Annotated in this window: 53 protein-coding genes and 1 tRNA gene (2 of these 54 only partly in view); 26 read left to right on the forward strand and 28 right to left on the reverse strand. The window is 66.4% G+C overall.

Going from position 1 to position 56,536, the window contains the following annotated elements; translation table 11 throughout:
* The 7 genes from rho to D9V29_RS00305 all read right to left on the reverse strand — a co-directional run.
* A protein-coding gene (gene rho / locus D9V29_RS00275; protein ID WP_121671325.1) for a transcription termination factor Rho crosses the window boundary here: on the reverse strand, positions 1–1,458 show its 5' portion. Its footprint begins 771 nt before the window's first position; 1,458 of the gene's 2,229 nt are visible here — the first part of the coding sequence; it begins with the start codon at positions 1,456–1,458; its stop codon lies beyond the left edge, outside the window.
* A 502-nt stretch (positions 1,459–1,960) separates the two neighbouring features.
* A complete protein-coding gene (gene thrB / locus D9V29_RS00280) occupies positions 1,961–2,896 on the reverse strand; it encodes a homoserine kinase (protein ID WP_121671326.1) in 936 nt (311 codons plus the stop codon).
* Complete coding sequence (gene thrC / locus D9V29_RS00285) at positions 2,893–3,975, reverse strand: threonine synthase (RefSeq protein ID WP_121671327.1); 1,083 nt, start codon at positions 3,973–3,975, stop codon at positions 2,893–2,895. The genes thrB and thrC overlap by 4 nt, the downstream gene beginning before the upstream one ends.
* A gap of 2 nt (positions 3,976–3,977) precedes the next feature.
* Entirely contained in the window at positions 3,978–5,285 is a 1,308-nt protein-coding gene (locus D9V29_RS00290) for a homoserine dehydrogenase (protein ID WP_121671328.1), read from the reverse strand.
* Positions 5,282–6,685, reverse strand: coding sequence for a diaminopimelate decarboxylase (gene lysA / locus D9V29_RS00295; protein ID WP_121671329.1), 1,404 nt, complete (start codon positions 6,683–6,685; stop codon positions 5,282–5,284). The genes D9V29_RS00290 and lysA overlap by 4 nt, the downstream gene beginning before the upstream one ends.
* Before the next feature lie 140 nt (positions 6,686–6,825).
* Positions 6,826–7,638 carry an LmeA family phospholipid-binding protein gene (locus D9V29_RS00300; protein ID WP_183084859.1) on the reverse strand — a complete coding sequence of 271 codons (813 nt, stop codon included), beginning with the start codon at positions 7,636–7,638 and terminating at the stop codon, positions 6,826–6,828.
* Position 7,639: 1 nt separating this feature from the next.
* Complete coding sequence (locus tag D9V29_RS00305; RefSeq protein ID WP_121671331.1) at positions 7,640–9,307, reverse strand: arginine--tRNA ligase; 1,668 nt, start codon at positions 9,305–9,307, stop codon at positions 7,640–7,642.
* Positions 9,308–9,412: 105 nt separating this feature from the next.
* On the opposite strand from D9V29_RS00305, the gene D9V29_RS00310 reads away from it, so the two are divergent.
* Positions 9,413–10,027: a DUF3558 domain-containing protein gene (locus tag D9V29_RS00310; RefSeq protein WP_121671332.1), complete on the forward strand. Its 615-nt coding sequence runs from the start codon at positions 9,413–9,415 to the stop codon at positions 10,025–10,027.
* 1 nt (position 10,028) lies between these two features.
* Here the strand turns inward: D9V29_RS00310 and D9V29_RS00315 are convergent, their stop codons facing one another.
* A complete protein-coding gene (locus D9V29_RS00315) occupies positions 10,029–10,823 on the reverse strand; it encodes a transglutaminase-like domain-containing protein (protein WP_121671333.1) in 795 nt (264 codons plus the stop codon).
* A gap of 100 nt (positions 10,824–10,923) precedes the next feature.
* On the opposite strand from D9V29_RS00315, the gene D9V29_RS00320 reads away from it, so the two are divergent.
* The 3 genes from D9V29_RS00320 to D9V29_RS00330 all read left to right on the forward strand — a co-directional run bounded on the left by D9V29_RS00320 (position 10,924) and on the right by D9V29_RS00330 (position 12,643).
* Positions 10,924–10,996 (forward strand) — tRNA-Arg (locus D9V29_RS00320).
* A gap of 44 nt (positions 10,997–11,040) precedes the next feature.
* The gene (locus D9V29_RS00325) at positions 11,041–11,466 is read left to right on the forward strand and encodes an LLM class flavin-dependent oxidoreductase (RefSeq protein ID WP_121671334.1); all 426 of its coding nucleotides are present in this window, start codon (positions 11,041–11,043) and stop codon (positions 11,464–11,466) included.
* 118 nt (positions 11,467–11,584) lie between these two features.
* Positions 11,585–12,643: a DUF4037 domain-containing protein gene (locus tag D9V29_RS00330; protein WP_121671335.1), complete on the forward strand. Its 1,059-nt coding sequence runs from the start codon at positions 11,585–11,587 to the stop codon at positions 12,641–12,643.
* On the opposite strand, the gene D9V29_RS00335 is transcribed toward D9V29_RS00330, so the two are convergent.
* On the reverse strand, positions 12,630–13,466 hold the full coding sequence (locus D9V29_RS00335; RefSeq protein ID WP_220699902.1) for a DUF3097 domain-containing protein: 837 nt from the start codon (positions 13,464–13,466) through the stop codon (positions 12,630–12,632). The two genes, D9V29_RS00330 and D9V29_RS00335, sit on opposite strands and share 14 nt — an antisense overlap.
* Before the next feature lie 248 nt (positions 13,467–13,714).
* Between D9V29_RS00335 and D9V29_RS00340 the strand changes: the two genes are divergently transcribed.
* Both D9V29_RS00340 and D9V29_RS00345 read left to right on the forward strand, forming a co-directional pair.
* Positions 13,715–15,760, forward strand: a complete 2,046-nt coding sequence (locus D9V29_RS00340; RefSeq protein ID WP_121671337.1) for a TPM domain-containing protein — start codon at positions 13,715–13,717, stop codon at positions 15,758–15,760.
* A gap of 40 nt (positions 15,761–15,800) precedes the next feature.
* Positions 15,801–16,589, forward strand: a complete 789-nt coding sequence (locus tag D9V29_RS00345; RefSeq protein ID WP_121671338.1) for a PspA/IM30 family protein — start codon at positions 15,801–15,803, stop codon at positions 16,587–16,589.
* 75 nt (positions 16,590–16,664) lie between these two features.
* Here D9V29_RS00345 and D9V29_RS00350 read toward each other — a convergent pair whose 3' ends face one another.
* The gene (locus D9V29_RS00350; protein ID WP_121671339.1) at positions 16,665–17,417 is read right to left on the reverse strand and encodes a gamma-glutamyl-gamma-aminobutyrate hydrolase family protein; all 753 of its coding nucleotides are present in this window, start codon (positions 17,415–17,417) and stop codon (positions 16,665–16,667) included.
* A gap of 141 nt (positions 17,418–17,558) precedes the next feature.
* On the opposite strand from D9V29_RS00350, the gene D9V29_RS00355 reads away from it, so the two are divergent.
* The 3 genes from D9V29_RS00355 to D9V29_RS00365 all read left to right on the forward strand — a co-directional run bounded on the left by D9V29_RS00355 (position 17,559) and on the right by D9V29_RS00365 (position 19,873).
* Complete coding sequence (locus D9V29_RS00355) at positions 17,559–18,374, forward strand: arginase family protein (RefSeq protein WP_121671340.1); 816 nt, start codon at positions 17,559–17,561, stop codon at positions 18,372–18,374.
* A gap of 72 nt (positions 18,375–18,446) precedes the next feature.
* Positions 18,447–18,836: a Fe-S oxidoreductase gene (locus D9V29_RS00360; protein WP_121671341.1), complete on the forward strand. Its 390-nt coding sequence runs from the start codon at positions 18,447–18,449 to the stop codon at positions 18,834–18,836.
* A complete protein-coding gene (locus D9V29_RS00365; RefSeq protein ID WP_229790406.1) occupies positions 18,833–19,873 on the forward strand; it encodes an LLM class flavin-dependent oxidoreductase in 1,041 nt (346 codons plus the stop codon). Before D9V29_RS00360 ends, D9V29_RS00365 begins: the two co-directional genes overlap by 4 nt.
* 1 nt (position 19,874) lies before the next feature.
* Here D9V29_RS00365 and D9V29_RS00370 read toward each other — a convergent pair whose 3' ends face one another.
* Complete coding sequence (locus D9V29_RS00370; RefSeq protein WP_121671343.1) at positions 19,875–20,702, reverse strand: aldo/keto reductase; 828 nt, start codon at positions 20,700–20,702, stop codon at positions 19,875–19,877.
* Positions 20,703–20,805: 103 nt separating this feature from the next.
* Here D9V29_RS00370 and D9V29_RS00375 point away from each other — a divergent pair, with 103 nt between their 5' ends.
* Positions 20,806–22,389 carry an HNH endonuclease signature motif containing protein gene (locus D9V29_RS00375; RefSeq protein WP_183084860.1) on the forward strand — a complete coding sequence of 528 codons (1,584 nt, stop codon included), beginning with the start codon at positions 20,806–20,808 and terminating at the stop codon, positions 22,387–22,389.
* Here D9V29_RS00375 and D9V29_RS00385 read toward each other — a convergent pair.
* The 3 genes from D9V29_RS00385 to D9V29_RS00395 all read right to left on the reverse strand — a co-directional run bounded on the left by D9V29_RS00385 (position 22,373) and on the right by D9V29_RS00395 (position 24,849).
* Positions 22,373–22,846, reverse strand: a complete 474-nt coding sequence (locus D9V29_RS00385; RefSeq protein WP_121671344.1) for an SIP domain-containing protein — start codon at positions 22,844–22,846, stop codon at positions 22,373–22,375. The two genes, D9V29_RS00375 and D9V29_RS00385, sit on opposite strands and share 17 nt — an antisense overlap.
* A 73-nt stretch (positions 22,847–22,919) precedes the next feature.
* Complete coding sequence (locus D9V29_RS00390; RefSeq protein WP_121671345.1) at positions 22,920–23,381, reverse strand: carboxymuconolactone decarboxylase family protein; 462 nt, start codon at positions 23,379–23,381, stop codon at positions 22,920–22,922.
* A gap of 34 nt (positions 23,382–23,415) precedes the next feature.
* Positions 23,416–24,849: an amidase gene (locus tag D9V29_RS00395; RefSeq protein ID WP_121671346.1), complete on the reverse strand. Its 1,434-nt coding sequence runs from the start codon at positions 24,847–24,849 to the stop codon at positions 23,416–23,418.
* 80 nt (positions 24,850–24,929) lie between these two features.
* Here D9V29_RS00395 and D9V29_RS00400 point away from each other — a divergent pair, with 80 nt between their 5' ends.
* The 3 genes from D9V29_RS00400 to D9V29_RS00410 all read left to right on the forward strand — a co-directional run bounded on the left by D9V29_RS00400 (position 24,930) and on the right by D9V29_RS00410 (position 27,036).
* Complete coding sequence (locus D9V29_RS00400; protein ID WP_220699903.1) at positions 24,930–25,316, forward strand: GntR family transcriptional regulator; 387 nt, start codon at positions 24,930–24,932, stop codon at positions 25,314–25,316.
* Positions 25,313–26,233, forward strand: a complete 921-nt coding sequence (locus tag D9V29_RS00405) for an ABC transporter ATP-binding protein (RefSeq protein WP_121671347.1) — start codon at positions 25,313–25,315, stop codon at positions 26,231–26,233. The genes D9V29_RS00400 and D9V29_RS00405 overlap by 4 nt, the downstream gene beginning before the upstream one ends.
* Before the next feature lie 77 nt (positions 26,234–26,310).
* Positions 26,311–27,036 carry a hypothetical protein gene (locus D9V29_RS00410; RefSeq protein ID WP_121671514.1) on the forward strand — a complete coding sequence of 242 codons (726 nt, stop codon included), beginning with the start codon at positions 26,311–26,313 and terminating at the stop codon, positions 27,034–27,036.
* Positions 27,037–27,087: 51 nt separating this feature from the next.
* Here the strand turns inward: D9V29_RS00410 and D9V29_RS00415 are convergent, their stop codons facing one another.
* From D9V29_RS00415 to D9V29_RS00430, 4 genes are read right to left on the reverse strand one after another with little or no spacing between them, the layout of a single operon-like run.
* Positions 27,088–27,459, reverse strand: a complete 372-nt coding sequence (locus D9V29_RS00415; RefSeq protein WP_121671348.1) for a hypothetical protein — start codon at positions 27,457–27,459, stop codon at positions 27,088–27,090.
* A 32-nt stretch (positions 27,460–27,491) separates the two neighbouring features.
* Positions 27,492–28,070 (reverse strand): GNAT family N-acetyltransferase, encoded by a 579-nt coding sequence (locus tag D9V29_RS00420; RefSeq protein WP_121671349.1) that lies wholly within the window; start codon positions 28,068–28,070, stop codon positions 27,492–27,494.
* 36 nt (positions 28,071–28,106) lie between these two features.
* On the reverse strand, positions 28,107–28,817 hold the full coding sequence (locus D9V29_RS00425; RefSeq protein ID WP_121671350.1) for a uracil-DNA glycosylase: 711 nt from the start codon (positions 28,815–28,817) through the stop codon (positions 28,107–28,109).
* A complete protein-coding gene (locus D9V29_RS00430) occupies positions 28,814–29,539 on the reverse strand; it encodes a Type 1 glutamine amidotransferase-like domain-containing protein (RefSeq protein WP_121671351.1) in 726 nt (241 codons plus the stop codon). Before D9V29_RS00430 ends, D9V29_RS00425 begins: the two co-directional genes overlap by 4 nt.
* 60 nt (positions 29,540–29,599) lie before the next feature.
* Here D9V29_RS00430 and D9V29_RS00435 point away from each other — a divergent pair, with 60 nt between their 5' ends.
* Positions 29,600–30,802, forward strand: coding sequence for a benzoate/H(+) symporter BenE family transporter (locus D9V29_RS00435; RefSeq protein ID WP_121671352.1), 1,203 nt, complete (start codon positions 29,600–29,602; stop codon positions 30,800–30,802).
* Positions 30,799–32,076, forward strand: a complete 1,278-nt coding sequence (locus D9V29_RS00440) for a GNAT family N-acetyltransferase (RefSeq protein WP_121671353.1) — start codon at positions 30,799–30,801, stop codon at positions 32,074–32,076. The genes D9V29_RS00435 and D9V29_RS00440 overlap by 4 nt, the downstream gene beginning before the upstream one ends.
* 24 nt (positions 32,077–32,100) lie before the next feature.
* Here the strand turns inward: D9V29_RS00440 and D9V29_RS00445 are convergent, their stop codons facing one another.
* Together D9V29_RS00445 and D9V29_RS00450 are read right to left on the reverse strand one after the other, a co-directional pair.
* Positions 32,101–32,799 (reverse strand): aminoglycoside phosphotransferase family protein, encoded by a 699-nt coding sequence (locus tag D9V29_RS00445; protein ID WP_229790405.1) that lies wholly within the window; start codon positions 32,797–32,799, stop codon positions 32,101–32,103.
* A gap of 26 nt (positions 32,800–32,825) precedes the next feature.
* Complete coding sequence (locus tag D9V29_RS00450) at positions 32,826–33,593, reverse strand: SDR family oxidoreductase (protein WP_121671355.1); 768 nt, start codon at positions 33,591–33,593, stop codon at positions 32,826–32,828.
* A 145-nt stretch (positions 33,594–33,738) separates the two neighbouring features.
* On the opposite strand from D9V29_RS00450, the gene D9V29_RS00455 reads away from it, so the two are divergent.
* The 7 genes from D9V29_RS00455 to D9V29_RS00485 all read left to right on the forward strand — a co-directional run bounded on the left by D9V29_RS00455 (position 33,739) and on the right by D9V29_RS00485 (position 40,793).
* Positions 33,739–35,064 carry a bifunctional o-acetylhomoserine/o-acetylserine sulfhydrylase gene (locus tag D9V29_RS00455; RefSeq protein ID WP_121671356.1) on the forward strand — a complete coding sequence of 442 codons (1,326 nt, stop codon included), beginning with the start codon at positions 33,739–33,741 and terminating at the stop codon, positions 35,062–35,064.
* Positions 35,065–35,135: 71 nt separating this feature from the next.
* Entirely contained in the window at positions 35,136–36,047 is a 912-nt protein-coding gene (locus D9V29_RS00460; RefSeq protein WP_121671357.1) for an oxygenase MpaB family protein, read from the forward strand.
* Between the two features lie 40 nt (positions 36,048–36,087).
* Positions 36,088–37,320 (forward strand): homoserine O-acetyltransferase MetX, encoded by a 1,233-nt coding sequence (metX, locus tag D9V29_RS00465; protein ID WP_121671358.1) that lies wholly within the window; start codon positions 36,088–36,090, stop codon positions 37,318–37,320.
* 71 nt (positions 37,321–37,391) lie between these two features.
* Positions 37,392–38,588, forward strand: coding sequence for a sensor histidine kinase (locus D9V29_RS00470; protein WP_121671359.1), 1,197 nt, complete (start codon positions 37,392–37,394; stop codon positions 38,586–38,588).
* Positions 38,585–39,769 carry a phosphatidylglycerol lysyltransferase domain-containing protein gene (locus tag D9V29_RS00475; RefSeq protein WP_121671360.1) on the forward strand — a complete coding sequence of 395 codons (1,185 nt, stop codon included), beginning with the start codon at positions 38,585–38,587 and terminating at the stop codon, positions 39,767–39,769. The genes D9V29_RS00470 and D9V29_RS00475 overlap by 4 nt, the downstream gene beginning before the upstream one ends.
* A 26-nt stretch (positions 39,770–39,795) precedes the next feature.
* On the forward strand, positions 39,796–40,443 hold the full coding sequence (locus D9V29_RS00480; RefSeq protein ID WP_121671361.1) for a response regulator transcription factor: 648 nt from the start codon (positions 39,796–39,798) through the stop codon (positions 40,441–40,443).
* Between the two features lie 44 nt (positions 40,444–40,487).
* Entirely contained in the window at positions 40,488–40,793 is a 306-nt protein-coding gene (locus D9V29_RS00485) for a thiamine-binding protein (RefSeq protein ID WP_121671362.1), read from the forward strand.
* On the opposite strand, the gene D9V29_RS00490 is transcribed toward D9V29_RS00485, so the two are convergent.
* The 5 genes from D9V29_RS00490 to D9V29_RS00510 form a co-directional block, all read right to left on the reverse strand.
* Positions 40,733–42,010 carry a glycosyltransferase 87 family protein gene (locus D9V29_RS00490; RefSeq protein WP_229790404.1) on the reverse strand — a complete coding sequence of 426 codons (1,278 nt, stop codon included), beginning with the start codon at positions 42,008–42,010 and terminating at the stop codon, positions 40,733–40,735. The genes D9V29_RS00485 and D9V29_RS00490 overlap by 61 nt on opposite strands.
* Positions 42,011–42,035: 25 nt before the next feature.
* Positions 42,036–43,523: an FAD-dependent oxidoreductase gene (locus D9V29_RS00495; protein WP_229790403.1), complete on the reverse strand. Its 1,488-nt coding sequence runs from the start codon at positions 43,521–43,523 to the stop codon at positions 42,036–42,038.
* Positions 43,520–44,392, reverse strand: a complete 873-nt coding sequence (locus D9V29_RS00500) for an FAD:protein FMN transferase (protein ID WP_121671365.1) — start codon at positions 44,390–44,392, stop codon at positions 43,520–43,522. The genes D9V29_RS00495 and D9V29_RS00500 overlap by 4 nt, the downstream gene beginning before the upstream one ends.
* On the reverse strand, positions 44,382–44,810 hold the full coding sequence (locus tag D9V29_RS00505) for an FMN-binding protein (protein WP_121671515.1): 429 nt from the start codon (positions 44,808–44,810) through the stop codon (positions 44,382–44,384). Before D9V29_RS00505 ends, D9V29_RS00500 begins: the two co-directional genes overlap by 11 nt.
* A gap of 110 nt (positions 44,811–44,920) precedes the next feature.
* Positions 44,921–45,772 (reverse strand): ADP-dependent NAD(P)H-hydrate dehydratase, encoded by an 852-nt coding sequence (locus tag D9V29_RS00510; RefSeq protein ID WP_229790402.1) that lies wholly within the window; start codon positions 45,770–45,772, stop codon positions 44,921–44,923.
* A gap of 40 nt (positions 45,773–45,812) precedes the next feature.
* On the opposite strand from D9V29_RS00510, the gene D9V29_RS00515 reads away from it, so the two are divergent.
* A complete protein-coding gene (locus D9V29_RS00515) occupies positions 45,813–46,901 on the forward strand; it encodes an NADH:flavin oxidoreductase/NADH oxidase (protein ID WP_121671367.1) in 1,089 nt (362 codons plus the stop codon).
* Here D9V29_RS00515 and D9V29_RS00520 read toward each other — a convergent pair whose 3' ends face one another.
* The 3 genes from D9V29_RS00520 to guaB1 form a co-directional block, all read right to left on the reverse strand.
* Positions 46,902–47,951, reverse strand: a complete 1,050-nt coding sequence (locus tag D9V29_RS00520; RefSeq protein WP_121671368.1) for a hemolysin family protein — start codon at positions 47,949–47,951, stop codon at positions 46,902–46,904.
* Positions 47,944–49,260, reverse strand: a complete 1,317-nt coding sequence (locus tag D9V29_RS00525) for a hemolysin family protein (RefSeq protein ID WP_121671369.1) — start codon at positions 49,258–49,260, stop codon at positions 47,944–47,946. Before D9V29_RS00525 ends, D9V29_RS00520 begins: the two co-directional genes overlap by 8 nt.
* A gap of 321 nt (positions 49,261–49,581) precedes the next feature.
* Positions 49,582–51,021, reverse strand: a complete 1,440-nt coding sequence (guaB1, locus tag D9V29_RS00530) for a GMP reductase (RefSeq protein WP_121671370.1) — start codon at positions 51,019–51,021, stop codon at positions 49,582–49,584.
* Positions 51,022–51,157: 136 nt separating this feature from the next.
* On the opposite strand from guaB1, the gene D9V29_RS00535 reads away from it, so the two are divergent.
* The 3 genes from D9V29_RS00535 to D9V29_RS00545 all read left to right on the forward strand — a co-directional run.
* A complete protein-coding gene (locus D9V29_RS00535; RefSeq protein WP_121671371.1) occupies positions 51,158–54,841 on the forward strand; it encodes a multifunctional oxoglutarate decarboxylase/oxoglutarate dehydrogenase thiamine pyrophosphate-binding subunit/dihydrolipoyllysine-residue succinyltransferase subunit in 3,684 nt (1,227 codons plus the stop codon).
* Between the two features lie 115 nt (positions 54,842–54,956).
* Positions 54,957–55,976, forward strand: a complete 1,020-nt coding sequence (locus tag D9V29_RS00540) for an alpha/beta hydrolase (RefSeq protein WP_121671372.1) — start codon at positions 54,957–54,959, stop codon at positions 55,974–55,976.
* A gap of 124 nt (positions 55,977–56,100) precedes the next feature.
* Positions 56,101–56,536: the 5' portion of a cation:proton antiporter gene (locus tag D9V29_RS00545; RefSeq protein ID WP_229790401.1), read on the forward strand. It continues 1,184 nt past the right edge of the window; 436 of the gene's 1,620 nt are visible here — the first part of the coding sequence; it begins with the start codon at positions 56,101–56,103; the stop codon falls past the right edge of the window.

The following is a 56,536-nucleotide window of genomic DNA, read 5'->3' on the forward strand; positions in this document are numbered from 1 at the left end:
CTTGGGCGGCGCGACGATGAGTCCGCGCTGTCCCTTGCCGATCGGCGCGATGAGGTCGATGATCCGCTGCGTCAGCTTGCCAGGCTCGGTCTCGAGACGGAGACGGTCCTGCGGGTACAGCGGGGTGAGCTTGCCGAATTCGACACGCGCGGCTGCCTCGTCGACGGTCTGGCCGTTGACCGAGTCGACCTTGACGATCGCGTTGTACTTCTGGCGAGCGTTGGTGTCGTTCTCACGCGGCTGGCGGATGGCGCCGACGACGGCGTCACCCTTGCGCAGGTTGTACTTCTTGACCTGGCCGAGCGATACATAGACGTCGTTCGAACCGGGCAGGTAGCCGGAGGTGCGGACGAAGGCGTAGTTGTCGAGAACGTCGAGGATGCCGGCGACGGGCAGGAGCACGTCATCGTCGGAGATCTCGGGCTCGAAGTCGGCGTTGTCTGTTCCGCCGCGGCGCTTGCGGTCGCGGTAACGGTTGCGGCCGTTGCGGCTGCCCTCGTCCTGCTGCTCGCGCTGTGCGTCACGGTTGCGGTCGTTGCGCTCGTTCGACTGGCGGTCGTCGCGCTCGGCCTGGCGGTCGCCGCGCTCGTTGCCCTGGCGGTCGTTGCGGTCGTTCGACTGGCGGTCGTTACCGTTCCGGTCGCCGCGGTTGCGGTCCTGCTTCTCTCCGCCGTTGTCATCGGAAGCCTGCGCCTGGTCGGCGTTGTTCCGGTTCCGGTTGCGGTTGCGTCCGCGGCCCTGACGAGGCTCCTGAGAGGAGTCGTCGGAGTCGGAAGACTCGGGAGAGTCAGCGCCGGCTGCTTCCGCCGCAGGAGTGTCGCTGCCGCTGGACTGCTCGGCTTCGGCGCGGTCGGCCTTCGAGCCACGTCCACGTCGGTTGTTCTTCTTCGGGCGCTGCGGTGCGGATTCTTCACCGGACTCGCTCGCCTGCTGGTCTGCCTGGGCAGGAGCGTCAGCCGCAGGGGCCTCGGTTGCCTGAACCTCATCCGCTGAGGTCCCGGTAGCCGGGGCTTCGGCGACGACGGGAGCGTCTGGGATCTGCGTCGCACCGTCGGCGTTGACGTGGCCGGCTGCCGAGATGGGAGCCGCCTCTTTCGCCGACTGCGTCGTGGCACGGCGGGGTGCGCGCTTGCGAACGACGGGAGCGGGCTGCTCGGCGGGAGCGTCAGACTGGGCCTGCTCGGCGACGACGGCGGGGGCCTCGACGACGGGCGCCTGGGTCTCGGCAGGAGCGTCCGCCGCGGCGTCAGTCAGGGTGTCGGAAGCAACGGGCAGCTCTGCCCCGTCGGTCGCGGCAGCCGCCTGAGCCTCGGAAATCTTCTCCACGAGTTCCCCCTTGCGAAGTTTGGATGCGCCCTGAATACCCCACTGGCTGGCAAGCAGCTGCAGGTCTGAGACCTTGAGGGAGGTCAGGTTTGCGCCTGATTCCGTATCGAAACGGATGTTGACATTGGTCACTGAGAGTGGGTTCCTTCCCCCTGATCCACGAAGAACGCGTCAGGAGAGCTCATCGCGTTGGCAGGAGGGTCCGTCAGAATGACTCGCACCCTGCACGCCGTGCACATCCCAGAACAGGGACACGCAATGCTGTCAGCGATGGCGTTGGGTTTGCAGAAATCACCCGAAGGCCAGATTTGCCTGTTCGGCAAGCCTGTCGGGATCGCCCCAACTCTATCACTTCCGCAACTTCGCCCTGCACCCCCGCGAACGGGGTTGCGTCGCGCTCTCTACCCGGATATGACGGATGCGCGATGTCGCGGGGACTGCCGCCCGTAACGTCGGCGAGGTGGTCGCGGGTCGCACGCACGTTCCCGAGGTTGCCTTAGGTTGGGCTGCCGCCGTTCGCGTCGGCGAGGTGGTCGCGGGTCGCACGCACGTTCCCGAGGTTGCCTTAGGTTGGGCTGCCGCCCGTAACCTCGGCGAGGTGGTCGCCGGTCGCACGCACGTTCCCGAGGTTGCCTTAGGTTGGGCTGCCGCCGTTCGCGTCGCTTCGCGACGCGCCTCGCACATCCACTGTGAGCAACATGCTCTCCCACGCAGTCTCAGACTGTGAGGCGAACAGCTCAGCCGCTTCGAGGCGCTGCCCCGGGCCGTCCGCGAGAACCAGGATGGAGGGCCCGGCGCCGGAGACGACGGCAGCGAAGCCGTGGGAACGCAACAGAGTGACCATCCGCCCGGTCTCGGGCATCGCCGAGGCGCGGTAGTTCTGGTGCAGGCGGTCTTCTGTCCCTGCGAACAGCAATTCAGGGCTCTGGGTGAGCGCGGCGATCAACAGCGCCGACCGGGAGACGTTGAAGACGGCATCCTCGTGGGGAACGCTGAGCGGCTGCAGGCTCCTGGCGACCTTCGTCGACAGCGTGTGCTGCGGTACGAACACGAGCGGGGAAACTCCGCGATGAACAAGGAGCTTCTTGTGCTGCGGGCCGTCTTCTTCCATCCACGCGATCGTCAGGCCGCCGAACAGGGCTGGTGCGACGTTGTCCGGGTGCCCTTCGAGGTCGGTGGCGATACGCAGGAGAGTGTCTGAATCGATGTCGACGATGCCGTCGAGCAAGCCTTGCGCTGCCACGATTCCCGCGACCACGGCTGCCCCGGAGGATCCGAGTCCACGACCGTGCGGGATGACGTTGTTCGCGATGAGGTCGACGCCGGGGACGGGCCGTCCAAGCACCTCGAAGGTGTGGGCGAGCGAACGCACGACCAGGTTGGATTCGTCGGTCGGAACGATCCCTTCACCGACACCGCGGACGTCGACGGATGCCCCCGGCTGGTCCCTGACCGTGACGGTGACTTCGTCGTAAACACTCAGTGCGAGACCGAGTGTGTCGAACCCCGGTCCGAGGTTCGCCGAGGTGGCCGGGACGCGAACCGTGACGGAGCGGCCCGTCAGGCTCACGCGGAGCCCTTGGCCAGTCCGAGGACGCTCGCGACCTCGCTGACGTCGACGGGGACGATCGTCGGGGCGATCTCGCCACCGTCTGCGTTCTTCAGTGCCCACTGGGGGTCCTTGAGCCCGTGACCCGTGACGGTCAGGACGACCGTGGACCCGGCTGGGACCTGCCCGGCTTCTGCCCGCTCGAGCAGGCCTGCGACGCTGATCGCGGAGGCCGGCTCCACGAAGATGCCGACCTCGGCGGAGAGGATGCGCTGGGCGGCGAGGATCATGTCGTCCTCGATCGCCCCGAAGTAGCCGTCGGTAGCTTCACGGGCTGCGAGCGCGAGGTCCCAGGAAGCCGGGTTGCCGATCCGGATGGCGCTGGCAACGGTTTCGGGGTTCTTGACGACGCTGCCGTTGACGAGTGGCGCGCTTCCTGCCGCCTGGAAACCGAACATCCTGGGCAGACGGGTGCTGATTCCGCGCTCCAGTTCTTCGGTGTAGCCGCGGGTGTACGCGGTGTAGTTTCCGGCGTTTCCGACCGGGATGAAGTGGAAGTCCGGTGCGTCTTCGAGAACCTCGACAACCTCGAATGCTGCGGTCTTCTGTCCTTCGATCCGGTCGTTGTTGACCGAGTTGACGAGGTGTACCGGGTAGTTCGCGGAGAGTTCGCGGGCGATGTCGAGGCAGTCGTCGAAGTTGCCCTGAACCTGGATGAGCTGGGCGTTGTGGGCGATCGCCTGGGCGAGCTTGCCCATGGCGATCTTGCCCTCGGGAACGAGAACGGCCGCGGTGATCCCCGCGTGGGTGGCGTATGCGGCGGCCGACGCCGAGGTGTTCCCGGTGGAGGCACAGATGACGGCCTTGGCACCGGCTTCGACGGCCTTCGACACGGCCATCGTCATTCCGCGGTCCTTGAAGGAACCGGTCGGGTTCATGCCTTCGTACTTGACCCACACCTTCGCGCCGGTGCGCGCCGAGAGGGCAGCCGCGTAGATGAGAGGCGTTCCGCCCTCACCGAGGCTGATGATGGGGGTCTTGTCGGACACATCGAGACGGTCTGCGTATTCGTGCAGAACTCCGCGCCACTGCTTGGCCATATCTAGACTCCTTCTACTCGTAGAACACTGACAACTGTGGTGACGACGTCGCTGGCGTCGAGCCGAGCGACGGTCGCCTGGAGAGCATGTTCGCGCGCGGCGTGGGTGCCGATCACGAGGAACGCTGTTCCGGACTGTTCGGGGTCGATTCTCTGCTCGACGGTCTCGACCGAGACGCCGCCGTCCGCGAAGATCGATGCGACGGCGGCGAGGACGCCCTGCAGGTCGCTCACCCGGAGGGTGATCTGATACTTGGTGATGACGTCGCCGATCGGCAGAAGCGGAAGGTCGGCGTGCGTCGATTCCCCGAGCCCTGGCCCGCCCGCGATGTGGCGGCGAGCCGCAGAGACGAGGTCGCCGAGGACCGCGGATGCCGTCTGGACTCCCCCGGCACCTGCGCCGTAGAACATCAGCGGACCGGCTGCTTCGGCTTCGACGAAGACGGCATTGTTGCCACCGTGGACGGCCGCAAGCGGATGCTCCCGGTCGACGAGCGCGGGGTACACACGTGCCGAGATTCCCTCGGTGCCGTCGGCAGCGGTGATCCGCTCAGCGATGGCAAGGAGTTTGATGACGTATCCGGCGGCGCGGGCTGCTTCGATCTGCGCGGCGGTGATGTTCTCGATGCCCTCACGGTAGACACCGTCGGCGGGGACGGAACTGTGGAACGCGAGGCTCGCGAGGATGGTGGCCTTCTGCGCTGCGTCGTAGCCGCCGACGTCGAGCGTCGGGTCTGCCTCGAGGAAGCCGAGATCGAACGCCGTCTTCTGGGCGTCCTCCATGCTGTCGCCGAACCGGTCCATCCGGTCGAGAATGAAGTTCGTCGAACCGTTCACGATCGCGAGGATGCGTTTGACGTTGTCGCCGGCGAGGCTGTCACGCAATGGTCGGATGATCGGGATCGCAGCTGCGACGGCCGCTTCGTAGTAGATCTCAGCGCCGACCTGTTCGGTGGCGTCGAAGAGCTCGGGGCCGTGGGCGGCGAGGAGGGCTTTGTTCCCCGTGACGACGTCAGCGCCAGCGGTGATGGCCTGGAGGATGAGGGTTCGAGCTGGTTCGATGCCGCCCATCAGCTCGATGACGATGTCCGCCCCGACGACGAGCGTCTCGGCATCCGTCGTGAGGAGGTCGCGCGGAAGGTCGACGTCGCGCTTCGCGTCGAGATCCCTCACGGCGATGCCGACGAGCTCGAGTTTCGCGCCGACGCGGGCGGCGAGTTCGTCTCCATTGGCGAGCAGGAGTCTCGCGACCTGCGATCCAACGGATCCGGCGCCAAGCAGCGCCACACGGACAGTGCGGTATTCGGTCATCGGGCATCCAATCCGGCGTCTCGCGCCAGCAGGTCGGCTTCGGTCTCACCGCGAACGATCACACGGGCGGCACCGTCTCGGACAGCGACGACCGGCGGGCGCCCCAGATAGTTGTAATTGCTCGCGAGCGACCAGCAGTAGGCGCCCGTCGCTGGAACGGCGACGAGGTCGCCAGGGGCGACATCGCCAGGCAGGTAGTCGTCGGAGACGACGATGTCGCCGGATTCACAGTGCTTGCCCGCGAGGCGGATGAGCGCGGGCCCGGCGTCGGAGGACCGGCCGGCAAGACGGACGGAGTAGTCGGCGCCGTAGAGGGCTGGCCTGGCATTGTCGCTCATGCCCCCGTCGACGCTGACGTAGCGACGAACGGCGGAGACACCGGAATCGCTCTGGAGTTCGACGTCCTTCGTGGTTCCCACTTCGTAGAGCGTGAAGGTGCTCGGGCCGACGACGGCGCGACCGGGCTCGAACGCGACGTGCGGTACCGGCACTCCGAGTCGCTCGCACTCCGTTCGGACGATGCGGGCGATTTCTCGCGCGAGTTCGTCGATCGGCGTCGGGTCGTCGGCGTCTGTGTATGCGATGCCGAAGCCGCCACCGAGGTTGAGTTCGGGAACAGGTCCGAGGGCGAGGAGGTCGCGGTGCACGGTCAGGAGCCGCGCGGCGGACTCCGCGAAACCATCCGAGCCGAAGATCTGGGAACCGATGTGGCAGTGCAGGCCGAGGAACTCGAGCGAGTCCTCCGCGCGGATCAGTGCGACAGCATCCGCTGCCGTTTCGAGGGGGAGGCCGAACTTCTGGTCCTCATGTGCCGTCGCGAGGAAATCGTGGGTGTGTGCGTGCACGCCGCTGTTGACGCGCAAACGGACAGCCTGTCGTCTGCCGTGGCGGGCAGCGGCGGCAGCGACGCGGGGAATCTCCTGCAGGCTGTCGACGACGATCGCTCCGATGCCCGCTTCGACGGCCCGGTCGAGCTCGGCGAGGGACTTGTTGTTCCCGTGCAACCCGAGACGCGATGCATCCACTCCCGCCGCGAGCGCGACGGCGAGTTCCCCGCCGGAGCAGACGTCGATGTTGAGTCCGGCGTCACGGACCCACCTCGCGACTTCGGCGCACAGGAACGCCTTCCCGGCGTAATAGACGGTGGCGGAGCTGCCGATTGCGGTGAATTCACGCTGGAACGCGGAGAGGATGGTGGCAGCGCGGTCGCGGACATCCGTCTCGTCGACGACGTAGAGCGGGGTGCCGAACTGTGCGGCGAGCTCGGGAGCGCTCACACCGGCGACCGTGATCTCTCCACGATCCGACCGGGAGACGTTTGCCGCCCAGACGCCGTCGGCCAGGGCATTGGCGTCATCGGGGACGCGCAGCCACGACGGGGCAAGTGGGTGAGAAGCCACAGCAGGAACCAATCGTGCGGAGTGGACGTACCGCGCGGGTGAGCGGTGGAGACAGGTCGATTCTATCGAGAGATCGGCCGTGCCCATGAAATTGTGGCATTGAGCGTATGCGGCTCGGAGAATCCGGCCGGGCTCCGGCGTCAGGCCGGGCACTCCCCCGTCGTCCTGAGCGCCTGACCCGAGAGGACGAAGTTCGACGCCGAAAGGTCGAGGGTCGCCAGGCCGTTCCGCACCTCGATCCCCGAAATCGTGACCCCTTCGGGCAGCTTCTCGGCGACGCAGATGCGGATCGGTTCTGAGCCGACGATCTGTTCCACGAGGCCTGAGAGGTCGAGGTCGCCGATCACGGTCGTCACCTCGGCGCTCTCCGGTGTCAGCAGGACTTCGGTTCCGTCTGGGACGAGGGATGCCGTCACCCGGTAACCGACCGGAATCCCAAAGAAGGTCGTCGAGTCTTCGTAGCCCACCGTGTCATCGTTGAGCGTCAACTCGGGGTCGTTTCCCGGCAAGGTGAGCAGCTCGTTGAGGGCGGGCTGGTCGAGGCTCGCCGTTGCGGCGATGTCGTCGATCGCGCTCTTGAGGTCGAGGGGAACCCCGGATGCCGCCACGCGCACGTTCTCGACCGGGATGTCGTCGAACCTGGCGTCAGCCGACGTCAGGGTGACGGTGTCCATCCGGCCGCTGAGCAGTTGCAGCAGCACCCAGTCGCCCGCGATGTCGACATCGACGGTTCCCTCGACGTTCGAGGGCAGACTCGCTTCGGCGGCCGCCGCGACGGAATCCTCGGCGATGCCCCGCGTGACGGTCTCGGCGAGGAAGGCTCCACCGACGACGACGATCGCCGCGACGACGAGGATGACGAGTGCCGTGAGGAACCGCCTGCCCGCCGGCTTTCTGGCAGGACGGTTGCCCGCGGCAGCTCCGCGCTGCAGTTCCTCCCAGCCGTCGGTCACGTCACATCCGTTCTGGAGCAGAAACGCCGAGCAGGTCGAGGCCGTTCCGGAGAACCTGACCGGTGGCATCGTTGAGCCACAGCCGTGAACGGTGGACGTCGCCGATGGGCTCGTCACCGAGGGGAATCACCCGGCAGTTGTCGTACCAGCGGTGGTACAGGCCTGCGACCTCTTCCAGGTAGCGCGCGACGCGGTGGGGCTCGCGCAATTGTGCTGCCTGCGCCACGATCCGCGGGAACTCCTGCAGTGCGCCGAGGAGTGCCGCTTCGGTCTCGTGGTCGAGCAGCTCCGGGGCGAACGCGCTGCGGTCGACACCCGCGACCGCGGCGTTCCGGCCGACCGAGTGGGTCCGGGCGTGGGCGTACTGCACGTAGAACACTGGGTTGTCGTTGCTGCGCTTGCGGAGCTGTTCCGGGTCGAGGGTGAGGGGCGAGTCGGCCGGGTAGCGCCCGAGCGAGTAGCGCAGCGCATCGGTGCCGATCCACGCCTGCAGATCGTCGAGCTCGATGATGTTGCCTGCCCGCTTGGACAGCTTCGCGCCGTTGATGCTGACCAGCTGGCCGATGAGGACCTCGATGTCGACGTTGGGGTCGTCACCTGCCGCACCGGCGAGCGCCTTCAGGCGGTGGACGTACCCGTGGTGGTCGGCGCCGAGCAGGTAGATCTTGTGCGCGAAGCCGCGATCCGATTTCGACAGGTAATAGGCGGCATCCGCGGCGAAGTAGGTGTAGATGCTGTTGCCGCGACGGATGACGCGGTCCTTGTCATCACCGAATTCGGTGGTGCGAACCCAGACGGCGTCGTCGGCGTCGAAGACGTGACCCTGTTCGCGCAGGCGTTCGACGGCCTCATCGATGGCGCTCTTGCCGGTCTCCGCGTTCTTCGCGTGAAGTTCCCGCTCGGAGAACCACACGTCGAAGTGCACGTTGAAACTCGAGAGCGACTTCTCGATCTCGGCGAGCTGCAGGCGGTAGGCGATCTCCCGGGCGATCGGCAGCGCCTCGTCGTCCGGCAGGTCGGCGACCCCTGGCTCGGTCTCGAGCACCTGGCGGCCGAGCTCACCGATGTATGCGCCCGGGTAGCCGCCCTCGGGCGTCGGCTCACCCTTGATGGCGGCGAGGATCGACGCTCCGAAGGTATCCATCTGGCTGCCTGCGTCGTTGATGTAGTACTCGCTGGCGATGGTCGCCCCGGATGCGCGAAGCACGCGGGCGATCGAGTCACCGAGCGCGGCCCACCGGGTGTGCCCGATGTGCAATGGGCCGGTCGGGTTGGCCGAAACGAATTCGATGTTGATCGATTGCCCTGCGAGAGAGTCGTTGTGACCGTAAGCGGGCCCGGCGTCGACGATCGTCTTCGCGAGCGCACCGGACGCTGCAGCGTCGAGGCGCACGTTGAGGAACCCGGGTCCGGCGACCTCCGCCGTCGCAACGCCGGGAACGGCGGCGAGGCCGGTGGCCAGCTCGGCCGCGATGTCGCGCGGGTTCGCACCGATCTTCTTCGCGATGCGCATCGCGACGTTCGAGGCCCAGTCGCCGTGGTCACGGTTGCGTGGCCGCTCGAGAACGACGTCTTCGCGGCGGATCTCGGCTCCTGCTCCCGGTCGTCGGTCCTCGGCGAGCGGTACGACGAGTTCGAACAGGGCGGAGGCAAGATCGTCAGGGGTCACTCAGCAATTCTATCCGCTCGGGCATATCGGCCCGACGCGACCACATGCGCTGCAGGTACTGCGGCAGTTGTTAGTGTCGGAGGCATCCCCCAGAGAGAGTTGGATATGGCTTCCACGTTCGCGCCGTCGCGCCCCCTCGCCGTTCTTGCCGCTGCTGCGCTCGGCGTTGTCCTGTTCTCCGGCTGCACTCCAGCCGACGAGCCACAGCCATCGAACGAGCCCAGTGCGTCGGCGAGCGCAACACCTGAGCCCAGCGTGACCCCCAGCGTGGAACCGAGCGAAGCTGCCGTCATGAGCCAGCCCCTCGACATCACGTGTGACGAGCTGATCACCCTCGACGACATGTACGCGTTCAACCCGAACGTCAGCGCCGTTGCCGACGCCGCCCCGAAGAAGGACAGCAAGGCCGGAGTGATCGCCGGAATGAACGGCCTCACCTGCCAGTGGATCAACAACTCCAGCAGCGAGACGATCGACATCGCGGTCGCGAAGCTCACTGACAACCAGCTCACCGCGCTCAAGAACCTCGCGGTCACCGAGAGCAAGCAGGTGCCGACCTACGGGACCCCTCCCGTCGAAGGCTACTTCCAGGTGATCGGGCAGGAGGGCGAGGCCCAGGTCTTCAGCGGCTCGTACTGGGTCACCTTGCGGGCGATCTCGTTCTTCGAACCCGGTGATGCCGAGCAGCTCGCCGAAGCGGCGATCGAGCACCTCTCCTAGGTCAGGGCAGAAGCACCGGAACCCGCTGGTCGTCACTCGGCAGCATTTGAGCAACGGCGCCCACCTCGACCCGGTCGAGAGTGAGCTGGGTGTGGTGGCTCGTGAGGAAGGCGATGTCAGATCCGTCGCGACCGGTCGCGATGCGGACGAGCGATTGTCTCGGTGCCAGCCGCGTGGCATCCACGATGCGCCAGTGGCCGTCGATCCAGGCTTCGGCGAGGACGTGGAAATCCATCGGCTTGAGGCCGGGAGCGTAAGCCGACACGATGCGCGCAGGAACGTCGCACGCCCGAAGCAGGGCAACGACGACGTGGGCGTAGTCGCGGCAGACCCCCCTTTGTGACGCGAGCGTTGTTGCCGCGCTGTCACCGGCGTTACTCGCTCCGGGAACGTAGCTGAGGGTCTCGAACACGAACGCGGAGACCGCGTCGAGAAGCGCCTGGCCGCGCAGAGCGCCGAACCTGCTGCGGGCGACGCCGTACAGCTTGTCTGATTCGGCGAACCGGCTGGGCCGGAGGTAGAGCAGGTGGTCGAGAGCGCTCGCCGGCTCTACCGGACGCTGGCCGGCGACAACCGCGTGATAGTGCACCGAGACCGGCCCGGTGTAGCCGCTCAGGCGATGCAGCCGGGAACCGTGCCGGTCGGTGAGCTCGACGGGTGTGGTCTCCGTCCCGCCCACCAGCACCGACAGCGTCTCGGAGAGGATGGGCGTCCCGGCCGCGACGGCGATCGAGAGAACAACATCGCCAGGCCCGTCCAGACGGAACTCGAGGTGGGCAGAAACGGTGCGATGCATTTGTCCATCCTCACACGGGGATGCCGGTGCGCTCGCCGCGGTTTGGCCCAGCCGGTGCGGGCGAATGTGCCCGCTGAATTCTGATAGTTTTGTTTCGCACGCCTTCGTAGCTCAGGGGATAGAGCGTCGGTTTCCGGTACCGCAGGTCGCAGGTTCGAATCCTGCCGAGGGCACATTTTTTTACTCGAACGTCGCACGTCGGACGTAGAGTTCCGGCATGAAGTACGGACTCCATCTCCCCAACTTCGGCGCTTTCGGTGACGCCCGCGTGCTCGCGGGTCTCGCCCGTGACGCTGAACGCTCCGGCTGGGACGGCTTCTTCCTCTGGGATCACCTCCTGTTCTGCGATCTCGATCAGAACGACCACGTCGACCCGTGGGTGGCGTTGACCGCTGTCGCCGCAGCGACCGACAGCATCCTTCTCGGCCCTCTCGTCACCCCGCTCCCCCGGCGCCGCCCGTGGGAACTCGCCCGCCAGACCGTCTCCCTGCAGAACTACTCAGGCGGACGGCTGGTGCTCGGGGTGGGAATCGGCGCGCCGACCGATGAGGCCACCCGGGGCGGATGCTCGATGAGGGACTCGAGATCCTCACCGGGTGAACGGGGACCGTCCGTTCGGCGTCGTGGTCGGCGGGGTCTCTGATCCGACGGCCGACGAGCATCCGTCGAGCGCATTCGATCCCCTCGCCACCTGGTGGCTCAAGAAAAACGGAGCACGGTAGACCCCTCGAGGTAGCGCGCCCGCGGGCGATCCTGGGACCATGGCCACCATGAGCCTGTCAGGAACGGATCTGTCTCGCGACTACTTCACCGAGGTCGTGCGCCCCCTGGTCGACGAACGCTGGCCGGGGTTGCCGCTCGCCGCCGGCCGATTCGGTTCCGGGTCGGACGTACTCGGCCTCGACGACGCGCTGTCCCGCGACCACGACTGGGGGCTCCGGCTGACCATCCTCGTCGAACAGGATGTCGTCGAACCGATCCGGGTCTGGCTCGCGCAGCAGCTGCCACCGGAGTATCGCGGGCACCCGACCCGGTTCGCCACCACGTGGCATCCGGTTCCGACCGTGCAGGTCGAGGTGTCGACGGCGGACGAGTTCGTTTCCTCGAGGACCGGGGTCGGCCCTGAGCCGCTGGGAATCACGGACTGGCTGTCGCTGACCGGACAATCGGTTCTCGAGGTCACCGCCGGCGGAGTGTTCGCCGACGATGCGGGCGCATTCGCCGCGATCCGGAACCGGTTCGACTGGTACCCGGACGACGTGTGGCGCTACGTCCTCGCCGCCGAGTGGGCGCGCATCGGGCAGGAGTTCCCGTTCGTCGGGCGGGCTGCATCGCGGGGTGACGAGGTCGGATCCGGGCTGATCGCGGGGCGGATCGCAGTCGCGGCGATGCGACTGGGGTTTTTGCTCGAGCGGCGCTGGCCGCCGTATTCGAAGTGGCTCGGCACGATGTTCGCCGACCTCCCCATCGCTGCCGACGTGGCGCCAGCGCTGACCGCTGCGCTCGGTGCCAACCGATGGGAAAATCGTGAGGCGGGACTCGCGACGGCCGTAACAGCGCTGAACGAAGGGCAGCGACACGTGGGCCTTCCGAGCGTCGCGGCCGCTATCGAGCCGTTCTGGGATCGTCCGTTCCTCGGGATCGGGGCTGTGCCCGAGACTCTGCTGGAGTCGATCACGGATGAACGCGTGCGTGAGCTGCCGGCCGGCATCGGCTCGATCGAACAGGTGTCCGACAGTGTCAGCGTGCTGGTTTCCCCCGAACGTCGCCGCACGGTGATGGCGGCGCTTCTCGCGGGAGGAGGCTCTACGGGGCGGTGACGAAATCGATGAGTTCCTCGACGCGGCCGAGGAACGCCGGTTCGAGGTCGGAGTAGTTCCGCACCCGTCGGAGGATCGCCTGCCACGCCCTGGCGATATCGGCCTGGTTCTCGTTCGGAAGACCGAGGGCCGCGCATATGCCCTTCTTCCACTCGATCGACCGTGGGATCTCCGGCCATTCCGTGAGACCGACCCGCGCAGGCTTCACCGATTGCCACACGTCGACGTAGGGGTGGCCGACGACGAGAACGTTCCCCGCGTGCGGGCCGCGCATGACGGCATCTGCGATTCGGGTCTCTTTCGAGCCGGGTACGAGGTGATCGACGAGCACACCGACCTTGCGCTTCGGTGTCGGCGCGAAGTCGGCGATGATCGAGGTGAGGTCGTCGATGCCGCCGAGGTACTCGACGACGACGCCCTCGACCCGCAGGTCGTCACCCCAGACCTTCTCGACGAGTTCGGCGTCGTGACGACCCTCGACATAGATGCGGCTGGGCAGGGCGACGCGGGCACGCGAGTCGGCGACGGCAAACGATCCGGATGCCGTGCGCGTCGGGCCTTGGGTCTTCTTCTTCGGGGGAACGAGGATCACGGGCTTGCCCTCGAGGAGGAATCCGGCGCCGAGCGGGAACACGCGGCGTTTGCCGTGGCGGTCCTCGAGCTGGACGGTCTTGCCTTCGATACCGGTGACCGCGCCGCACCAGCCGCTCATCACCTCTTCGACGACGAGGTCCATCACCGCTTCGTGTTCGGCGGGAGGAGGGGTCTTGCTTCTTCGCCAATCGGTGGCGAGAACGTCGCTGGGGTACGGATCGTAGCTCACTCGGAACACGCTAGCCGCCGCTCCCCGCGGCGAACGGATGCCACGCTGCCGCCTGGTCAACAGGCGGGTCCGGCTGCACGAGCCGACCTGCCGCCACCGTGAACTCGCGTCGTCGATGCCTGCGGTTCGATAACACAGCCGGATGCCGTCAAGCGAGCCCCGGGGGCGAAACTCCGGTGTCTGGACTCCCCCAGTCGGGCGACCCTAGACTCGCAGGAGTTACTCCACCGACAATCGAAGGCGGTTCCATGCGGGCACGCTCACTCTGGGTTCTTGCAGCGCTGACAGCCGGCCTCGTCCTGGGAACGCCAGCGGCGGCGATCGCGGCAGAGCCCGTGGATCTTCCGTCCGGCCGGGTGCTCGACGAGTCCGGTGTGCTGAGCGGCACAGACGAGGAAGCCATCGAGTCAGCGGTCGAGTCCCTCAACAGCGAGACGGGCGCCGACCTCTGGGTTGTCTACGTCGACACCTTCGAGAACCCGACGGATGCCGCAGAGTGGACGAACACGACGGCCGAGGCAAACGGGCTCGGTCCGGCGCAGTATCTGCTCGCCGTCGCCACCGAGCAGCGGAGCTACTATCTCTCCGGTGCCACCGATGGCCCGGTCAGCGACGACCAGATCGGCGAGATCGAGCAGCGACTGGTGCAGCCGCGACTGAGCGACGGCGACTGGGGCGGCGCCGGTGTCGCAGCGGCGAACGGACTGCAGAGCGCCATCTCGGGCGACGATGTCTCCGCTGCCCCAGGCGGAAGCGGCTTCCCCGGGGGTGGGCTGATCATCGCCGGCATCGCGGTGCTCGCCATCATCGTGCTCGTCGTCCTGATGAGACGCCGCTCCACGAAAAAGCACGAGGTGAATCCCCGTGCCGGTGAACCGGCCGAACTCGCGGCCGTCTCGACGGAGGATCTGCAGCGCCAGGCCGGAAGCGCCCTCGTCGACACCGACGACGCCGTGAAGACCAGCCAGGAAGAACTGGGCTTCGCCGTCGCCCAGTACGGAGAAGAGACGGTTGCGTCGTTCCGTGCGGCTATCGCCACCGCGTCCGAGAACCTGTCGCGCGCCTTCACGATCCGGCAGAAACTCTCCGATGCCGAACCCGATACCGAACAGCAGATCCGGGCCTGGAACGCAGACATCATCCGCCTGTGCATCGACGCGAACGCAGCCCTCGACCGGGAGGCCGCGGCGTTCGATGAGCTTCGGCAGCTCGAGAACAACGCTCCCGCTGCCGTTGCCGGTCTCCGGGCCGAGCACGCCCAGGTCAGCGCCCGCCTGTCCGCGGCTGCCGGCACGCTCGAAACCCTGGGCACTCGCTTCGACTCGGCCGCGCTCAGCACGGTCGCCGACAATGTGGAGCAAGCGGGTGAACGGCTGACCTTCGCGTCCACAACGCTCGACGCCGCCGACGAAGACATCGCGGCGAATCAGCTCAGCGAGGCTGCCGTCGACATCCGGGCGGCCGAGGAATCGATCGACCAGGCGGGGATCCTTCTGGACGCCATCGACAAACTGGGCTCTGATCTCGATGCCGCAGACGGCTCGATCGCCGATGTGCTCGCCGACCTGCGAAGTGACCTCCAGCTCGCCCGGTCGCAGCCCGATCCTGACGGCTCGCTCGTCAATGTCATCTCTGCGACCGAAGGCGCTATCGCCGACGTCGAGCAGCGCCGGTCCGGCGTCCACAATCCGCTCAACCTGCTGCAGCGCCTCGAAGCCGCAAACACCGCGATCGACGGCATTCTCCAGCGGGTGCGCGACGCACAGGCACAGTTCCAGCGCGCCCAGTCCCAACTCGGACACGCCATCTCCTCCGCGAGCGCGCAGGTCTCCGCCGCCGAGGATTACATCGTTGCCCGCAGAGGGGCCGTCGGACCCGACGCGCGAACGAGACTGGCCGAAGCGGGACGCAACCTCGTGCAGGCGCAGCAGGCAGCAGCATCCGACCCCGTCTCTGCCCTCGCATACGCCCAGACCTCGCACCAGCTCGCCCGGGCCGCGATCGACTCGGCCCAGTCTGACGTCTCCGGGTTCGGGATGTCCGGTGGCTACGGCGGGATGCTCGGTGGCGGCCAGCAGCAATCGGGGAACGGCATGATGGGTGCCATTCTCGGCGGGATCATCATCAATTCGGTTCTCGGCGGAGGCGGCCGCTCAAGCGGTGGCTTCGGTGGCGGTTTCGGAGGCGGTGGCTTCGGCGGCGGCTTCGGAGGCGGCGGCCGGTCGAGTGGCCGGAGTGCAGGAAGTTTCGGCGGGGGCGGCACCCGCTCACGCCGGGGTGGTGGGCGTTTCTGACGCCCATCGGACATATCAATACCGATCGGAAGGAAGAATCATGACCAAACAGTCGATCTTCGGGCGCATCGCGCAACTGGCGAAGGCGAACATCAACGCGCTCATCGACCAGGCGGAAGACCCGCAGCTCATGCTCGACCAGATGGTGCGCGACTACACCAACAGCATCGCCGACGCGGAGAGCGCCATCGCAGAGACCATCGGCAACCTGCGTCTGCTCGAAGAGGACCACGCCGAAGACGTGCGTGCAGCGAGCGACTGGGGCAACAAGGCCCTCGCCGCGAGCCGTAAGGCCGACGAGTACCGTTCGGCGGGCAATGCCGGCGACGCCGACAAGTTCGACAACCTCGCGAAGGTCGCCCTGCAGCGCCAGATCACCTCGGAGAACGAGGCGAAGATGGCCGAGCCGCAGATCGCGTCGCAGACCCAGGTCGTCGACCAGCTGAAGAACGGCCTCAACGGCATGAAGCAAAAGCTTGAACAGCTCAAGTCGAAGCGCAGCGAACTCGTCGCGCGGTCGAAGACCGCCGAGGCGCAGAAGAAGGTGGCCGACGCCGTCAAGAGCATCGACATCATGGACCCGACCAGCGAGGTCAGCCGTTTCGAGGACAAAATCCGTCGTGAAGAAGCGAAGGTCCGCGGTCAGCAGGAGCTCGCCGCATCCAGCCTTGACGCGCAGTTCGAGTCGCTCGAGGACATCGGAGAACTGACCGAGGTCGAAGCCCGGCTCGCCGCTATGAAGTCGGGCGGCTCGGCCGCTGTCTCCGGCTCGCAGTCCCAGCCCGCGGTCGAGGCGACCCAGACCGCGCCGTACACGCCGAACCAGTAGTTCGCACCGGCGAATTGCCCGGACCCCGGGACGGATGCTCCGGCATCCGTCCCGGGGTCCGTCGCGTTCGTTGGGTCAGGCGATTTCGAGCAGGGCGTCGGTCTGCACGGCGAGGCCGTCGAGGAGAACACGGAGCTGGCCGGCAGGCGCGAGCAGAGCCTCCGGGTGCCACTGCACGCCGGTGATCGGAAGATCGCGGTGTTCGATCGCTTCGATGTGGCCGTCATGTGCCCAGCCGACGGCCTGAAGACCGAGGCCGAGGCGGTCGACGACCTGGTGGTGAGCACTCTGGACGACGATGTGGTCGCTCCCGAAACGGTCACGGAGAGTGCTCGACACCGCCAGCCGCACCGGGTGCTCGACGAGGGCGTATTCGACGGGCAGGTCGACGTTGCGGTGACCCGCGTCGTCGACGTGCTGGAGAAGGGTTCCCCCGAGGGCGACGTTGATCACCTGGTGGCCCCGGCAGATGCCGAGGAGCGGGAGGCCGCGAGTCACGGCGAACCGGACAAGTTCGATCTGGGCAGCGTCAGCGACCTCGAAGTGCTCGCCTTCGCCCTCGTACCCGCGTTCGCCGTCGTAGAACCGTGGGTCGATGTCTTCGCCGCCCATGATGACGACGGCGTCGACATCGCGGGCGGCCTGCAGCAGGCCGTCGACGCCGATGTCCGCTGCGGAGACCTGGTTGACGTCCCAGCCCGAGTCGCGCGCCTCGGCAGCGGCCCGATCGATCATCGTGCGGACGTAAGCGTCGTAGGCGGGAGAGTTCTCGCGTTGCTCGGTCACCTCGACCATGACGAGGCGGCGCCCGGTGCTGTTCTCGATCATCCGGGCTCCTCCCCGCTCGCGTGGCAACCCCTCCATTCTGCCTTGCCGGCGCGCCTTGTGCCACGACAGCGAAACGCGACGCAACACAGCGGATTTGTGCGGAGTTCGCTCCGCGCCGTCGAAACCTTGGATACTAAGGGGATGGCGACTTTCGTGGTTGTGCCCGCGTGGCAGGGTTCCGGTTCATCCCGCGCGATGCGGCTCATCGACGGAGCAGAGGCCATCCGGGGAGACCTTCCCTCCACGGCGACGACCGTCGTCGATGTCCCGCCCGAGGCCGGGGACTCCCTCGACAGCGGCGTCAACCGCCTGTCGTCACTGCGCATCATCCGGGAACGTCAGGACGCCGTGCTCCGTGCCGCGACCGGCCCGGTGATCACCGTCGGAGGCGGATGCTCGGTCGAGCTCGCCGCCATCAACGCCGTGCTCTCGGCGAACGACGACACGTGCGTGCTCTGGTTCGACGCCCACCCAGACCTCAACACCCCCGAGAGCTCGCCATCGGGATCCTTCGACGGCATGGTCCTGCGTGCCCTCCTCGGCGGCGTTCAGGAACTCGCCCCAAAAACTCCGCTCTCTCCCGAGCGCGTGATCATGATCGGTGCCCGCGACGTCGACCAGGGCGAACAGGACTGCCTCGACGACACCGGTATGCGGATGCTGTCGGTCGAGGACGCGACGCCAGACGCCGTGATCGAGGCGGTCGCGGCATCCGGTGCATCAAAGGTGTACGTTCACGTCGACCTCGACGTGCTCGACCCCGCCGACATCGCCGGCACGGACTGGGCCGAACCGTTCGGGCTCCCCGCCGCGACCCTCGTGGAACTGATCGGCGCCGTGAAGGGGAAGTTCGGGTTCTCCGGAGGCGGAATCACCGGGTTCGCCCCGGCGAGTTCCGCGCACGCCGTCGACGACCTCGGTACCATCCTGAGAATCCTCGGCGCTCTCGCCCGCTGACTGTGCGCGACGCGCGCGGGATCGATAGCCTCAGAGGATGAGTGTTCCCGTAGAGAAGTCTCGGCAGAAACGATGAAGCGGGTTCTCTTCGACTCCCCCGTCAGTCGCCTCGGTTACCTGTACGCCAACCTCGTCGGTCTCATCTGGGGTGCGATCTGGTCGACCGGCCCCGTCGAGCGCCGCAACGGTCTGTGGGTGTTCACCGGCATGCCGAACTGGACGTTCGGCCGCGGCGGATCCTGCGTCGGCGGCTGCTACCTCACCCGCACGAACGTGTCGGACGACGTCCTCGAGCACGAGGCCGTCCACAAACGCCAATGGCAACGCTATGGGATGGTTTTCCCGCTCCTGTACCTCGCGGCGGGCACGAACCCGCTCGAGAACCGGTTCGAAATCGAAGCCGGACTGGAGAAGGGCGGCTACCTTCCCCGCCGACGCAAGCGCCTTCCGCGATCGGTATGACCATGGAGCTCGGTGTCTACACGTTCGGTGATATTCCCAGCGATCCGTCCACAGGGATGCCGGGAACGGCCGGGGCGCAACTGGCGAACACGATGGAATGGATCCGGCTCGCGGATGATTCCGGGCTGGACTGGTTCGGCATCGGAGAACACCACCGACCGGAATACTCGATCACCTCACCGGCGATCATCCTCGCGGCAGCCGCGACCGCAACGAAGCGGATCCGCCTGTCGAGCGCGGTCACCGTGCTGTCGACCGAGGACCCGGTGCGCGTGTTCCAGCAGTTCGCGACGATCGACCTTCTCTCCAACGGCAGGGTCGAGCTCGCCGCCGGCCGCGGCTCTTTCATCGAATCGTTCCCGCTGTTCGGTGCGAACCTCGCCGACTACGACGAACTGTACGAAGAGAAACTCGCGCTTCTGCTCGAAATCAATGCCAACGAGCGCGTCACGTGGAGAGGCAAGTTCCGTCCGCCCCTCGACGATGCGTTGATCCTGCCCCGGCCGCTGACGGGAAAGCTCGACATCTGGATCGCGACAGGAGGAAATCCTGAGTCGTCGATGCGCGCCGGGTACCTCGGGCTCCCGGTCAACTATGCAATCATCGGTGGCTATCCGGAGCAGTTCGCGCCGCTCGCCGCGCTGTACCGCGAGTCCGGGCGAAAAGCGGGCCACGCGGCATCCGACCTGCGTGTCGCGGTGTCTGGCCCCGGTTTCATCGCCCCCACGAGCCAGGAAGCGAAGGACACGTTCTTTCCGTACTGGAAGCGGTCGATGGCGAAGATCGCCGCCGAACGCGGGTTCACCGCCCCCAGCAGGCTGGGCTACGACAGCCAGACCGCGAAACGCGGGGCGATCTTCGCCGGCAGCCCGAACGAAGTGGCGGACAAGATCCTCACGCTCCATTCCCACCTCGGCCACGACCGGCAGGCGTTGCAGATGGACTGGTCGGGGATGCCGCACGACCTGGTAATGCGATCGATCGAGCTGCTCGCGACCGAGGTGCTCCCGCAGGTTCGCGCCGAGCTCGAAGGCTAGTTCAGTCGAGGTCGTCCGGGTCCCTGCCCGTCCGTTCGCCCGACTCGAGGGTGGCGATACCGGTGATGTCGTCGTCATCGAGCTCGAACCCCAGGACGTCGATGTTCTCGGCGATGCGCGAGGGCGTGACCGACTTTGGGATCACGACGTTGCCGAGCTGGAGGTGCCAGCGAAGAACGACCTGCGCGGCGCTGACCCCGTGCTTCTGGGCGATCATGTCGAGAGTCGGGTTGTCGAGGATGCCGCCGCGGGCGAGCGGCGACCATGCTTCGGTGATGATTCCGTGGGCCTCGTGGAACGCCCGGGACTCGGACTGCGGCAGCCACGGGTGTAGTTCGATCTGGTTCACGGCCGGCACGATGCTGGTTTCGTCGAACAGTCGCTCGAGGTGGTGAGGGTGGAAGTTGCTCACACCGATGGAACGGGTGCGGCCCTCCTCCTTCAGCCGCTCGAGCGCCCGCCAGGTGTCGACGTAGCGGTTTTGCGTCGGAGCGGGCCAGTGGATCAGGTACAGGTCGAGCACGTCGACCCCGAGGAGTTCCATGCTCGTGTCGAATGCACGCAGGGTGCTGTCGAAACCATGGTCCGAGTTCCAGACCTTCGTCGTCAGGTAGAGCTCATCGCGGTCGATTCCACTCCGCCGGATGCCCTCGCCGACACCTTTCTCGTTGGCGTAGAGGGTCGCTGTGTCGATATGGCGGTACCCGGCGTCGATCGCTGTCGTGACCACATCCGCCACCGATTTCTCCGGCACTTTGTACACCCCGAGACCCAGCTGCGGAATGGTCGTGCCGTCGTTCAAGGAAAGAGAGGGAATGCCGGATGCCATGGGTCCAAGTATGGCTGGTCGGTGTGCATTTCTCGCGGTGAAGTTATCCACAGATGTATCGAACATACTTTCGCATGTCAGCGGATTTCGATACACTGAGGGCATGGCGAAGATGTCAGAACTGGTCCGAGATGTCGCACTCAGCGTGTGCGACCGACTGGCCGAGTTCGAGGGCAGGGTGCCTGTGGCCTCGCTCGCTTCGGCTCCACCGGTTCCTCTCACCCAGGTCATCGATGCGGCAAGCAATGATGAGCTGCAGGAGTTGCTGAGAGAAGCCGCCCGGGCACGCTCCGAGTTCGACGCAATCCTCGCGGCCGGTGCAGGAGTGGTCGCAAAGAGGTCAGAGCGCGCGCTCGGGTACTCGGGACTGGCGCAGTCGACCGGCGACCGGACGGCAGTTCACCTGATTCAACGCCTGACCGGGTCCACCCGCACCGAGGCGTTCCGGCAGGTGAAGCTCGGCGGGGCGATGGGCGAGGCGGATGCCGCGGCGACCGCGGTGTTCCCCCCAGTGCCCGCCGGGGCGGATGGGTTGCTGGGACCGGCGTCGGGCGCTACGTCTCCGGAACTGGAGCCGAGTGCCGTCGCCGTCCGGCCGGCGCCCGAGGTGCCGTGGCATGAGCCGCTGACCCGCGCCGCGCGGGCAGGTATTCTTCGCACCGAAGCGGTGACGATCATCATGCGCGGACTCGGTGAACCGACGGAGCGCGTGAGCTCCGAGACGCTGCGCACGGCGGCCGAACAGATCGTGGCCGATGCGGCCGGCGTTCACGCTGACGAGCTCGGGCGCCGGGCGCGGCACCTTCGTGATGAGATCGACCCGCTCGGAGTACGGGAACGCTGGGATCAGCGCTACGCGAATCGCAGCTGGCGGTTCAGCCGCACCCCCGAGGGCGCCAGAACCGCATGGGTCCAGTTCGACGAAGAGTCAGCCGCGTGGGTTGACGCCATCGTCGGCGCAGCCATGCGCCCCCGCCGCGGAGGGCCCCGGTTCGTCGACGCCGAAGAGGCCGAACGGGCAGACAAGCTGCGTACCGATACCCGCAGCAACGATCAGATCGTGTTCGATCTCATGCTGGATCTGCTCAAGGCCGGATCTGAGGCCGACAGAACCCTCGCATTCGGATCCCGCCAACCCGGCGTTCGAGTGGTGATCACGCGCGAGAACCTCCCCGCAGCTGAATCAGACGCCGGCGGATCCACAACAGGGAGCGCGACGACCGACGACGGACGCGGCACGACAACGGGAATCGGATACTTCGAGGAAACCGGAGAGGCGGTCCCCGGTGAATTCATCGACCGCCAGCGGTGCATCAGTGGAATCGTCCCGGTCACCCTCGATCAAGCGGGAAGCCCGCTCGACGTCGGCCGCGAAGAGCGACTCTTCACGACGAAGCAGCGCATCGCGCTCGCCATCCGTGACGGTGGGTGCCGAATGCCGGGCTGCGACCGGCCACCTTCGTACACCGAGGCACATCACATCAATGAGTGGGCGGCGGATGGCGGCAGAACGGATATCGCCGACGGCATCCTCCTGTGCCGGCACTGCCATATGCTCATCCACAACAACGGGTGGAGGATTTCCCGCACCGGCGCCCGGTACTTCGCCGTCCCACCTCCGGCGGTCGATCGCGAGCGGAGGCCTATCCCACTCCCGAGCAAGTCGCCGCTCAGCGCGAGGTGCTGAGGCGGTACGCGGGTGGAGTCTCGATGACGGCGTCCGCGACACCGAGATCGGCGGTCAGGTACTCGTGAGACGCCGCGACACCGCGGTAGTTTCCACCCAGCCAGACGTGAACCTCTTCGGGGTGATCGCAGAGCATCTCGCCCGCCCAGGCACGGACAGCACGAGACACGGCCTCGCCCTTCGAGCAGGACCTGCCAGAGCCGGGGGCACCGGACCGGTGCGACCGGGAGAGCCAGGTCACGGTCATCCGCGGTGGAACGTGAAGAGTACCGATATCACTCTCAGAAGCGACTTCGACGAAGACCCGACCCGTCGCACACAGCGGAAGAGTCGTGAGCATCGCCTCGAGTTCCGGGAGCGCGGATTCATCAGCGGCAACGAGGAACTGCACGCGCTGCTTGTGGTTCGCTTCGTTGGCTCGATGACCGGTGTGGTCGGTGCGGGTCTGAACGGTCATATCCCTCTCAGTATAGGCAAGCCTTACCTGACTTCGCCAGACGAAAGCCGATCTGCGCAGCCTGCTCCCAGAGTTACTCCGGGTCGACGAGATACCGGCTCGTCACCGCGACGCGGTTGAAGGTGTTGATCGAAATGATCATCCAGGAGAGCGTGGCGAACTCTTCTTCATCGAACACGTCGCGGGATGCCTCGTACACCTCGTCTGAGACGTTTCCCTGCGACACCAGCGTGATTGCCTCGGTCAGCGCGAGAGCCGCGCGCTCCCTCTCGCTGTACAGTCCGGCATCCCGCCACGCCGAGAGCATCGTCATCCGCTCCGCTGTCTCGCCGAGCTCGAGGGACCTTTTCGTGTGCACACGCAGGCAATAGGCGCAGCCATTGATCTGCGACGCCCGCATCTGCACGAGCTCGCAGAGCAGCGGTTCCATACCGGCGGCGCGGGCGAGTTCGCCGACCTCTTTCGAGAACGCGGCCAGCTTCTCGTACGCAGAGGGACGGGTCTTCGAGAGGTGAACGCGAGCTGCAGTGGTCATGATCCCATTGTGGACCAAGACCCCCGCGGGGCCCTCAGCGGTTCGCGACGGCCGGAGTTCGCAAGTGCCAGCGGATGCGACGCTCCAACTGGCTGCCGAGGGCCAGGAGCGCTGACTCTCCGCCCGGACGACCGATGAGCTGGACACCCATCGGGAGCCCATCGACCGTCTCAGCGACGGGCAAGGTGAGCGCGGGCAGTCCCGCCACATTCACGAACGAGGTGAACGGCGAATACTGGCACTGCTGAACGAAGTTCCTGTCCGCGTCCTCGGTGTCCCACCAACCGACCGGCCGCGGCGTCAGTGCGAGCGTGGGCGTCAGCACCGCGTCGAAGCGCGAGAACTGGGCGATCACGCTGCGTTCGAAGGCGGTCAGGGCGGCGAGCGCCTCGACGACATCCCGTGCACCGAGCGCACGGCCGGAACGAACGAGGTGTTGCGTGACCGGTTCGAGCAGACCCAGCCGATCGTCCTCGACCGGGATCGAGGATGCCGAAATCCGCCACAGCTTACGGAAAGCATCGAGATATCCGCCATCATGCTCGAGGCGCACGTTCTCGATACCGTGGCCCATCGTGCCGAGGTGAGCGAGAGCGACACTGACGGCAGCGGATGCTTCGGCCGACACGGCGATCTCCATCCCGTCCTCGAACGGTGAGTTCCCCAGAACGCCGATCGAGTACCGGCCCTCGCCGCGAACAGCGGCGCCGAGCAGGTCACCGTCGTTGTCGTCCGGGGCACGGAGAGTGAAGTGGTGATCGATGCGCCCGTTTTTGCGTCCGATCATCGCATCCAGGAGAAGGGCGGCATCCGTCACCGACCGGGCGATGGGTCCCTTGACCGCGAGGCCGCCGGTCGATTCGATTCCTGACCCGGCGGGAACAAGCCCGCGGGAAGGTTTGATTCCGACGAGTCCGCACGCCGCAGCCGGAATCCGGATCGACCCTCCGCCGTCGCTGCCCGGGGCAAACGGCAGCAGCCTCGCCGACACCGCGGCGGCCGCTCCCCCGCTCGAACCACCCGCCCCGAGTGCGAGATCCCACGGGTTTCTGGCCGGCGGTGCGACGAGCGACTCCGTATACCCGTGCATCCCGAACTCGGGAGTATTTGTCTTGCCGAGACTGATCGCGCCGGCGCCGTCGAGCACCTCGACGATCTCGTCAGACCGGGGCGAAATGGTACCGGCGAAAGCTCTCGAGCCGAATCCCGTTGCGACACCACGTCGCATGTCGAGGTCCTTGTCGGCGATCGGGAGACCCCACAGCGCAGTCGTCCGTGGAACGGTGCGCTCAAGGTCATTCGCTCGCCTGGTGGCGGCGTCCGCTGTCACCGTGACGAAGGCGCCGAGCCCAGGGTCGATCCGTTCGATTCGTTCGAGGTAATGCGCCGTCAGCTCGGGGGGCGTGACTTCGCCCCGCTGCAGGGCAAGCCATTGGTCGAGTGCGCTCAGTTCATGGAGTTCGGTCACCCATCGAGCCTATTCGGGGAAATTAAATGCCGCGCCTCTTGACACCGCAACCGAAAGAGTGTTGGTTAGTTACTGAAGTAATGAACCAGACAACCGGAGGTGCCGTGATCGACGAAGGCAAGCCGATCTTCCTGCAGATCGCGGAACAGATCGAGAACGACATCATCGCGGGCTCGATCGCCGAAGAGAGCCAGGTGCCGTCGACCAATGAGTTCGCGGCGTTCTACCGAATCAATCCAGCAACCGCAGGCAAGGGAGTGAATCGCCTTGTCGACGACGGAATCCTGTACAAGAAGAGAGGAATCGGCATGTTTGTGGCCGAGGGCGCCCGCGCCCGACTCGTTGACGCTCGCAGAACCCGGTTCCGCGACGAATTCATCCGCCCGCTCATCGCCGAGGCGGCAAAACTCGGGATCGATCCCGACCAGCTCACAGAAATGATCTCCACGGAAGGTGTTTCAGCATGACCTCCTCCTCCCCCTCCTCGACGGCATCGAGCGCGGTCGTCAGCGTTCACGGACTGACCAAACGGTTCGGTAAAGTCACCGCGGTCGACAACGCCAGCTTCGAGATCCAGCCGAACACCATCACCGGGCTGCTCGGCAGGAATGGCGCCGGCAAGACGACGATCATGCAGGTGCTGACCGGCCAGGACTTCGCCACCTCCGGGGATGTGCGGGTCTTCGGTGAACATCCCACCGAGAATGCCCGCGTGCTCAGCCGGATCTCCTTCATCAAGGAGAGCCAGCGCTACCCGGACGATTTCCAGCCCAAGCACGTGTTCCAGAGCGCTCCGTGGTTCTTCGAGAACTGGGATGCCGACTTCGCTGCCCAACTGGTCGAGGAGTTCCGGCTCCCGGTGAACCGGCGAATCAAGAAACTCTCGCGCGGGCAGCTTTCGGCCGTCGGCGTCATCGTCGGGCTCGCTTCACGCGCTCCACTGACGTTCTTCGACGAACCGTACCTCGGACTCGATGCCGTCGCCCGTCAGTTGTTCTACGACCGCCTGCTCGCCGACTTCGCCGAACACCCCAGAACCGTCGTGCTCTCGACCCACCTGATCGACGAGGTCTCACAGCTGCTCGAGCATGTGCTCGTGATCGACCAGGGCACGTTGATCATCGACGAACCAGCCGAGACCCTGCGCGGGTCGGCAACAACGGTGGTCGGCACCCGTACAGCCGTCGACGCGTTCGTCGCGGGACGCGACGTACTCCACCGTGACGGCATCGGAGGGCTCGCCTCCGTCACCGTCGGAAGGCTCGACGCCGACGAACGTCGCGAGGCCGCTCAGGCCGGCCTCGAGCTCTCCCCCGTTTCGCTGCAACAACTCATCGTGAGAAAGACCAATCTCACCGAGAAGGAATTCGAGACCCAGTCATGACCATCCCCTCGACGACAAGTTCCCAGACCCCGACGACCTCCGGTCCAGTTCCGGCTTCGGCGGGGAACCCCCACCCGATGAATCGCATCTGGAACGCCGCGCGGCTCAACTTCATCAACAAGTGGACCGTGTACTGGATCCCGCTGATGATCCTCGGCTTCATCTGGCTGATCAACATGGCCATCTGGTGGATCATCGACGCCAATGTGTCTGGTTCGGACCGCCAGGACGCGTTCCAGGGCACCCAGTGGAGCGGCGCCTCGTTCTACGTCTTCGTCTATCTGCTCGTCATCGGCGTGCAGTCGATGAACATGACGTTCGCGTACGCCCTTGGACTCAGCCTCACGCGCCGGGAGTTCTACCTGGGCTCCTCCCTCGCTTTCGGCGTGCTGTCCGTCGCGTACGGCGGCGTCCTCACACTCCTGTCGTATGTCGAGGAGTGGACGAACGGGTGGGGCTTCGGCGGCCACATGTTCACTTCGGTCTACTTCGGCGCCGGCCCCGTGTGGCAGCGACTGTTCGTGTTCACCGCGGCGATGTTGTTCTTCGCATTCATCGGTGCCGTGAGCGGGTCGATCTTCATGCGCTGGCGCACCAACGGCCTCCTGATCGCCGGTGCGATCACGATGCTGCTGGTGCTCGGTGCCATCGCCCTGGTCACCTTCACCCAGAGCTGGCCGCTCGTCGGCGAATGGTTCGTCGCGTCAGGCCCGCACGGAGTCGTGGCGTGGACGCTCATTCCGACGGCACTCGCCGCGATCGCGGGCTACTTCATCCTGAGCCGAGCAACACCCAAGGGCTGAACGACCGCACGGATGACGAAAGGCCGGGGGTTACGCACCCCCGGCCCTTCGTCATGCCTCCAGTTCCGCGGCGAGTTCCGTCAGCAGGCGCCCGAAGACGTGGGCGGACTGTCTGACCGACGCGCGGGCGGCGAAGCCACCCAGAAAATGCAGCGGTCCGGCAACATTGAGAAGTTCGTGTTCGATCCGTGAACCGCCATCGACCGGAAGCACCCGGTATTCGCCGCGGTACCACCAGCCTCCCTGGACGACCAGGAGACGCTCGGCATCATCGGCGGTGAAGCGGGTGACGTCCGGGTCCGGCGGAGTCAGCCGTCGCTTGATGGCGGCGTAGACAGCGCCGGGTTCTGCGTGGATCTCGCCGGCATACGACCGGAGGACGGTGTGCCGGGAGGGACGATCGGACGGAGCGGATTTCGGCATGCCGACACGCTATCGCAGCCGACCGGCATCCGTTACTTGAGAGACTTCTGCAGCAGCACCGTTCCGAGCCACCGCTCGAACTTGAAACCGACCCGGCCCATCCGTCCGATCTCGGCGAAGCCGAACGACTCGTGAAGGGCGATCGACGCCTCGGCACCCTTGTCGCTGATCACCGCGAGAATCTCCTTGAGCCCTGCCGCTTTCGATCGCTCGATCAGTTCAGCGAGCATCACCCGGCCGAGTCCTTTACCTGTGGAAGCCGGACCGAGATAGATCGAATTCTCGACGGTGAACCTGTACGCCCGTTTCTCTTTCCACGGCGAGACGAGGGCGTAGCCGAGAATGACCTTATTGGGCGATTCGGCGACGATGAACGGCATGCCGAGCTTCTGCAGGTGCGCGAACTTCGATTTCCACTTCGCGAGCGACATGCGGTCTTCGTCGAAGGTCACAACGCTGTTCGCGACGTAGTAGTTGTAGATCTCGCGAATGTGCGGCAGGTCAGCCAGTTCCGCCTCACGGATGGTGTAGCTGAAGGGCGTTTCGGGTTCAGGCTTCTTACGCAGGTGCGGCGGCAGTGTGCGGCGCGGCTGATATTCCTCTTCAAGCACCGTTCAAGAGTAGATGACTCGCGTTTCGGGTGTGTTTCACCACAGCTTTTCGCTGTCGAGGCTCCAGTCCACCGGTGCTGCTCCCTGCTGCTCGAGCAGGGCGTTCGCCCGAGAGAACGGCCGGGACCCGAAAAAACCCCGCGACGCGGACAGCGGACTGGGATGAGCGCTTGCCACGACCGGCGTCGTGTCGAGGAGCGGGGTGAGCGCTTGCGCATCGCGACCCCACAGAATGGCGACGAGCGGAGCATCCCTTCCGACGAGCGTACGAATCGCAAGATCCGTCACGCTCTCCCATCCGATCCCCCGATGGGAGCCCGACTCCCCCGCGCGCACGGTCAGCACCCGATTGAGGAGAAGAACGCCCTTCCTCGTCCATGGGCTCAGATCACCGGATGCCGGTGACGGCGTGCCGAGGTCATCGGCGAGTTCCCGATAGATGTTCGCGAGACTCCGGGGCAGCGGCCGAACATGCGGTTCGACGGCGAATGCCATTCCGATCGAGTGGCCGGGGGTCGGGTACGGGTCCTGGCCGACGATGAGAACGCGAACGTCATCGAGCGGCGCCGTGAAGGCTCGGAGGATGTTCTCCTGCCTCGGCAACACGTCGATGCCCGCCTGCTCGTCTTCCTCAAGAAGCTGCCCGATGGCATCCAGCTGGGGCTGAGCCGGCGCGAGCGCAGCCGCCCATCCGGCGTCGATGCGACCGGATGCCGCGAGTGCGGCGAGGTCGAAGACGGAGGTCATCCCGCAGCAAGGGAGGAGACGCGCACACCTGCTTCGGCGGGGAGGACCTGCCAGACGGTTCCGGTTCCCACCGCACGAAGGGCACCTTCGCCGACGATGAACGCGGTGTTCTCGTCGATCGCGATCCCGCCTTCGACAAGGCCCGCTTCGGTCGCGGCGATGAGGCGGGAGAGGTTGCCCCACTGCACGGCGTGCACGTCGACGGAGATGTCGAGCAGGCCGATGCCGTTCTCGACGGTGACCTCGTCGATGTCCTCGGAACCTGCCTCAGGGCTCACCTCGACACCGCCGATACGCCAGCCACCGACCAGCGCGTGCTCGGAGGCAATGGATGCTCCGGCGGAGAACCCGAGATACGGCACGCCTGCGGCGACCTGCCTGCGGATCTCGCCGAAGACCGGCTGGAGCGCCGCAAGGTACGCCGGGGTCAGTCCCCCACCGACGAGGATGCCGTGCACGTCGGCGAGCGCCGCGTTCGTCGCCTCATCACCGTGACCGAGTGCCGTGATCACCGGTTCGAATCCACCGGCCATCCCCGCAGCTTCGACGAGCTTCGCCGCGTGTTCATCGCCGTCACCGTCGCGGACGACGAGGACCGCAACGCGCGGCGGCTCCTCGGCGCCCGCAGCGCTTGCGCGCTCTGTCACCTCAGAAAGGAATAGGGCGTAAACCGCCGTGTCGAAAGATTCGGACCAACCGCCGCCAACCAGGTGCACACTCATGCTCCGAGCCTACGGTGCCGGAACATCCGGAGTTGGCAGGACGAGCCCCCAGCGGACAGGATGAGAATCATCGCACGCAGACCGCGCCCGCCTGAGCCCAGAGGATCCGTCATTCTCCAACCCATCTCCGCCGGGGTCGTTGCGGCCATCACCGGGTTCGCCACCTCGTTCGCGCTCGTCATCGCGGGCCTCCGCGCCGTCGGTGCGAGCGACGCGCAAGCGTCATCGGGACTGCTCGCTCTCTGCCTCGTCGTCGGGATCACCAGCATCGTGCTGACCTGGTTCCTGCGCATTCCGCTGTCATTCGCGTGGTCGACGCCGGGTGCCGCACTGCTGCTCGCAGCAGGCACGGGATCCGCAAGCTTCGCGTCCGCCGTCGGTGCCTTCCTCGTCTGTGCCGTGCTGATCGTCCTCTGCGGACTCTGGTCGCCCCTGGCACGCGCCATCACCCGGATCCCGAAGCCCCTGGCATCCGCGATGCTCGCCGGCATTCTTTTTCCCATCTGCCTCGCGCCGATCCAGGCATCGGTCGAACTGCCCCTGCTCGGCCTGCCGATCGTCGTGACGTGGCTGGTCCTGTACCGGTTCGCGCAACGGTGGGCCGTGCCAGGGGCGATGGCCGTCGCCGCTGTGGCGATCGGGCTCACGGCGGGAACGGATTGGCTCGATGCGGCAACGCTCGCTCCCTCACTGACCTTCGTCACGCCCGAATTCGACCCGGCTGTGGTGCTCAGTCTCGGGATTCCTCTCTTCATCGTGACGATGGCCGGGCAGAACGTGCCGGGCGTCATTGTGATGTCCACCTTCGGATACACGGTTCCCACCCGTGCGGCACTGATGGGGTCAGGCGCGGCATCCGGGCTCGGGGCGCTTTTCGGCGGTCACGTCATCAACCTCGCCGCGATCACGGCCGCCCTCATGGCGAGCCCGGAGGCACATCCCGACCGCAACAAACGGTGGATCGCGTCGTTCACCGCAGGCATCGTCTACCTGGTACTCGGGCTCGGGGCCGGAGTGGCGACGGCACTCGTCGCCGCGTCTCCGCCCATCATCATCACCGCCGTTGCCGGGCTCGCCGTCCTCGGCGCCCTCGTGGCGTCACTGACCGGAGCTCTCGAGGACCCGGATTCCCGGCTCCCGGCGATCGCGACGTTCCTCGTCGTCGCATCCGGAATCGTCGTCCTGGGAGTGGGGAGCGCGTTCTGGGGTCTCCTCGTCGGCGCTGTCGTTCTCATCACGCTTCGCCGTAGGGTTTCGGTGTGAGCACAATCGACGACAGCTATGACATCCGCCGTTTCACCCCATCGGGCACCGAGGTCAACGCCGAGACCCGTGGCTGGCTGCAGGCCGAAACCCAGGGCTTCCATTCCAAGAGATACACCGAAGCCTCCCTCGTACGTGTGTCGGAAGCGCTGCTCACCGACGGCCAGACGCTCACCGGCGCGTACCCGGTATCCCGCCGGGAGCCGTCGCTTCCCGCCGAGTATCCCGTCGCCACGTTCTCGTCGTTCGCCAAATCCCTGAACGTGGGTGGCGGTCACCTCGTGCCCGCGCATCTCATCTCGGCGGTCACGGTCCGGCCAACCCACCGCAGACGGGGACTGCTCCGGCGGATGATGACCGAGAACCTGGCCATCGCCGCGGCCGACGGTTTCGCGATCGCCGCGCTCACGGCATCCGAGGCGACGATCTATCGCCGGTTCGGGTTCGGTCCTGCCGCGTGGACGCGCAGCGTCTCCCTCGCGACCGACGCACGCTTCCGCCTGCTCACCGAGCCTTCCGGCACGTGCGAGCAGATCGAGGCGCTCGAACTGACCGACATCGGACCGCGCGTCTTCGCACGGTTCCACGAGACCCAGACCGGATCGGTCGACCGCCACGTCGGCATCTGGCACGCCATCACCGGTCTCGTCGATTCGGACGGCAACGAGGACCGCAGCGTGCGAGCCGCCCTCCACTACGACACGAGCGGCACCGTCGACGGGTACGTCTCCTACCGGGTGGCCGGGGATCCCCTCGCCGTCGACGTGATCGACCTCGTCGCCGCCGACGACAACGCCGCGCTCGGACTGTGGCAGTACCTCGCGTCGATCGACCTGACCGAGAAGGTCACCTGGAACCAGGCCCGGCTCGATGAACCCCTCGCCTGGGCGCTCGAGAACCCGCGACTGCTCACCGTCACCGCTGAGCAGGACTGGCTGTGGCTGCGCATTCTCAACCCGATCGCCGCGCTCGAGGCGAGGCCGTACTCGTCTCCCGGCAAGATCGTCATGCAGATCACCGACCCGCTCGGGCACGCATCAGGCACATTCCGGCTGACGGTGACGGATGCCGGTGCTCACGTCACGAGAGACGATGCGGCCACCGCTGATGTCACGCTCGATGCCTGGGTGCTCGGCTCGATCTATCTCGGTGGGGCAGACCCGCTCACCCTCGGTGCCGCCGGTCAGATCATCGAGCACGTCGCAGGCGCGTTACGCACGCTGCGCCGGTTGCTCTCCGCCGACCAGCCGGTATACGGAATCACACCGTTCTGACGTCGCACGGACCCCGGGACATATCTACAGCCACCCGGCCAGATACCGGGCATCCCGTTCGTACGCGACGGCTTCGGCGCGCAATTGCGGTTTGAAGAGTTCGTCGGCCTTGACGATCGAGAATTCCGCGAGGTCGAACAGTCGGGTCACCGCCACCCGGACGACGTCCAGCCATGAAGCATCCGACCCGTACTCGGCGAGGATCAGTTCGATCCTGCGCCTCGCATCGTCCGGTCCCGGCGCCCCTTCGGGAGGTGAAGCGGTCAGCGGGCACGCCCTCGTCGCGAAGTACGCCAGGTCCCAGATCCGCGGGCCCGGCGAGCACATATCGAAATCGATGGCGCCGAGAATCCGTCCCTCATCGTTGAAGGCGAGGTTGTGCGGAGCGAAATCGTTGTGGCAGATCACCTCCGCGGGAACCTTGGCGCTCGATTGCCAGGTCGCGGTGTCGACGGCGAAACCGACCGACGCGTCGTGGAGGCGGCGGAGCATCCGTGCACCGTCGACCAGTACGGAGTCCTCCCAGACCCAGGCCGGCAACGGATAGACCGGCACCGTGCCGTGGAGGTAGCTGAGCACTTCGCGATCGTCGTCGATACCGAGGGGTTCCGGCGCCCAGTCGATCCCGTTGCGGGCGATGTAGCGCAGGTAGCGGTGCACCGTCGGTGTCCACGGGCCCGCGGTCCGGAGGACGGTGTCGCCTTTCCGTTCCACGGAGTTCATGTTGCCTCCCGCCAGCGGCCCGTCCATCAGCCGGCGCTCATCTGGAGGCTCCCGCGAATCACCTTGTGCGGCGCCGCCTGCGCGACGGGCTTCACGGTGATCGAGTCGACGTTAATGTGGGCGGGCAGTTCGACGGTTGACACGATCGTCGTCGCGATGTCGTCAGCGCTGAGCGGGTTCTCCACGTCGCGATAGACGGCATCCGCCTTCTCCCGGTCGCCGCCGAACCGCACGAGCGAGAACTCCTCGGTCTGCACCATGCCCGGCGCCACTTCGATCACCCGGATCGGCTCGCCGGCAAGCTCGAGCCGCAGCACCTGCAGCAGGGCCCGCTGGGCGAACTTGGCTGCGTTGTATCCCCCGCCACCTTCGTAGGCGACGACTCCGGCGATCGACGTGATGCCGACGATGGTCGCGGACTCCTGCTGCCGGAGAAGGGGAAGCAGAGCAGAGATCACCCGCTTCGTTCCGAGAACATTGACGTCGAACATCCGCGCCCAGTCGTCGGGGTCTCCCGTCTCGACAGAGTCCATTCCGAAGGCACCGCCTGCATTGCAGATGAGCGCGGTCGCACCACCGGATGCCGCAACGAAGTCCCGCAGAGCGTCGACATCCGCCTGCGCCGTCACGTCAGCGACGAAGATGTCAGCCCCGGTCTCGGCGGCGAGCGCCTCCAGCCGGTCGGCCCGGCGGGCGACACCGATCACTTCCCACCCGTGAGCCCGGAACAGCCGCACGGTCGCGGCTCCGATCCCTGAACTCGCCCCGGTCACGACAACGCGTTGTGCACTCATGGGACCAGCCTAGAACGCCAGCGTTACGTCATATTTCACAACCGTTGTCGCGCACCGCCAACCTGCCTAGGCTCGACTCAGGGCAACCACCCGCCGTACTCATTCACCCGCCTTCTCCACCCGAACCCGAAACGAGGGACTTCTCATGGCCGATTCCAACGCCGACTGGCAGTTCGAAACCAAGCAGATCCACTCCGGCGCCGCTCCAGACCCCACCACCAAGGCGCGTGCAACGCCGATCTACCAGACCACGAGCTACGTGTTCGACAGTGCAGACCACGCGAAGAATCTGTTCGCTCTCGCCGAGTTCGGCAACATCTACACCCGGATCCAGAACCCGACCCAGGCCGTCGTCGAGGAGCGCGTCGCCGCGCTCGAAGGGGGCACTGGCGCCCTCCTCCTCGCATCGGGCCAGGCTGCATCGACGTTCTCGATCCTGAACATCGCCCAGGCCGGCGACCACATCGTCTCGTCATCGTCGATCTACGGCGGAACCTACAACCTGTTCAAGTACACCCTCGCGAAGCTCGGCATCGAGACGACCTTCGTCGAGGACCAGGACGACGCAGACGAATGGCACCGTGCCATCCGCCCGAACACGAAGGCGTTCTTCGCCGAGACGATCGGCAACCCGCGGATCAACATCCTCGACATCGCCCTGGTGTCGAGCATCGCCCACGAGGCGGGCATCCCGCTCATCGTCGACAACACCATCGCAACGCCGTACCTCATCCGGCCGTTCGAGCACGGCGCAGACATCATCGTGCACTCGGCGACGAAGTTCCTCGGCGGGCACGGCACGGTCATCGGCGGAGTCATCGTCGACGGCGGGACATTCGAGTGGTCCAAGAACGTCGAGAAGTTCCCCGGCCTGACCGAGCCGGACCCGTCCTACCACGGCGCGAGCTACACCACCGCCGTCGGCGACGCGCTCGCGTACATCATCAAGGCCCGTGTGCAGTTGCTCCGCGACCTCGGTTCGGCGATCGCCCCTGCGAGTGCCTGGCAGCTCATCCAGGGCATCGAGACGCTGTCGCTCCGCATCGAACGTCACGTGCAGAACGCGCAGGAGATCGCCGAGTGGCTCGACTCTCACCCCGACATCGCGAGCGTGAACTACTCGGGGCTGCCGTCGAGCCCGTGGTACGCCGCCGCGAACAAGTACGCCCCCAAGGGTGTCGGTGCCGTCCTCTCGTTCGAACTCAAGGGCGGTGTCGACGCCGGTCGCGAACTCGTCAACACGCTCAGCCTGTTCTCGCACCTTGCGAACATCGGTGACGTGCGATCCCTCGTCATCCACCCCGCGTCGACGACCCACTCCCAGCTGACCCCCGAGCAGCAGCTCACCACAGGCGTCACGCCGGGGCTGGTGCGGCTCTCGGTCGGGCTGGAGAACGTTGCGGACCTCAAGGCCGACCTCGAGCAGGGGCTCGCAGCCGCTCGCGCCGTCGTCGTCGCCGCCCGCGGCTAACTAGCTGAACCTTTACTGTGGCGGTCCCGCACGGGGCCGCCACAGTCGTTTTCGCGGGTTACGCTCGAGAAATGAGCCGGTTCACCGACACGTGGCGATCCCACCTCCTCACCACCCTGTCCGGTTCGAGCGATGGCACGCCACCCTGGGTGGACCGGATCGAAGAAGGATCGGATGCCGGCTACTTCGGCCCCGGTTCCGCATCGTGGGTCGTGCACGGCGGTCTCGCAACGATGGTCGCCGGAATCCGGGCACTGCTGCTCCAGACACTGCATCCGGGCGCCATGGCTGGGGTTCACGACTGGTCGAGGTACCGCGAGGACCCGCTCGGCCGGTTGTCCGGCACCATCCAATGGCTGATCACTGTCACGTTCGCAGACACCGAGACGGCACAACGGGAATCGGTGCGGGTCGGCCGATTCCACGACCGGGTCAGGGGAACATACACCGACACCTCCGGCGGCATCCATGAGTACTCCGCCGGCGACCCCGAACTGCTCCGCTGGGTGCATGTCGTCTTCACCGACTCTTTCCTCGCCTGCCACACCCTCTGGGGCGACCCCATCCCCGGCGGAGCGGATTCCTACGTCCGGGAGTGGGCCACCGCGGGCGAGCTCGTCGGCGTCTCGAACCCGCCCCGCTCCTCCGCCGAACTCGCCGACTCGCTGGCGGCGTTCCGTGACGCCGGAGTCCTGCAATCCGACGATCGTGTGACCGAAGCCGTTCGATTCATCCGCAACCCGCCGCTCCGCCGGTCGATGATGCCTGCGTACCGCATCATGTTCGCCGGCGCGGTAGCATCCATCCCCGCGGAATACCGGAGGATGCTCGGGCTCCGCCGGTCCCCGCTGCCTGTCCTCACCGCCACACGGATCGTGCTCGGGGCCGTGCGCCGGGTTCTCGGCGGCTCATCCACATCCGAGGATGCCGCGCGGCGTCGCCTCGCCCGCCTGGCTGCAGACGCGTCCACCGGGCCGTCGTAACACTGCTCACCGCTCCCAGCGGAACGGAGAGAATGGACGCATGGACTGGCAGACACCCGAAGACACGGTTCCGTCCAGCTTCATCACCGAGGAGCTGGCACGACATCTGCTCGGCAAACCGCCGGCAACCGGTGCCTGGCGTGACGGCGACCCTGCCGGGTCCCGGCTCTTCGCCGACCTCGGCCCGTTCGACTTCGAAGCCGGCGGGCACCTGCCGCACGTCCGGCTCGCCTACGAGACCCACGGCACACTCACCGCTGAGCGCGACAACGCGATCCTCATCACCCACGCGCTCACCGGCGACAGCCACGTCCTCGGTGACGCCGGCAACGGGCACGCCACAGCGGGGTGGTGGAACGGCATCGTCGGACCTGGCCTCGCCATCGACACCGACGAGTGGTTCGTCGTCACACCCAACATGCTCGGGGGCTGCCAGGGTTCGACCGGCCCAGCGTCGTTCGCGCCCGACGGGTACGAGTGGTCGTCCCGGTTCCCGTACACCACCATTCGTGACCAGGTGCGGGCACAGGCGCTCCTGGCCGACTCCCTCGGCATCGACCGCTGGGCTGCCGTCGTCGGCGGCTCCGCCGGAGGAATGCACGCGCTCGAGTGGGGCGTCGGCTACCCGGACCGCGTCGCCCGGCTCGCCGTCCTCGCCGCACCACCACACACGACGGCCGATCAGATTGCCCTCAACTCGGTCCAGATCGAAGCGATCAGAACCGACCCGTTGTTCGCGGGTGGCCACTACTACGACGCGCAGGACGGCGATGGTCCTCACCGGGGACTCGCCCTCGCCCGGCGGATGGCACTGCTGAACTACCGGAGCCCATCGGAACTCAACTCGCGATTCAGCCGCACCTGGCAGTCGGCGATCAGCCCGCTCGGCGACGGCGGCAAGTACGCGGTCGAGTCGTACATCGACTTCCACGGCAACAAATTCACCCGCCGGTTCGACGCCAACAGCTACATCACGCTCGTCGAGGCCATGAACTCGCACGACATCGGACGTGGCAGGGGCGGTATGGACGCGGCGCTCGCCGACGTGACCGCAACCACACTCGTCCTCGGCATCGACTCCGACCGGCTGTTCCCGCTGGAGGGACAACGCGCGATTGCCCGCGGCATCCGCACCAATATCGACGGCGACCAGCCCGCCGTCATCACGTCGGACTTCGGGCACGACGGCTTCCTGATCGAAGCGGATGCTGTCAGCGCGCACCTGCGCCGGCTCCTCGACACTGCCGACCGGCGCGCCGCGTGGGCCTCCTGACCCCCTGGTCCCTCTAGACTGCTCGACATGATTGGCTCTCACGACCCGCGCTGCGCCGCGCGAGCCGGGACATGAGCCCGTCCCGCCTGAGCGCCGAGGAACGCGACCGGTTCTCATGGCAGCTCGCCCGGCTGCTCTATCGCACCACCCGCCTGTTCGGGCTCACCGGCAGCCTCGTGGCCGCGGTCTGCATTTCTCTCCCCGGTGCGCTTCCCCCGGCGAACACCGTGGGGTGCCTCGCTCTCATCGGCGCGCTCGCCGCAACGCAGGTCGCCATGACCCACAGGCCAAGCCCGCTGTGGATGGTCCTCGCGTTCTCGATCGGCCTGACCCTCATCGCGGCGATCTACATCCCTGTGAACGGCGTGCTCAACATGGCGACGGGAGCAGCCGTCGGCGCCATCGCCGCCTGGGGGATCGGGTCGATGGCCACGATCCTGGTGTCATCGTGGGGCCAGCTCCTGTGTTTGATGGCGGGCTTTCTCAGCACGATCGGATTCCTGCTCGCCCTGAGCCAGAACGCCACCGGTCGGATGCCGTCCCTCATCATCCTCGTGACGAGTGGCTGGGCGATCTCGACACTCTTCGGGTACTGGCTCCGCTCCAGCTTCCCGCGCGTCATGCGGCGCGTGTCGAGTATCGGGCGGGCCCACAACATCGAGCGCCGAGCCAGCGAGACCGAGGCACAGCGGCACCGCGACGCCCGCCTGCTGCACGACACCGTACTCGCTACCCTGACTCTCCTCGCCCATTCCGGGGTCGGCGTTCCCGCGGAATCCATGCGAGCGCAGGCCGAATCCGATCGCGCACTCCTCAAACGGCTGCGCCTCGGTGAAACGCCCCAACCCCGCTCGTCCGGCGAGTACACCCTCACGAACACCGCCGAGCTCGCACTCGGCGGGACACTCGAAGCGCTCAAAGGCCGTTTCGGCTCCATGGGCCTGGATATCGACTGGCATGGATCGGGACAGATCGGCCTGCCCGGTCGGAAACTCGAGGCGTTCATCCTCGCGTTGTCCGAGTGCCTCGAGAACGTCCGCAGGCATTCGGGAGTCAGCGACGCACACGTCACACTGAGCGACGACGGCGAGATTGTCCGCGGTGTCGTGACCGATGCCGGCAGTGGGTTCGATCCGACGATCGTTGCGGACGGCAAGCTCGGCTTCGCCGATTCCGTCGTCGCCCGGGTTCGAGACGCCGGAGGCAGCGTCCGCGTCTTCAGCGCGCCGGACGCCGGCACGACCGTCGTGCTGGAGATGCCGAAATGAGCCGCTCAAGCCCGAACCAGCGGCGCCCTGGTCGCACCGAATCAGCGCGGGCAACGCTCGGCGCCAGCCAGCTCGGTACCTCCCTCGCCATCGCGGGAGCGGTTCTGATCCTCGCCGCGTTCGGCCGGTTCTGTGTGTCGTTCACCGAGTTCACGTATCCCCTGACCAGCGCCGGCGCCTGGCTTCTGCTGTTCATCACCTCGGTCATCACGATCCTCCGGGTCCGGGCAAGCGGGTACCTGTTGCGCAACCTGGCTTTCGCGATGCTTCTGGCGAGTCTCTCGGTCGTCGTTGCGCTCGATCTCGTCGCCGCGTGGAGCGCCGCTGCCCACGGGGTCTACCCCACAGCGGCGATCGCAGCGGGAGGAGTACTGCTGGGGATCGTCACGCTCCGGTCGGTGCCGGACGTGGCGATCAGCTCGGGCATCCTCGGTGTGGTTCTTCTCGGTTCCCTCGTCTTCCGCCCCGACCTGACGTCGTTCGCGTCGGCGATCAACACGCTCCTCACCGCGTTCGCGATAGCACCGCCGCTGATCGCCTGCGTCATCGTCGCGTCGTACCGTCGCATGGTCCTCATGGCGCTCGACCGCGTGTTGATCCAGAGCACGGTCGCGGCGCCGGCCTTCGGGGTCAGCATGCTCGAGTCAGATGAACTCGCGAGTGTCGACCTCGAGGTGGAACAGCTCTTCGATGACATCTCGTCAGGCCGCGAGCCGCTCCCGCTCGAACCCGAGCGCGCCAAACGGGCCGGGGAGTTGTCGACGGTGCTTCGTCGTCACCTCGTCGCTGGTCGCAACCACACCTGGCTGCACCACGCGATCGCTGAATCGGACTTCCTCTCCGGTTCGGTGGAGATCCGCGACGATGAAGCCCTCGCCGCGCTTCTCGACCAGGGCCAGCGGGACGGTCTTCTCTCCGCGCTGTGGCTACTCATGTACGGGGAGCAGCGCACCGCACGGAACGCCGTTCTCACTCTTGGGCCCGCCGTCCCCGTGACCCCGGGAGGTCGGCAGCGACTGCGGTTCCCGATCACGATCGAAGCGAGCGGCATGCGCCGCGTCGATGTCGAACCCGCCACATGGCAGCACCTCGGTCGTGCAGGGCGCTATGTTGATACAACGACTTCGGGCGCGCTTATGGTCGTGATCGAGTGCACGGTCGACAGTCCGATCGATCAATGAACCGTGGACACCAGAGGAGAAACCAGATGAGCAGCGCGGAAACCCCCATACGTCTTGCGATCGTCGATGATCACAAAATGCTCCTCGGGGCGCTGACGGAATGGATCCGCGGGGCAGCAAGCGACATCCGCATGGTTGCCGCCCTTCCCACCTGGCCGGAACTGCTGACGCATCCTGAGTTCCCCGTCGACGTCGTCTTGCTCGACCTCGACCTCAAAGACAACATCCCGGTGTCGCTCAAGCTGTCGATCCTCAAGACGACCGGCGTGAAGACGGTCCTGATGAGCACGTACTCCGACCCGGCCGTTGTCCGCGAAGCACTCGCATCCGGCGCGCTCGGCTACCTCGTCAAGACCGAGGATCCGACGATGATCGTCGAAGCCATTCGCGCGGCGTACATCGGCGAATCGTTCATCTCCCACGAACTCGACATCGCCCTCAACGCCACGACGACGGGCGCGCCGAAGCTCAGCGCACAGGAGCGCCGCGTGATGGCGTTGTATGCCGCGGGCGAACCGGTGAAGTCAGTTGCTTACGAGCTCGGGATCTCCGAAGAGACAGCGAAGAGCTACCTCAAGCGCATCAGGGAGAAGTACCGTGCATCGGGCTTCGACGTGGGAACCAAGGTCGCCCTCCGCAAGCGTGCGATCCTCGACGGCATCATTCTCGACTGACCCGAAGCTACCCGCTTCTCCTCCGACGGTGGGAGGATGACTGAATGCTCGTATCATTCTCAGTCGCACCATCCGGAACCGGCCGCGCCGACGCATCCGTCCACGACGCGGTTGCCGCCGCCGTCCGGGTCGTTCGCGATTCGGGTCTCCCGAACTCCACCGACGCCATGTTCACCACGATCGAGGGTGACTGGGACGAGGTGTTCGACGTCATCAAACGAGCGACAGATGCCGCCGGCCAGTTCGGGTCGCGGGTCTCACTCGTGCTCAAGGCGGATATCCGCCCGGGCTATTCCGGTGAACTGACCGCCAAGGTCGATCGGCTGGAACGGGCTCTCAACGAGGACTGACCGGCCCTCGCGATATCGAACAGTGCCCAGCCGAGCACGGCGAAGAAGATCACATTCCGCACACTGAGCACGGCTACCATCGCCGGTTCAGCGGACAGCAGCCCGACGTAAAGGTACGGGTACACCACTTGGGTGAGAGCGGCGAGCACCAGGACCGTCACCGCCGGCGTGGCGAACGCTCGCCCCCGGTAGACGAGCCCGACAATCACCGGGGCGACCAGCCAGGTCTGGAACTGGGGCGACCCCACCTTATTGAACGTGATCAGCACGAGAACGAGGGCGAGCGCGAACGAGGGGAGCAACCGGACGACGGATGCCCCGTTCCGTGAGGCCAGGACCCCGGCGAACACGGTTCCGGCGACAGCGACACCGAGCAGAGGGGTCATGACGAGCGCGGCAGCGGCGACGCCGGGGCCGGTGACCTGGAAGGTGAGAATCTGGTCGTCGTAGTAGATGAAGCTTCCGGGGACGTCCGCTGCCGCAAGCCACAGGTACGGAGTCGCCACGGGAGCCTCGATCTGCAGCCCCCTCCCGGTCTGCTCGGTGACGAACCCGAACAGGTACTCGCCGCCCCCGAGCACGACAACGACGACCGCAATTCCGGCGCTCGTTGCTGCTCCCGCCAGGAGGATCGCCAAGCGCGAGCGGGATGCCACCAGCAGGGCACCGATGAGCGCCGCCGGCCAGACCTTCATCCAGGTGGCAAGCGCGAGCAGAACGCCAGCGACGAACGGATGCTTCGACACGAGCAGAAGTGCGACAACGGCGATCGGGACGGTGATGGAATCGATCCGCGCGAGGGCGATCGGTCCGAGAAGCGCGATGAATGCTAGCCACCACCATGCGGCGGCCTCACGGCGTCTCGATGTCCCTCGGCCGAGCAACACGGCGAACGCCGCCGCGTTCGCCACCGTCACGAGGACGAGCCAGACGTGACCGTAGGCGTCAGCGCCGAATCCCATGGCAGCGAGCATCGGCACGATCGCCGCGATCGGGTACACCCACGAGGAGTCGATTCCGACGACGGGTCCGCCGCCGAGCGCCTGTTCCACCCAGGGCCGGTAGACGAGGGTCACGTCTCCGAGCGGGAGGCCGATGGCATATTCGCCGACGCCCGTGCCTGGCAGTCCGAGACAGATCCAGCCGACGACAGCGTGCACGAGAACGAAAGCCACCCAGACGTCGATACGCCTGGCTCCCGCTCTGAGCTTGTCCACCGGCTTCATCCTAGGCGGAGGGACGTCAGTATCCGGAGAACGCGTCGGTCTTCGCCCGTCTTCCTGCGACGTCCCTGAGGGCACCGACCAGTCCTGGCGGCCCCGAGATGAAGATCCGCCGCTCGTCGAGATCGGGAATCGCCGCCGCGAGCCGATCCCCCGTCAACCGGCCGGGGCCGAGGTACGTCCACCCGAGCGGAAGCACGTCCGGTGGTTCAGGCGCGGCGAGCAGCACCCGGACGCCCAGGCGTTCGAGCTGGTCCAGGTAGGCGATCTCGGTCGAATCCGGCACCGCGTAGACGAGCACAATGTCCCGCGCTTTCCCCGCGGCAGCGTCCTCGAGCTGACTGATGAACGGCGTGATTCCGATGCCGGCGGCGATCAGACCGAGCGGCACCCCGGAATCCGACGGAAGACGGAAGTCGCCCCACACCCCGGTGGCGGTGACCCGGTCACCCGGCTCGAGCCGCGACAGCGCCTTCTTGAAACTGCTGCCTGGGTCGTGCTCCCGATACGCGATCGTCAGCGTCTCGGCCGCCGGCACAGACGACATCGAGAACATTCGCCGAGCACCTCGCCGGTCGGCTGAGGGATGCGGGAGGGAGAGCTCGAGATACTGCCCGGCCGTGAAGACGACCGGCTTCTCCGGCCGGAACCTCAACTCGACAACGGTCGGTGTCAACCTCGACCTCGATTCGAACACGAGACGGATGCCTCGGCGCTGGCCGGCGACGAACGCCAGCAGGTTACCGACGACGAGCGCCAGCTCGGGAGTGGAAAACACCGGTCCGATACTGAACGGGACGGAGAACAGGACGCCGACGATCGCCGCCTCCGCGAGCTGCTGCCATCGCTTCGGAGGAAGAGTCAGCGGCTCCGTCAGCATGAACACGGCGAAGAAGAGGACGGGATACGACGTGAAGACGGTGGCAAGGTCAGCGACAGCACCGCCTCCGGTCAACAGTCGCACCGACAGCAGAACCGCGCTGACGGCGATGAAGACGCCCGCGAGCGCGACTCGTCGCGTCCGGTACAACACCAGGAACCCGGCGAGGACGACTGCGGGGAGCATCGCGCCGCTCGCCACCCACCACCAGCTCACCCCGAGCCCCGTGACGCCGACGACGACGGCACCGATCGCCGCCGGGTTGAAAATGTGCCTGCGCCTCACGGCGAGGAGATACTTCGACGCCGTCGCAACGATGGCGGCGACGGCCGTGCCGGCGAGGTCGGCCGGCTCGATGCTGGGACGGAAGATGAAGAACAGCAGCAAACCGGTGATCATCGCGGACTCGGGGTGTGACGTGACGCGGAAGATCCGGGACACCAACCAGCTTGAGCCCATGCTCACCCCGACGGCGACGGCAAAACCAGCCGCAAGCTCCAGCGGTGTGAAGAACAGGGCGCCGGTCAGCGACAGGACACCGCTGAGAACGGCGAGAGCGACGAGAAGCACGGTGACGAGCCGGTACATGCTCACCCGGCCCAGCGCGGTCTCCAGGCGCCGTCTCAACTGAACACCTCCCCCGGAAATCCGGGTGACCGTTCGATCCGGCCGCTGGTCAGCATCCGGAGCCCCTCAGCATCGAAGGACGAAACGATGGCTCCTGGTGGTTCGAAGAACAACGCGGTCGCGAGACCGTCTGCGGTTGCCGCATCGCTCGCCGTCGCCCACGTCGCGACGACGGTGTCGACGGGAGATCCCGTGCGTCCGTCGATCACGTGGTGAAGACCGTTCCCCCACATCCGCCGATTCGTCGCGGATGCACACAGCGCACCGGAGGCCAGGGTCACGACCCCGATCGCGAGAGCGGGATCGTACGGATGCTCGAGCGCCACCCGGATCGGCTGCCCACGATGGGCGATATCACCCGAGGCGTCCACCGTGAACGTCCCGTGTCCCGCCTCGGCGAGAATATCGGCAACCCTGTCGACGAGATAACCTTTGCCCACCGCACCGATGTCGATGGTGATCGGTGTCGTCACATCCACCACAGATCCTGTGACACGGAGCACGTTCTTCACGTTCGGCGCCGGGACGCTCGGTCCGGACGCAGCGACGAACGAGTACGTTGCGTCATACCCGAGCCGGCTGAGCGCGTCGCCGATCACGGGAGTGACCGCACCATCCGTCACCGCCGTCAGCCGCTCGAACAGTTCGAACAGTGGTTGAGCGTCGGGACCGAAGTCTCTGCTGCCCGCGCTGAGCGCCAGTTCCGAGACGGCCGAGTCCGCCCGGAACCGTGACCAGATGGCATCGAAGCGTTCGATGCGGTCCTCGACCCGGCTCGCTGTATCGGCCTCGATCGGTTCGTCGCAATCGATCTGCCAGCTGGTCCCGATCGCGTCGAAGACGAGCCGGGTCGACTGCTCAGCTCGCATCGGCCCTGATCTTGTCGAGTGCTTCGTTGAAGCCTCCGCTGGTCAGCGAGGACCCCGCGACCTTCGATACGTCGAGGTCCGCGATGCTCCTGCCGACGGCGATGTCGTCGATGTTCTCGATGAACTCGCCCTGGAATTTTTTCGCGTTCGGGCTCCCGCCCGAACCGGTCACCTCAAGCTCGGTGATCGTATTGTCCGCCAGAGTGAGCGTGACCGTGACGGATTCGGCGCCACCGGGAGACTGATAGCCGCCATCTGCCGTGTATGAACCGTCGGCGTAGTCGGGCGTCGCTTCCCCGCCTGCTGACGTGGGTTCTGGTCCCGGCTCCGCTGCCCCGGAGGAGCAGCCCGCCAGTGGTACGACAGCAGCCAGTCCGGCGAGCAGCACCCCGATGCCGTTGCGGGTTCGAGTTCTCATGGTGTGTCCTCCGGTACGTGAAGCGGTTCCCGGCCGTTGTTCCGTCAGGCCGGCGCGGGTGTTCAGGAGTTTGTTCGGAGCCATGGCTGAGAACCGGCTGTGAAGCGATCTCACCCCGATTCAGAGCTGAGCAGCCTGCGGACGGCATCCGGAACCCGTTCCGCGATGTCGAGCGCCGTGATCGGACCGCCCCGGGATGCGATTGACGCGGCAAGGCCGTGGATCACCGCAGCGGATGCCGCGAGTCTTGCGGGCATCCCCGGTTCGACGGCTGTCGCCGCATTCGTGGCGAGCAGGGCACCGAGGATGCCGCCGAGCACGTCACCGGCGCCGGCTGTCGCCGTCCACGGAGGAGCGATCGAGACGCTGAGCTGAGGACCGTCCGGCTCTGCAATCCACGTCGTCGCGCCTTTGAGGAGAACCGTGACGCCGAGCCGGTTCGCCGCTCGCACCGCCCAGCGTCCGGGGTCGGCGGCGATGTCGGCCACATCCACCCTCGTGCCGCCCGCGGCCAGCATGCGCGCCAGCTCACGGAAGTGGGGCGTCACGATGACCCCGCGGCGTGGCGCGAGCGCGACGCTCTCGAGCGCGCCGGCGTCTGCGATCACCGGCTCGGCGGACGCCAGCGCGTCGGAGAACAGGGCGGCGAGCAGGCCGAGGTCCTGCGAATCGGTTCCTGATCCGATGAGCCACGCCTGCACCCTGCCCGGTGCGGACACCACCTCGGGCCGCCGTGCGAGCACGGGTTCCGTTGCGTCGCCGAGATACCGGATCATGCCGATGCCCGTGCGAGCTGCCGCCTCCACCCCGAGAACGGCTGCACCCGGGTAGGCGCTCGAGCCGGTCACGACGCCGAGCACGCCACGACTGTATTTGTCGGACACTGCGGTGGGGACGGCGACGTGGGCGGCGGCGTCTCGCTCAGCCCACGGCATCCAGTGCGGTCCTGCAGAATTTCCCATGCCTTCACGATAGGTTGAAAGCCGCCGAACGAGGAGAAGAATGCCCGGACTGTTCGACCCCATTGCCCTTCGCTCCCTGAGCGTGCGAAACCGGCTCTGGATCGCACCGATGTGCCAGTATTCCGTGTTCGCCGAGGACGGAGTGCCCACCGACTGGCACCTCGTCCACCTCGGCGGATTCGCCAAGGGTGGTGCAGGCGTCGTCTTCGCTGAAGCGACGGCCGTGAGCCCCGAGGGCCGGATCTCGCCGTTCGACACCGGGATCTGGACAGACGAGCAGGCCGCTGCGTGGTCGCGGATCACCGCCTTCCTCCGCTCGCAGGGCGCAGTGGCGGGTATCCAGCTGGGTCATGCCGGCCGGAAGGGCTCGACCTATCCGGCCTGGGGAACCGACGAACGCGGCTCCGTGCCGCTTGAAGAACGTGGCTGGAAGACGGTGGGTCCGACGGCTGAACCGTTCGGAGAGTTCGCTGCCCCTGCCGCCCTCGACGATCGGGGAATCGACGCCGTGGTCGACGATTTCACCTCCGCAGCGCGTAGGTCCGTGAGCGCAGGCTTCGAGGTCGTCGAGATCCACGCCGCCCATGGGTACCTGCTGCACCAGTTCCTCTCCCCACTCGTGAATACCCGTACCGACGCCCACGGCGGAAGTCTCGGGAACCGCGCCCGTCTCCTGCTGCGCGTGGTCGAGTCAGTCCGAGCCGAGATCGGCGAGACGGTTCTCGCGGTCCGGTTCTCCGCAACGGACTGGGCAGACGGCGGCTGGAACGAATCCGAAACAGCGACCGTCGCCAGGTGGGCAGCGGATGCCGGTGCCGACTTCTTCGACATCTCCACCGGTGGAGCCGTCCCCGGCGTCGACATCCCGCTCTCCCCCGGCTACCAGGTCCGGTTCGCGACCCACGTCAGGGACACTGCCGCCGTTACGGTTTCCGCTGTCGGTCTCATCACCGACCCGGTCGAAGCCGACCGGATCGTGTCGTCCGGGCAGGCCGATGTCGTGATGGTCGGCAGGGAAGCGCTCCGCGACCCGCACTTCGCGCTGCGGGCTGCCGCGGCGCTCGATGTGCCGGCCGCGACGCCCGGTCAGTATCTCCGGGCACCGTTCCCTGCGGTCGTTCCGGCCTGATCAGCGGCGCTGCGTCGCATCCTGAACTTCGCCGACGAGTTCCTCGATGATGTCCTCGAGGAACAGAACGCCTGTCGTCTCACCGTCCGAGTTGAACGCACGCGCCAGGTGGGCACCTGAGCGCCGCATGATGGCGAGGGCGTCTTCGAGGTCGGTGTCCTCGAAGATGGACACGAGCTGGCGGATCCTCTTCGCGGGAACCGGCCGGTCCTCGTCGCCGGGCTCTGCTGACGACTCCATCCTGAGCACGTCTTTGAGGTGAAGGTATCCGCTCGGCAGCCCGGCGTCGTCCACGACGACGTAGCGGGAGAACCCGTGCTTGGCGACGGCCCGCTCGACCTGCGCCGGAGTGGTGTCTGAAGCGAGCGTGACGAGGCCGTCGAGCGGGATGGCGACGTCGATCACTTTCTTGTTCGTGAACTCGAAGGCGGCGAGAAGCGCGCCGGTCGAGTCGAGCAGCAGGCCTTCCTTCGTCGACTGGTTCACGATGTTGGCGACTTCATCGAGAGTGAACGTCGATGTCGCTTCATCCTTGGGTTCAACGCCGAACAGTCGCAGGACGCCGTTTGCTGTCGCGTTGAGCGACCAGATCACCGGCTTGAACACCCGTGCGACAAAGACGAGCGGCGGGGCGAGGAACAGCACAGCCTTGTCCGGGACCGAGAACGACAGGTTCTTCGGCACCATCTCGCCGAACACGACGTGGAGGTACGAGACGAGCAGCAGCGTGATGATGAAGCCGATCGTGCCGACGGCCTCGTCGGGAAGCCCGGTCAGGTGCAGCGGGATCTCGAGCAGGTGGTGGATCGCCGGTTCCGACACGTTGAGGATGAGCAGCGAACACACGGTGATGCCCAGCTGGCTCGTCGCGAGCATGAGCGTTGCATGTTCCATCGCCCACAGTGCGGTGATGGCGCTGCGCTTGCCCTGTTCGGCGAGCGGTTCGATTTGCGACCGCTTGGCCGAGATGACGGCGAATTCGGCGCCGACGAAGAACGCGTTCCCGGCCAGCAGCACGAAGAGCCAGGCGATTCCTGCCCAGTCACTCATTGTCTTCGCCTTCCTCGACGGGGTTCGGGGTGAAGCGGATGCGGTCGATCCGGCGGCCGTCGAGACGTTCGACCCGCAGAGAACCGGAGTCGATGGAGACCTCGTCGCCGATCACGGGGAGTCGGCCGAGCTCAGACATGATGTACCCCGCCACGGTGTCGTACGGGCCGTCCTCGGGAACCGAGATCTGGGTGCGTTCGAGCAATTCGTCGGGCCTGAGGCTCCCGGGGAACGCGATCGAATCAAGTGTCTTGACCACGCCGGCTCGCGTGCGGTCGTGTTCGTCCGCGACTTCTCCGACAAGTTCTTCGACGAGATCCTCGAGGGTGGCGATCCCGGCGGTTCCGCCGTACTCGTCGACGACGACGGCCATCTGGTATCCGCGGCCACGGAGCTCTTCGAGAAGGGCGTCGAGACGCATCGTCTCGGGCACCCGGACGATGTCGTACTGCAGGGCTGACACCGGGACATCCGCTCGCTTGGGGCGCGGGACGGCGATCGCCTGCTTGACGTGCACGAGACCGACGACGTCGTCCGCGTCCTCGTCGATGACCGGGAAGCGCGAATATCCGGTCGTGCGGGCGAGTTCGACGACCACCTCCGCCGATTCGTTGCGGCGGACGGATTCCACGCGCGGGCGCGGAGTCATCACATCACCGGCGGTGTGGTTGGCGAACAGGAGGGTGCGGTTGAGGAGGGTGGCGGTGTCGCTCTCAAGCGTGCCTGCGCCTGCGCTTCGCCGCACGAGGCTCGAGAGCTCTTCAGCGGTGCGGGCGCCGGAAAGTTCTTCCTTGGGCTCGATGCCCATCGAGCGGAGGATGCCGTTGGCGCTTCCGTTGAGAAGGCTCACGGCGGGTCTGAACACCGTGGTGAACACGGTCTGGAACGGGACGACCAGCTTCGCGGTGGCGATCGGCAACGCGAGGGCGAAGTTCTTGGGCACCAGTTCGCCGATGATCATCGACAGCAGAGTGGCGATGATCACGGCGATGGTCACCGCGATCGGCGTCACTGCTCCGGAGGGAAGGCCGATCGCTTCGAGCACCGGAGTGAGGAGGGTGCTGATCGCCGGCTCCATGGTGTAACCGGTGAGCAGGGTGGTGAGCGTGATGCCCAGTTGAGCGCTCGACAGGTGCGTCGAGGTGATCTTCAGCGCAGCGATGGTCATGCCGAGCCGGCTTTCACCACGTGACTGACGTGCCTCGAGGTCGGAGCGGTCGAGGTTGACGAGGGCGAATTCGCTTGCGACGAAGAGGCCGGTTCCGACGGTCAGTGCCAGGCCGACCGCGAGGAGGATCCACTCAAACATGGATCAACTCCCGCCGGGGCGAGACGGGTGGATGGGCTTCGGGCGAATCGGCAGGAGGGGGGTCGTCCATTGTGGGTCTGATTATACGCAGCCGCGGGTGGATGGAAACCGTGCGAGAGGTGGAATCGACGCGTCGGGCATCCGGACGTCCCGTCCCCGAGCGCAGGAGCGCGACATCCGCTCCCGCCGAAGCGGGTTTACAGGAGATCGCACGATTGACAGGAGAGAAATCGCGAAAGCATCCTGCACATCGTGCGATCTCCTGTTTTGCGTGCGGTGCAGAGGTGAACAGCTAGGTCGCTGACGCCGCGAGCGGTGCGATCACCACGAAACGGGGAGAGCCTTGCCCTCGTCGTATCCCGAAGCTGACTGCAACCCGACGAGAGCACGCTCCCGGAACTCAGCGAGCGACGCCGCGCCAGCGTAGGTGAAGGACGAGCGGATGCCTGACGTGATCATGTCGAGGAGATCTTCGAGCGACGGCCGGTCCGGGTCGAGGTAGATCTTCGACGAGGAGATTCCCTCAGCGAAGAGAGTCTTGCGCGCCAGTTCGTACGGGTCGAGCCGACCGAAGCGTTCCTGCACCGCCTTCGTCGACGCCATTCCCCAGCTTTCCTTGTAGAGACGACCGGAGGCATCCGTTGCGAGGGCGCCCGGCGCTTCGACCGTCCCGGCGAACCAGGAACCGACCATGACGGATGCAGCGCCGGCGGCGAGCGCGAGGGCGACGTCCCTCGGATAGCGCACTCCCCCGTCCGCCCAGACGTGGGCGCCGAGGTCACGCGACGTCTCGGCCGCCTCGAGTACCGCCGAGAACTGTGGTCGTCCGACGGCGGTCATCATGCGGGTGGTGCACATCGCACCTGGACCGACTCCCACCTTGACGATGTCAGCGCCGGCAGCGACGAGATCGGTGACTCCCTGTGCCGTCACGACGTTCCCCGCGACGAGGGGAATTCCCAGGCCGAGGCTCTTCACCGCGGCCAGCGCGCGCAGCATGCCCTCCTGGTGCCCGTGCGCCGTGTCGAGGACGAGCGTGTCGACACCGGCTGCGGCGAGCGCCTTCGCTTTGGCGGCGACGTCTCCGTTGATCCCGATGGCCGCGGCCACGAGAAGCCGCCCTGAGGAGTCAACCGCAGGCCGATAGAGGGTCGAGCGCAAGGCAGAGGTCCGACTGAGCGTACCTACGAGGCGGCCGTGCCGGAGAACCGGTGCGAACGTGAGGTCGGCAGCGACGAGAAGGTCGAAGGCGGCGCGGGGGTCGCTGACGTCCTCCGCGTCGATGGACGGCAACGCTCCCGAGGCGAGGTCTCCGAGCCGGGCGTTACTGTCTTTGCCCTCAAGTTCCACCGCCGGAATGCACCCCGCGTAGGAACCGTCGGGAGTTGTGAGGACGATGCCGTGGCCATCGAGCGGCGGGATGAGCGCGAGCGCGTCAGCGACGGTCGCATCCGGGCCGAGTTCGACCGGGACGTCGAACTCGATGGTACGATCCTTCACCCAGCGGATCGCGGCATCCAGCCGCTGGAGCGGCATGTCCTGAGGCAGAACACCGAGTCCACCACGGCGTGCGAGGGTCGCGGCAAGCCGGGGGCCGGTCACCGAGTTCATGTTGGCCGAGACGATCGGCAGTTGCGCACCTGTCCCATCACCGGGAGCGAGCGACACATCGAGCCTCGACGTCACCCCGGAACGGGACGGGACGAGGAACACGTCCGAGTAGGTGAGATCGAACGTCGGGGCCTCGCCATAGAACTCCATGCACCCCACGCTACCCATCAGGCAAGCGGGGCGCAGCCTTCCCTTAATGGGATTAGGCTGGAACACGGATCTGGCAGCGCTTCCCACGGATGTCGCTGTCGTGCTCACATCGACGTAAGAGAGTGGTGGTCTGGCGGTGTCAAGCCAGTTGACCGGAGTGGGAACTGACGACGGTTCGTCGGGAGAATTCGGCGCGAACGAGTGGCTGGTTGACGAGCTCTACGAGCAATATCTCGTCGACAAGAACTCCGTCGACAAGTCGTGGTGGCCCATCCTCGAAAGTTATCAGCCAGTCAAGGGTGACAAGGCTACCGGCGAGGTCCCTGCCCACCCGATCACCGCACCGATCCCCGTGATCGGAGCGCAGCCGGTCGCGAAGACGACGTCGCTCCAGCCGAAGTCCGCTCCGATCCCAGCGGATGCTCCGCGAAAGGCCGCCGCGAAACCGGCGCCTGCGGACGAGACGACACCCAAGGACGAACCGGTCGACCAGGTCTCGCCCCTGCGCGGAATGGCCAAGTCGCTCGCCACGAACATGGACGCCAGCCTCACCGTGCCCACCGCGACGAGCGTGCGCACGATCCCGGCGAAGCTCATGATCGACAACCGCATTGTGATCAACAACCACCTCAAGCGTGCACGCGGCGGCAAGGTGAGCTTCACCCACCTGATCGGCTGGGCGCTCATCCAGGCGCTCAAGGACTTCCGCAGCCAGAACGTCTACTACGACGTCGTCGACGGCAAGCCCAGCGTCGTCGCGCCTGCGCACGTCGGCCTCGGCATCGCCATCGACATCCCCAAGCCTGACGGAAGTCGCGCGCTCCTCGTGCCCGCGATCAAGAAGGCAGACACGCTGACGTTCAGCGAGTACCTCTCGGCGTACGAGGACCTCGTCTCCCGTGCCCGCAAGAACAAGCTAACCGCTGACGACTTCAAGGGCGCTTCGGTGTCCCTCACCAACCCTGGCGGCATCGGCACGGAGCACTCGGTTCCGCGATTGATGAAGGGCCAGGGCTGCATCATCGGCGCTGGCGCCCTCGACTACCCTGCCGAGTTCCAGGGAGCGAGTGAGCACACCCTCGTCGAACTGGCCATCGGCAAGACCGTCACCCTCACGTCGACCTACGACCACCGCGTCATCCAGGGTGCTGGGTCCGGTGAGTTCCTCAAGAAGGTGCACGAACTGCTCACCGGGCAGCAGTCCTTCTACCAGGACATCTTCGCCGCACTGCGCATCCCCTACGACCCGATCCATTGGGCACCGGACATCTCGGTCGACCTCAGCGACACGGTCAACAAGACGGCTCGCGTGCAGGAACTGATCAATTCGTTCCGGGTCCGGGGCCACCTGATGGCCGACGTCGACCCGCTCGAGTACGTGCAGCGGTCACACCCCGACCTCGACATCCTCAACCACGGCCTGACCTTCTGGGACCTCGACCGCGAATTCGTCACCGGCGGTTTCGGCGATACCCGACAGGCCAAGCTGCGTGACATCCTCGGTGTCCTGCGCGACTCCTACTGCCGCACCATCGGCCTCGAATACATGCACATCCAGGACCCGGCCCAGCGCAAGTGGATCCAGGAGAAAGTAGAGCGTCCGTACGCGAAGCCACGGCACGACGAGCAGATGCGCATCCTCGGCAAGCTCAACGAAGCCGAGGCGTTCGAGACGTTCCTGCAGACGAAGTACGTCGGCCAGAAGCGATTCAGCCTCGAGGGCGGGGAATCGACCATCGCCCTGCTCGACGCCATCCTCCAGGGTGCCGCAGAGGCAGAGCTCGACGGCGCGGCGATCGGCATGGCCCACCGTGGTCGCCTCAACGTGCTGACCAACATCGCCGGCAAGACCTACGGCCAGATCTTCCAGGAGTTCGAGGGCACGAACTCCTCGAAGAACACGGGCTCAGGAGACGTCAAGTACCACCTCGGTACCGAGGGTATGTTCCGCGCCTCGGACGGATCCGAACTGCCGGTCTATCTCGCCGCGAACCCGTCACACCTCGAAGCCGTGAACGGCGTCCTCGAGGGAATCGTGCGCGCCCGTCAGGACCGCCAGCCGATCGGCACCTTCTCCACCCTGCCGATCCTCGTCCACGGCGACGCCGCGATGGCCGGCCAGGGCGTTGTGCTCGAAACGATGCAGCTGTCGCAGTTGCGCGGGTACCGTACCGGCGGCACCATCCACATCGTGGTCAACAACCAGGTCGGGTTCACCACCCCTCCCGGTGAAGGCCGGACGTCGGTGTACTCCACGGATGTCGCGAAGACGATTCAGGCGCCGATCTGGCACGTGAACGGAGACGACCCCGAGTCGGTCGTCCGCGTCGCCCAGCTCGCTCTCGAGTTCCGTCAGGAATTCAAGAAGGACGTCGTCATCGACCTCATCTGTTACCGCCGCCGCGGTCACAACGAGGGCGACGACCCCTCGATGACGCAGCCGCTCATGTACAACCTGATCGAGCAGAAGCGCAGCGTGCGCAAGCTCTACACCGAAGCCCTCGTCGGCCGTGGTGACATCACCGAGGAAGACTACGAAGCGGCGCACCGCGACTTCCAGGACCGCCTCGAGCGCGCCTTCATGGAGACGCACGCAGCGCAGACCGCATCGTCGCCCGTCATCGTCGACGACGAGGGTGACGATGGTTACTCGGGTGAGCCGGAGACCACCGGTGTTTCCGAAGCGGTCGTTCAACTCGTCGGTGACGCGTTCAACAACAAACCAGCCGGATTCACCGTGCACCCGAAGCTGCAGCAATTGCTGCAGAAGCGCCTCGACATGAGCCGTAACGGCAACATCGACTGGGCCTTCGGTGAGCTCCTTGCCTTCGGCTCCCTGCTGATCGAAGGCACACCGGTTCGATTCAGCGGGCAGGACTCACGCCGTGGAACGTTCGTGCAGCGCCACGCGGTGCTCCACGACCGGGTCAACGGCCAGGAATGGCTGCCGCTCGCCAACCTCGCGGACAACCAGGCCAGGTTCTGGATCTACGACTCCCTCCTCTCGGAGTACGCGGTACTCGGATTCGAGTACGGCTACTCGGTCGAACGGCCGGACGCGCTCGTGCTCTGGGAGGCCCAGTTCGGCGATTTCGCCAACGGCGGCCAGACCATCATCGACGAGTTCATCTCGAGCGCCGAGCAGAAGTGGGGGCAGCGCTCCAGCGTCGTCATGCTTCTGCCCCACGGTTATGAGGGCCAGGGCCCTGACCACTCCTCCGCGAGGATTGAGCGCTACCTGCAGCTCTGTGCCGAGAACAACATGACCGTGGCGCGTCCGTCGACGCCAGCGTCGTACTTCCACCTCCTGCGTCGTCAGGCCTACGCCCGTCCCCGCCGCCCCCTCGTCGTGTTCACGCCGAAGGCAATGCTCCGTCTCCGCGGCGCGTCGAGTGCGGTCGAGGACTTCACGAGCGGAAAGTTCGAACCCGTCATCGATGACGCCCGCGTCTCGGATCCGTCGTCGGTCAAGCGCGTTCTCTTCCACGCCGGAAAGATCCACTGGGACCTGCGCGCCGAACTCGAGAAGAAGCCGAACGACGGCATCGCCCTCGTCCGTCTGGAGCAGTACTACCCGCTCCCGACCACGGAACTCAACGAGATCGTCGCTCGCTACCCGAATGCCGAGCTGGTCTGGGTGCAGGACGAACCTGAGAACCAGGGCGCGTGGCCGTTCATCGCGCTCGAGGCGATAAAGAACCTGGGTGACCGCACCATGCGCGTCGTATCGCGTCCCGCCGCGGCCTCGCCGGCCACGGGCTCCGCCAAACGGCACGCGGCCGAACAGTCGCAGCTTCTCGCAGAGGCGCTGAACGTCTGATTTCCTTCCGCTCTCCAGCACTCGACGGGCACCGGCACAGGCCGGTGCCCGTCGAGTTTCGCTGAGGCAGGGATTGCATCGATCTGACACACTGGTCCCGACCGCGGGAGGACGCATGACACGGCTCAACGGGCGCTCGCGAGCTCGACTGTCTGCCCGCGCCGTTGCCACCCTGGCGGGGGCGATGATCGCGGGAGTCGCCATCGGAACGGTCGCGCTTCGAACCCCACGGCCGTCGGCGCTTCTCATCCGCCGGGTCTTCGAAGCCGGAGCACGCGCGATCGTCGACGAGATGCGCCCGCACGTGCCTGACACCCCGCTGCGGGAGCGGCTCAACGTGCCCGTCGGCGGGTCGACCGTCGACGTGTTCACCCCCGCCGAAGCGACGGGACCGCTGCCGACGGTCATCTGGATCCACGGCGGCGCCTGGCTTTCGGGAAGCACGGCGGACATCCGTCCGTACCTGCGCATCCTTGCCGGACACGGCTACACGACCATCGCTCCGAGCTACAGCATCGCACCGGAATCGACCTACCCGACCCCGATCTGCGAGCTCAACGCGATCCTCGCCGATATCGCTGTGAGGGCGAACGAGCTCAACGTCGACGCCTCCCGCATCGTGCTCGCGGGAGACTCCGCGGGGGCGCAGCTCGCGAGCCAGCTCGTCGCGCTCACCACCACCCCGGACTACGCGGGTCTCATGGACGTCCGTCCTGCGCTCACCCCCGAGCAGCTCGCCGGCGCAATCCTGCATTGCGGCGTGTACGACCTCCGCGCCATGGCCGAGTTGTCCGGGCTCACCCAGTGGGGATTCAAGACGGCGCTGTGGGCGTACACCGGCACGAAGGATTGGGCGGATGCTGTCGCCGGCGCAACGATGTCGACGATCGATTTCGTCACCCGCTCCTTCCCGCCCACGCTGATCAGCGGCGGCAACGGTGACCGACTGACTCGCCTTCAATCCCAGCCGATGGCGGCGGCACTGGAGACAGCAGGGGTCGAAGTGACCGGGCTGTTCTGGCCGGCGGATCATGCGCCTGCGCTCGGTCACGGATACCAGTTCCACCTCGACCGTGAGGAAGCGCGGACCACGCTGGAACAGACGCTGTCGTTTCTGAACCGAGTGACACGCTGAACGGGATCCGTATGTTCGGCACGAGGACGCAACCCTAGTCTGGACGAATGGAATACGGCCTGCTGGCGCTCTTCGGCATTCTCGCGATCGTCCTCGTGGCGCGTTTTTTTCGCCCAGGCTCGGCGTGGCAAGCCCGCTCATCCTCGTCGTGGTTGGCATCCTCGCCAGTTTCGTCCCCGGGGTCCCTGACATCGTCGTCCCACCCGAGCTGATCCTCTCGGTCGTCCTTCCGCCCATCCTGTATGCCGCTGCGGTCAACGTGCCACTCGTCGACTTCCGCCGGAACCTCAAGGCGATCAGCGGCCTGTCCGTGCTTCTCGTGATCGTCTCGGCTGTACTGACCGGACTGGTGCTCTACCTGCTCCTGCCCGATCTGAGCTTGCCGGCAGCGATCGCCCTCGGGGCTGTGATCAGCCCGCCTGACGCCGTCGCGGCCACGTCGATCGGAAAGCGGCTCGGTCTGCCCCCTCGACTCGTGACGGTGCTGGAGGGCGAGGGGCTCGTGAACGACGCGACGGCCCTCGTACTGCTCCGCACAGCCATCGCGGCGTCGGCGGAAG

Source organism: Mycetocola manganoxydans, from assembly GCF_003667545.1.
Taxonomy (GTDB): Bacteria; Actinomycetota; Actinomycetes; order Actinomycetales; family Microbacteriaceae; genus Mycetocola_A; species Mycetocola_A manganoxydans.

Excerpts from the sequence above, each read along its gene's own strand:
- D9V29_RS00505 (WP_121671515.1), bottom strand. The coding sequence starts at position 44,810 with ATGAGAACTCGAACCCGCAACGGCATCGGGGTGCTGCTCGCCGGACTG.
- D9V29_RS00345 (WP_121671338.1), top strand. The coding sequence starts at position 15,801 with ATGACCAAACAGTCGATCTTCGGGCGCATCGCGCAACTGGCGAAGGCG.
- D9V29_RS00325 (WP_121671334.1), top strand. The coding sequence starts at position 11,041 with ATGAAGTACGGACTCCATCTCCCCAACTTCGGCGCTTTCGGTGACGCC.
- D9V29_RS00450 (WP_121671355.1), bottom strand. The coding sequence starts at position 33,593 with ATGAGTGCACAACGCGTTGTCGTGACCGGGGCGAGTTCAGGGATCGGA.
- D9V29_RS00470 (WP_121671359.1), top strand. The coding sequence starts at position 37,392 with ATGAGCCCGTCCCGCCTGAGCGCCGAGGAACGCGACCGGTTCTCATGG.
- D9V29_RS00500 (WP_121671365.1), bottom strand. The coding sequence starts at position 44,392 with ATGCGAGCTGAGCAGTCGACCCGGCTCGTCTTCGACGCGATCGGGACC.
- D9V29_RS00540 (WP_121671372.1), top strand. The coding sequence starts at position 54,957 with ATGACACGGCTCAACGGGCGCTCGCGAGCTCGACTGTCTGCCCGCGCC.
- D9V29_RS00510 (WP_229790402.1), bottom strand. The coding sequence starts at position 45,772 with ATGGGAAATTCTGCAGGACCGCACTGGATGCCGTGGGCTGAGCGAGAC.
- D9V29_RS00435 (WP_121671352.1), top strand. The coding sequence starts at position 29,600 with ATGAGAATCATCGCACGCAGACCGCGCCCGCCTGAGCCCAGAGGATCC.
- D9V29_RS00390 (WP_121671345.1), bottom strand. The coding sequence starts at position 23,381 with ATGACCACTGCAGCTCGCGTTCACCTCTCGAAGACCCGTCCCTCTGCG.
- D9V29_RS00455 (WP_121671356.1), top strand. The coding sequence starts at position 33,739 with ATGGCCGATTCCAACGCCGACTGGCAGTTCGAAACCAAGCAGATCCAC.
- D9V29_RS00515 (WP_121671367.1), top strand. The coding sequence starts at position 45,813 with ATGCCCGGACTGTTCGACCCCATTGCCCTTCGCTCCCTGAGCGTGCGA.
- D9V29_RS00405 (WP_121671347.1), top strand. The coding sequence starts at position 25,313 with ATGACCTCCTCCTCCCCCTCCTCGACGGCATCGAGCGCGGTCGTCAGC.
- D9V29_RS00375 (WP_183084860.1), top strand. The coding sequence starts at position 20,806 with ATGGCGAAGATGTCAGAACTGGTCCGAGATGTCGCACTCAGCGTGTGC.
- D9V29_RS00520 (WP_121671368.1), bottom strand. The coding sequence starts at position 47,951 with ATGAGTGACTGGGCAGGAATCGCCTGGCTCTTCGTGCTGCTGGCCGGG.
- D9V29_RS00525 (WP_121671369.1), bottom strand. The coding sequence starts at position 49,260 with ATGTTTGAGTGGATCCTCCTCGCGGTCGGCCTGGCACTGACCGTCGGA.
- D9V29_RS00445 (WP_229790405.1), bottom strand. The coding sequence starts at position 32,799 with ATGAACTCCGTGGAACGGAAAGGCGACACCGTCCTCCGGACCGCGGGC.
- D9V29_RS00330 (WP_121671335.1), top strand. The coding sequence starts at position 11,585 with ATGGCCACCATGAGCCTGTCAGGAACGGATCTGTCTCGCGACTACTTC.
- thrC (WP_121671327.1), bottom strand. The coding sequence starts at position 3,975 with ATGGCCAAGCAGTGGCGCGGAGTTCTGCACGAATACGCAGACCGTCTC.
- D9V29_RS00370 (WP_121671343.1), bottom strand. The coding sequence starts at position 20,702 with ATGGCATCCGGCATTCCCTCTCTTTCCTTGAACGACGGCACGACCATT.
- D9V29_RS00400 (WP_220699903.1), top strand. The coding sequence starts at position 24,930 with ATGAACCAGACAACCGGAGGTGCCGTGATCGACGAAGGCAAGCCGATC.
- D9V29_RS00475 (WP_121671360.1), top strand. The coding sequence starts at position 38,585 with ATGAGCCGCTCAAGCCCGAACCAGCGGCGCCCTGGTCGCACCGAATCA.
- D9V29_RS00410 (WP_121671514.1), top strand. The coding sequence starts at position 26,311 with ATGAATCGCATCTGGAACGCCGCGCGGCTCAACTTCATCAACAAGTGG.
- D9V29_RS00430 (WP_121671351.1), bottom strand. The coding sequence starts at position 29,539 with ATGAGTGTGCACCTGGTTGGCGGCGGTTGGTCCGAATCTTTCGACACG.
- D9V29_RS00425 (WP_121671350.1), bottom strand. The coding sequence starts at position 28,817 with ATGACCTCCGTCTTCGACCTCGCCGCACTCGCGGCATCCGGTCGCATC.
- D9V29_RS00485 (WP_121671362.1), top strand. The coding sequence starts at position 40,488 with ATGCTCGTATCATTCTCAGTCGCACCATCCGGAACCGGCCGCGCCGAC.
- D9V29_RS00290 (WP_121671328.1), bottom strand. The coding sequence starts at position 5,285 with ATGACCGAATACCGCACTGTCCGTGTGGCGCTGCTTGGCGCCGGATCC.
- D9V29_RS00460 (WP_121671357.1), top strand. The coding sequence starts at position 35,136 with ATGAGCCGGTTCACCGACACGTGGCGATCCCACCTCCTCACCACCCTG.
- D9V29_RS00415 (WP_121671348.1), bottom strand. The coding sequence starts at position 27,459 with ATGCCGAAATCCGCTCCGTCCGATCGTCCCTCCCGGCACACCGTCCTC.
- D9V29_RS00480 (WP_121671361.1), top strand. The coding sequence starts at position 39,796 with ATGAGCAGCGCGGAAACCCCCATACGTCTTGCGATCGTCGATGATCAC.
- D9V29_RS00310 (WP_121671332.1), top strand. The coding sequence starts at position 9,413 with ATGGCTTCCACGTTCGCGCCGTCGCGCCCCCTCGCCGTTCTTGCCGCT.
- D9V29_RS00385 (WP_121671344.1), bottom strand. The coding sequence starts at position 22,846 with ATGACCGTTCAGACCCGCACCGACCACACCGGTCATCGAGCCAACGAA.
- D9V29_RS00355 (WP_121671340.1), top strand. The coding sequence starts at position 17,559 with ATGGCGACTTTCGTGGTTGTGCCCGCGTGGCAGGGTTCCGGTTCATCC.
- D9V29_RS00340 (WP_121671337.1), top strand. The coding sequence starts at position 13,715 with ATGCGGGCACGCTCACTCTGGGTTCTTGCAGCGCTGACAGCCGGCCTC.
- guaB1 (WP_121671370.1), bottom strand. The coding sequence starts at position 51,021 with ATGGAGTTCTATGGCGAGGCCCCGACGTTCGATCTCACCTACTCGGAC.
- D9V29_RS00360 (WP_121671341.1), top strand. The coding sequence starts at position 18,447 with ATGAAGCGGGTTCTCTTCGACTCCCCCGTCAGTCGCCTCGGTTACCTG.
- metX (WP_121671358.1), top strand. The coding sequence starts at position 36,088 with ATGGACTGGCAGACACCCGAAGACACGGTTCCGTCCAGCTTCATCACC.
- D9V29_RS00365 (WP_229790406.1), top strand. The coding sequence starts at position 18,833 with ATGACCATGGAGCTCGGTGTCTACACGTTCGGTGATATTCCCAGCGAT.
- D9V29_RS00350 (WP_121671339.1), bottom strand. The coding sequence starts at position 17,417 with ATGATCGAGAACAGCACCGGGCGCCGCCTCGTCATGGTCGAGGTGACC.
- D9V29_RS00315 (WP_121671333.1), bottom strand. The coding sequence starts at position 10,823 with ATGCATCGCACCGTTTCTGCCCACCTCGAGTTCCGTCTGGACGGGCCT.